Below are 44,414 nucleotides of genomic sequence, written 5' to 3'. Positions count from 1 at the left end.
GCTTGACGGACTCAAACTAAAGGCTTAGTTGTATTGGAACTAAGGCTTTAGTTCGAAGCCGGGGAGGCCGTGCCGTGAGCAAGTCGCCGTCCGCCGAGGAGTCCAAGCCGCTCACGCCGGTGGAGCTGGAGCTGATGCAGCTGGTGTGGAGGATGGGGGAGGTGAGCGTGGCGGACGTGCTCGCGGCGCTGCCGCCGGAGCGCAAGCTGGCCTACACGTCGGTGTCCACGGTGCTGCGCATCCTGGAGCAGAAGGGCGTGGTGCACAGCCGCAAGGAGGGACGGGGGCACCTGTACTCGGCGCGGCTGTCGCGCGAGGCCTACGAGGCCCAGAGCGTGCGCCACCTGGTGGCGACGGTGTTCGACGGGACGCCTTCGTCGCTCGTGGCGCGGCTGGTGGAGGCGGTGCCGCTGTCGGCGGAGGAGGTGGAGCAGATCCGCAAGCTGCTGGGCCGCAAGGGAGGCCGGGGATGAGCGCCACGTTCCGGGACGTGCTGGCCGCGTACCTCACGGCGGCGGCGCTGGTGGCGGTGGGCTTCGGGCTCCTGCGCGCGGTGCTGGCGCTGGGGATGGAGCGGAGGCTGGCCGCGCGGCAGACGCTGCGCGTGGGGCGGGTGACGCTGGGGCTGGCGGTGCTGTTGCCATTCGTGGCGCTCGCGGTGCGCGAGTGGATGCCGTCGGCGCCGCTCTTCACGGTCGAGCGTTCGTTGATGAGCTACGCCGCGCCGCTGGCGCCTGTCGAAGCGCGGCCCGTGCGCGGCGCCGTGCCGGGGGCGCCGGCTTCGGACACGGGGCTGCCGGGAGCGTTGCTCGGAATGGGGTTGTTGGGCGTGGGGGCGCTGGGGGGCCTGGCGTGGAACCTGCGCCGGTACGCGCGCTTGTGGCGGAAGCTGGAGTCGCTGCCCGTGCTTCGCCGCGTGGGCCGGGTGCGCGTGGTGCTGGGCGACGCGGAGGAAGGGGCGTTCTCCGTGTGGTTCCCCGGTGGTGGCGCGTGGGTGGTGGTGCCCGCCGCGGTGCTGGAGGACGCGGAGGCGCTCCGGCTCACGGTGCGGCACGAGCTGCAACACCACCGGCAGCGGGACACGGTGCTCGCGTACGCGCGGCTGGGGTTCGACAGCGCCTTCTTCTGGAATCCGTTCGCCCGGGCGTTCTCGCGGTGGTTGGCGGAGCGTCAGGAGCTGGCCTGTGACGAGGCGCTCGTCACCGTGAAGCACGTGTCCGCGGATGCGTATGCGCGGTGCCTGTTGCAGGCGTCGCTGCGGGTCCCGGGTTCTTTCTCTCTTCCCGCCGGTGTCACCGGCATGTCCCACCCCACCGTCAGGAGGATCCACATGTTGTTCCAACCCCGTCCCCGCAGCTCTGTTCGCACCCTGGGTCTGTCGTTGTCGCTGGCGTTGGTGCTCGCGCCGCTGGCGTTGTGGGCCCAGGGCACGGCGCGGGGGCGCACGGTGTCGATGGCGGAGGCGCGCTCGCTGGCGGAAGCCGGGCAGAAGGAGGGGAACCTGCCCGTGGTGGTGGATGCCGCCGTGCTGGAGCAGTTGAACAAGTTCGTCACCACGCAGAAGGGCCGCGACTTCATGCGCAAGGCGCTGGCGAACCTCCAGTCGCACCGCGAGGCGATGACGGGCACGCTGCGCTCACGCTCCCTGCCGGAGGAGCTGGTCGCGGTGGCGATGGTGGAGTCGGCGGTGAGCAACCTGCAGGAGACGTCCCGTGAGCCGTCGATGGCGCCGGGGCAGCGGGGGGCGGGCGTGTGGATGTTCATCCCGGAGACTGCGCGCCGCTACGGCTTGAAGGTGGAGGCGGGGCGCGACGAGCGGCTGGACGTGGCGCGTGAGACGGAGGCCGCCGCGGCCCTCTTCCAGGCGCTGTATGCGCGCTACGGCGACTGGCGGCTGGCGCTCGCGGCGTACAACCAGGGCGAGGGCGTGGTGGACCGCGTCATCGCGGAGACCGGCGTGCGCGACGTGAGCGAGCTGGTGCGCACCGGCAAGCTCAATGGCTATACCGCCACGGTGCAGGCCGGGGTGCTGCTGCTGCGCAACCCGCGGCTGCTCGACTGAGCCCGGGGAATGTCCCGGCCGCCCCTGGGTTCGGATGCGCGCCACCCTGCTTTCGCGCGAGGATGGCGGCGCTCGGTGCCAGGGGTGGGAAACGCCATGAAGATCGTCGCGCTCGTTCGTCCCGCAGGTGAGGTTCCAGAAGCAGCCCAGGTGCTCGCCGCCGCGGCGGGCATGGCCCCGGCGGAGGCACGCATGCGGCTGGCCCCGGAGCCTCCCGCCCTGCTCGCACGCCTGGCTCCTGATGCAGCGGATGCGCTGGTGAAGACCCTTCAGGACGCGGGGCTCGCGGCGCTCGCCATCGACGAGTCGGAGGTCGCGGAGCGTGTCACGGCACGCACCGTGACGTTCGGTGCCGCGCAGGCGACGTTCACGCCTCGCGCGGGCACGCCGCTATCCATGGCCTGGGAGGACGTGACGGTCATCCTCCGGGGCGCTTCGTCCCTTCGCACGCAGAGCGAGCACACGGAGAAGACGACGAAGGTGGCGCTGGGCGCGGCCCTCGTCACGGGCGGCCTGAAGATGACGAAGACGGCGGAGAAGAGCGTGCGTGGTTCCTCGGAGGAGACGTCGCAGGCCGTCTTTGTCTTCGACCGTGACGGACGGGGCGCCGTGCTGCCGGAGGTGGGCTTCGACTTCTCCTGCCTGGGACCCGCGATGCAGCCGTCGCGCACCGCGAACATGGTGACGCTGGCGCGACTGCTGCGTGAGAGCGCCCCGGCCGCCTACTACGACGAGCGGCTGTTGCGGCTGGGGCGCCGCCCCCTTCCGTTCGTGCTGGGCGGGGCCGTGCAGGTGGTCAGCGGCACGACGTCCCATTCTCGCATCAACACCGCGCAGGGACTGGACGTGCTCGCGGAGGCCATGCGCCTGGGCGTGGCACGCGGCTACCTGCCCTGACCTTGCATGCGCGGCGAGGGGGCCTCGCGCCGCGCGCCGGGGGCTCCGCGCGCGAGGAGCGCTTCCCCTCCAGCCGGCTCAGGAGAGCGGGGTGGAGGACTCCGGCGGCGACCGGGAGATCCACGCGGCGATGAACACGTCCAGTTCGCCGCGCATCACGTCCTTCACTCGCGGGGTGCCGGCGCCCGTGCGCGGGTCCTCCACGCGCGCGCCACGGCCCAGGAAGTAGCGGCGGGCCTCGTCGGTGCTGGCGCCCTGGCCGGCGACGACGCGCGCGGCGATGCCCTTGAGCTCGTCCAGCTCCCCGGCGCCAATGAGCGTGAGCACGCGGCCCGTGGCTTCGTCCTTCGCGGTGACTTCGTTGCGCACGCGCTGGAGGTACTCCCCCTCGCGGCTCTTCACCGGCCGGCCCTCCAGCACCAGCAGCTCCCGCTCCACCTCCTCCAGCGGTCCGCCCCGGTGCACGCGCACGTACGCGCGCTGACGCTTCTCGTCCTCCAGGCGGCGGTGCAGCCCCGTCTCGCCCGCGAGGAAGCCGTACGCGCCCGGCCCGGCGATGCGCACCACCACGCGCGTGGGGGCATCCGCCTCCGCGACGGCGGTGGCCTCGTAGCCCCGGCGCTGTGCCCAGCCCAGGTACATGGTGGCCAGCTCCTGCACCCACGCGTCCTGGAGTTCCGACGTGTCGCTGGCGCAGATGTCCACCAGCGCCTCGTTGTCCAACGGCGTGGCGCCCGATGCTCGCAGCGCTTCCGCCATCTGGACCTCGCGCGCGACCTCCTCCACCTGCTTCGCGGCGGAGCCGAGCTGCACCTCGTTCTTCGCCTCGCGCACCAGCCGCCGCCCGAACTGGCATGCGGCCTCCAGGCGGTCCAGCTCTCCCAGCTGCGCCTCCACCGTGCGGAAGGCACGGATGACGTCCGCCGCTCGCAGCGGGTCGTCCCAGAGGTTGGGCGCCTGCGTCTCCGCGAGCAGCGCGGCGCGGCGCTCCTCCAGCTCCGGCCGTCCCGTGGACACCGCGAGCGAGCGGGCGCGGCCCACCAGCCGGTCCATCTCAATCAGCAGCGACTTGCGGTCCAACCGGCGCTTCACCGCCGCGGCCTTCGGCGTGGGCAAGAGCAGCTGCGCCGTCACCTCGCGGGGAGGTGGCACCGGCTCCGCGACCGCGACCACGCGGCCTCCGGGACGGGACTCCACGCGCACGGGCGTGCCGGGCGGCAGCGGCCTGCGGGCAATCTCCACCGCGAGCGCCGCGGTGAGCGTCTTCTCGATTTCACGCTGCAGGTAGCGCGCGCCGAACTGCGGCGAATAGCCACGCTCCACCAGCCGGTCCACCACCTCCGGTGTCACTTCCACGTCCAGGGCGCGGGCGCGGATGCCCTCGCGCTCCAGCACACGGCCCACCTCGCGCTGGGCAATCTTGCGGATGTCCACGCGCGACAGCGGACGGAAGTGGCAGATGGCGTCGAAGCGGTTGAGGAACTCCGGACGGAAGGCCTCCGCGATGCGGCGGTCCACCTCCGACACCTGCTCCTCCGCGCGCTTGTGCGCGGCGAAGCCCAGGCCCGCCTCGCGGTACACCTCCGAGCCCACGTTGGACGTGGCCACGATGAGCGTGTTGTTGCACGACACCGCTTCGCCCGCGCCGTTGACGAAGGTGCCCTCGTCGAAGAGCTGGAGGAACCGGTCGTGCACGCTGCGCGCGGCCTTCTCGAACTCGTCCAGCAGCAGCACGGTGAACACCTTGCCGTCGAGCAGCGCGGACAGCTCCCCGCGCCGCGTCTCCAGCGCGGGTGCCCACGACGCGCCGAAGGGGACGCTCTCATCGCCGTCGTTGGGGTAGTCCGCCATGTTGAGGCGCACCAGCCTGTCCGCGGATCCGAAGAGGTACTCCGCCAGCAGCTTCGCCAGCTGCGTCTTGCCCACGCCCGTGGGTCCGGCGAAGAGGAACACGCCCAGGGGGCGGCGCGGGTCGTTGAGCCCCGCCTTGAGCAGCGCCACCGAGCGCAGCACCGCGGCCACCGCGTCCATCTGGCCGAGCAGCCGCTCCCCGAAGAAGCGCTCCGTCTCCTCCAGGTCCAGCGGCATCGCGTCGTCCACGACGAAGCGGGGCAGGCGCGTGGCGGCGCAGAAGCGGGTGAGCACGTCCTCCGGCCCCACGTGGTCGCGCGCCACGCCCGCGGCCTCCGCCGCCGTCTCCTTGAGCAGCTCAATCGCCTTGCGCGGCATGTGCTGCGCCAGGAGGAACTTCGCGGACAGGCGCAGCGCCAGGTCGCACGCGGCCGGGTCGATGGGCAGCCGCAGCTCGCGCTCCAGCTCCTCCGCCACGCGGCCGACAATCCAGCGCGCCTTCTCCAGCGGCGGCTCGTGGAGGGGCAGCAGGTGGAGCCGTTCGGCCAGGGCCTCGTCGGCGCGCAGCAGTTCCTGCACGCGCTTGGGTTCGGTCTCGAAGATGAAGCGCAGGCCGCCGGTGCGCAGCGCGCGCACGGCCACCGGGGCCAGGGGGCCGCCCAGGGCCACCGGCAGGTCGCGGATGTAGACGATGGGGCAGGGGTGGCGGCCCAGGTGGATGAGCAGCTCCTCGAAGGACTCCGCGGCCTGGCGCTGGGTGCTGCGCGCCAGGATGTTCGCGACGGACACCTCCACGAGCCGCGCATGGGCCAGGTCCCCGTCCACGCGCCCTTCTGCGATGCGGCGGGCCACCTCCTGCACGAGCGCGCTCTTGCCCACGCCGGGCTCGCCCGCCAGCAGCGGGTGCTTGCCTCCGCGCGCCAGCAGCCCCAGCACCTCCGTCACGGCGGTGTCCACGCCGTGGGCGGCGGGCAGCTTGCCCTCGCGCGCCATCGCGGTGAGGTCGCGGTCGATGAGCCGCTCCTGGTCTTCGTTCTTCCTCGTCGCCATGGTGTGGTCCGGAACGCCCCCTCGACGTGCGGCACTCTAACCGTTGCGGCGCGGAAGCGAAGTCCCGGCCCATTCCGCGGGCCGTGACCTCACGCTTCCAGCTCCGTGTGCCAGTAGGCCACGTCCCTCAGGAACTTGCGCCAGGACAGGGGCAGGCCCTTCTCCACGAGGAACGAAACGACCAGGGCGTCCGGCAGCCGCTTCGGCTTCGCGGGCACGGTGCGCAGCGTCATGCGCGCCTGGGCCGGGGTGCGGTTGCCCTTCTTCTGATTGCAGGGCACGCAGGCGATGACGATGTTCTCCCAGCTGGTGCGGCCACCCTGCGCGCGCGGCAGGACGTGGTCGTACGTCGCCTCCGGACGGGTCACCTTGTGGCCGCAGTACTGGCAGCGGCACTGGTCGCGCTGGTAGACGTTCTCGCGGCTGAAGCGCACGCCGCGCGGGCCCTTCCACAGAGCGCGCACGAAGCGGATGACGGACGGCATGCGCAGCTCCACCGTCACCGAGCGGATGACGCGGTCCTCGTACTCCTCGACGACCTCCACCTTGCCCTGCACGAGCAGCATGACGGCGCGTTGCCAGGGGATGCGTGCGACAGGTTCATAGGACTGGCTCAGCACCAGCGTTTCCATGACACGGGGCCTTTCGGGCGGGACAGGCCGCCAGGGAGTCGAACCCTGCTCGCCCGGATTTGGAGTCCAGACGGCACCCGGTGCGCGGCCTATGGGTGGACAGCGGAAGGTGAGCGGAGCCTGGACGTGAAGAAGGCCGGGTCCCCGTGAAGGGAGCCCGGCCTTCGAGGGCCATGCCGCGTCGGGGACGGGGCAGGGCGCCTTCAGGAGCCGGGCGAGGCGAGGCGAAAGGACGCGAAGTCCTGCCAGCGGCACGTGGAAGGAGCGGCCGCCGGGCTGGGACGCGAGGCCGCGTCGATGCCGTGACCGGAAGGGTTCAGGTGCTTGAGGTTCATCGGGGACTGCTTCGCCTGGCGCATCGGGACCGCTCCTTTCGCTCCCAGCGACGGCGGCGGAAATTCAGTCCTGACAGGCAAGCAGGGCGGACGTTAGGACTCCGCGCATGAAAGCCATCCGCTACCACCAGCTGGGAGGGCCGGAGGTCCTCCGTTGGGAGGACGCGCCAGAGCCCGTGCCCGGGCCGGGTGAAGTCCTCTTGCGGGTCCATGCCGCGGGCGTGAACTTCGCGGACACCGAGCGCCGCCGGGGGCTGTACGACGCCCAGGTGCCCCTGCCGCGCATCCTGGGCAGCGAGGCCGCGGGCGTGGTGCGCGCGGTGGGCCCGGGCGTGGACGCGGCGTGGGTGGGCCGCCGCGTGGTCGCCCTGACGAAGGAGGCCTACGCGGAGGCGGCGCTCGCGCCGGTGGAGGAGCTGCTGGTGTTGCCGCCGGAGGTGTCGTTCGCGGAGGCCGCCGCGCTGCTGGTGCAGGGGCTGACGGCGTACCACGTGGTGCACACCGTGGGGCGCGTGGAGGCGGGGCAGACGGTGCTCGTCCACGCGGCGGCTGGAGGCGTGGGGCTGCTCGCGGTGCAGCTCGCGAAGGCGGCGGGCGCGCGGGTCATCGGCACGGTGTCCGGCGAGGCGAAGGCGAAGCTCGCGCGGGACGTGGGCGCGGACGCGGTCATCCGCTACGACCAGGAGGACGTCGCCGCGAGCGTGCGCGAGCTGACGCAGGGGCGCGGCGTGGAGCGCGTGCTGGACTCCGTGGGCGCGAGCACCTGGAAGGCCAGCATGGACGCGCTGGCGCCCTTCGGCCATCTGGTGAGCTACGGCAACGCCAGCGGCCATCCTCCGCACGTGGAGGTGGAGTCGCTCTACGCGAAGTCGCTCACCGTGGGGGCCTACTGGCTGCGCACCCCCACGCCTCCGGACGTGCAGCGCCGTGCACGTGAGGCGCTGCTGGCGGAGGTCGTGGCGAAGCGCCTGCGCATCGTGGTGGGCCTGGCGCTGCCGCTGTCCCGCGCCGAGGAGGCCCACCGGCAGCTGGAGGGGCGCAACACGGTGGGCAAGGTCGTGCTGACAGGCGTGGAGTGAGGCCGTTCGAATGGCCGCCCCGCCCGCCTATACTTCCCCACCGCGATGTCCCAAGACGACCTCCAGCGCACCCCGTGCAACTGTCTGGCGCTGCGGCAGGCCAGCCGCCACGTCACGCAGTTCTATGATCAGGTGCTCGCGCCCAGCGGCATCCGGACAACGCAGTACTCCATCCTCCAGCGCGTCCAGGCCCAGGGACCGCTGACCGTGAACGCGCTGGCGGAGCAGCTCGTCATGGACCCCTCCACGCTCACCCACAACCTCCGGCCCCTGTTGAAGGACGGCTTCGTGGTGCTGGAGGTGGGCCGCACCGACCGGCGTCAGCGCGCCGTCGCCATCACCCCGGAAGGGCAGGGCGTCTACCGCAAGGCCCGGCCCCTCTGGCTGCGCGCCCAGGCCGACTTCGAGCGCGCCGTGGGCGACACCCAGGCCTCCGCGCTGCGCGACCTGCTGGCCGCCGTCGCGCGAACCGGCCTGGGCGAAGCGGAGGCGGCGACGGAGGCCCCTCCCGCTCCCAGGGCCCCCTCGCGCCGCCGCCGCTGAGCGCTCACGCCCTCAGGGCTTGGGGGCCGTCGCGGTGGCGGGCTTGAGGTGGCGGTTGAGGAACTCCAGGGTGCGCCGGTCCACCTCCGCCTCGTTCTTCTTCTTCTTGAAGCCGTGGCCCTCGTCGGGGAGCAGCAGGTACTCCACGGGGACGCCGTTCTTCTTCACCGCCGCGACGATGTCGTCCGACTCCGCCTGGAGGACGCGCGGGTCGTTGGCGCCCTGGACCACGAACAACGGCTTCTTGATCTTGTCCGCGTGGAAGAGGGGGGAGATCTCCTTGAGCATCGCCTCCTGCTTCTCCGGGTCGCCTATCTCCTGCATCATGGCCTGACGGAAGGCGCCCCACTCGGGCGGCATGCTCTTGAGCGTGCGCAGCCAGTTGGACACGCCGAAGACGTCCACGCCCACGTCGAAGGCGTCCGGGTGGAAGGCGAGCGCCGCCAGCACCATGTAGCCGCCGTAGCTGCCGCCGAGGATGGCCACGCGAGAGCCGTCCACGTACGGCAGGCTGGCCAGGTACTTGCGCGCCTCCACGCAGTCGCGCAGCGGATCCTTGCCGTGCTTCTGGTCGTCCGCCTTGAAGAACGCCTTGCCGTAGCCCGCGCTGCCCCGGTTGTTGATGCCCAGCACCACGTAGCCGTGGTTCACCAGGTACTGGACGAAGTCGTTGTAGCCCCGGGTCGTCTCTCCGCCCGGGCCGCCGTGCACGTAGACGATGGCGGGCGCCTTGTTCTGCGCCGTGGCCTGGTGCGGCTTGAAGAGCAGGTTGGGGATCTCCATCCCGTCGAAGGACTTGAAGCGCACCACCTGCGCTTCCACCAGATCCTCGGAGTCGAGCTCGCGGCTCATCGTGTCCGTCACGCGCGTGGTCTTCTTCGTGGCCAGGTCCTGGACGTAGAGGTTCGCGGAGGAGCGGTCCGTCTCCAGCAGGACCGCCAGCTGCTTCTCGTCACGGGAGAAGATGGCTTCGGAGATCATCCCGGCGGGGAGCTGCGTCAGCGGAACCTGCGTCCCGGCCTTGACGTCGTGCAGGCGCACCTCGATGCCGGCGTTCACGTTGATGAGGGAGACGCGGAACGCCCCCGAGCGCGAGAATTCGGTGGCGATGATGTCCCAGTCCGCCTTCTCCACCTCCTCCCACTTGCCGGCCTCCTTCGCCGGGCGCACCACGCGGGCGAACTCCGAGCCGTCGTCCGTGATGACGTACAGCTCCCCGGTGACGGGGTGGATGTCCCCCACGCGGTAGCTGGCCGTGCCCGTGTGGGGCGTGAGGTTCTTCAGCGTCTTCGTCGCGACGTCGTAGCGCCACACGTTGCCGTCCGACGTGGTGACCGCCTCCTCCAGCGCCACCCAGCTCTCGTCCGGGGCCACGCCAGCGACGCCGAACCCCTTGTCGTTCTGGGCCAGCAGCGTGCGCGCGTACGTCTTCGCGTCATGGCGGTACACGTCCATGGCGCCCGGGTCGCGCTCGTTGGTGGTGATGTAGAACGCGCTGTCGTCCCGGCTGAAGCCCAGGAAGTGGGCGACGCCCTTCTTCATGGGCGTGAGGTCCTTCTCCTTGCCGTCCGGCGTGCGCACGAAGACGTGCGTCTGCTCATCGCCGCCCTTGTCGCGCTCGAAGAGGAAGCGGTTGTCGCGCGGGAAGACGCCGACGACGCGGATGCTGTCCGTCTTCGAGCGCGTCAGCGCGGTGGGCTTGCCCCCGCCCACCGGCACGCTGTGGACGTTGAAGATGCCGGACGCGTTCGACGAGAAGAGCAGCTGCTTGCCGTCCGAGGTGAAGACCGGGGCCATGACCACCGTGGACCCCATGAACTGCTCCACCGAGTACTGCTTCGACGGCCGGGTCACGGCCGGGGCCGGCTTCGCGGCGGGCACGGCGGCGGGCGGCGCGGCCCCCAGCAGGGGCAGGAGCAGCGTGGGCGCGAGGAGACGGGACAGGGACTTCCAGACGTGCATGCGGCCTCCGGAAACGGTGGACAGGGGAACTCTGGCGCAGGCCTCCCGGGGTTCAACAGCGGAAGGCGACAAACCTGACATAAGGCTGTCACGGCCCGGGGCGACATTGATTGCGTTCCCTCAACGCGGCACCGGAGAAATCGCCATGACCCAGACCGACACCCAGCTGAAGACCCCTGCCCAGCGCGGCCTGCACACCTACGCGGGCGGCTGCCTGTGTGGCGCCGTGCGTTACGAGGCCACCGTGGACCTGGCGGGCGTGACCCGCTGCAACTGCACCATCTGCATGAAGTACGGCTACGGCGGCGGCGCGGGGATGAAGCCGGACGCCTTCCGGCTCCTGAAGGGCCAGGAGGCCCTCAAGAAGTACGGGCGCGACGGCAGCCCCAACACCCGCAGCTTCTGCGGGCGCTGCGGTGTCGTGTGCTTCGGCGATGGCGACGTCCCGGAGCTGGGTGGGAAGTTCGTCTCCATCTACGTCAACACGCTGGATGACGTGGACCCGTCGCTGCTCACCTTCGGGTACTGGGACGGCCGGCACGACAACTGGGCGGCGGGGATGCGCCCCACGCCGTGGCCCTTCCAGGCCACGGCTTGAGGCCTACACGCTTCCCGCGGCGGCCCGTCCCGCCGCGCGGCCGGAGAAGATGCAGCCGCCCAGGAACGTGCCTTCCAGGGCGCGGTAGCCGTGGACGCCACCGCCTCCGAAGCCGGCCACCTCGCCCGCCGCGTAGAGCCCGGGGATGGTCTGTCCCCGGGCGTTGAAGACGCGGCCCTGGAGGTCGGTCTCGAAGCCGCCCAGCGTCTTGCGCGTGAGGATGTTCAGCTTCACGCCGATGAGCGGCCCCGCCTTGGGGTCCAGGATGCGGTGGAGCTTCGCGGTGCGCACCAGCTTGTCGCCCCGGTAGTTGCGCGCCTGTCGGATGGCGGCCAGCTGCAGGTCCTTGCTGAAGGGGTTGTCCATCTGCAGGTCGCGGGCCTTCACCTCCCGCTCCACCGTGGCGAAGTCCAGGAGCGGGGTGTCCGTCTTCGCGTTCATCCCGGCGACCAGGTCGCGCAGGTTGTTGGAGACGACGAAGTCCTCGCCCTTCTCCTTGAAGGCCTCCACCGGGCCCATGGCCTTCTTGCCCACGGCGCGGTTGAGCACGCCCAGCCAGTCCTTGCCGGTGAGGTCCGGGTTCTGCTCCGAACCGGAGAGCGCGAACTCCTTCTTGATGATCCACTGGTTGAGGATGAACCAGGTGTGCTCGTGGCCCGTCTTCGCGATGTGCTCCAGCGTGCCCAGCGTGTCGAAGCCGGGGAACAGCGGCGGCGGCAGGCGCTTGCCGGTGGCGTCCAGCCACAGCGAGCTGGGGCCCGGCAGGATGCGGATGCCGTGCCGGGGCCAGATGGGGCTCCAGTTGCGCAGGCCCTCCGTGTAGTGCCACATGCGGTCGCGGTTGATGAGCCGTCCGCCCACGGCCTCCGTGATGGCGATCATCCGGCCGTCCACGTGGTCGGGGACGCCTTGGATCATGAACTTCGGCGCGGGGCCCATGCGCTGGGGCCAGGCCTTGCGGACCAGCTCGTGGTTGCCGCCAATGCCGCCGGACGTGACGATGACCGCGCTCGCGCGCAGCTCGAAGTCGCCCACCGTCACGCGCGAGCTGCTGGCGCCGCGCGGGACGTCCGTGGCCTCCAGCCGCATGCCGCGCACGCCCACCACCGCGCCGTTCTGCGTGAGCAGCTCGTCCACGCGGTGGCGGAAGTAGAAGGTGAGGGCGCCCTTGGCCTCGGCGGCCTTGGCCCGGCGCACGAAGGGCTCCAGCACGCCGGGGCCGGTGCCCCAGGTGACGTGGAAGCGGGGGACGGAGTTGCCGTGGCCCACGGCGCCGTAGCCGCCGCGCTCCGCCCAGCCCACCACGGGGAACCAGCTCATGCCCTGCTGGACGAGCCAGGGGCGCATCTCGCCCGCGGCGAAGGCGACGAAGGCCTCCGCCCACTGGCGCGGCCAGTGGTCCTCCTCGCGGTCGAAGCCCGCGGTGCCCAGCCAGTCCACCAGCGCGAGCTCGTGCGAGTCCTTGATGCCCATGCGCCGCTGCTCGGGCGAGTCCACGAGGAACAGGCCGCCGAACGACCAGAACGCCTGGCCGCCCAGGTTCTGCGGCCCCTCCTGGTCCACCACGGCGACGCGCTTGCCCGCGTCCGCGAGCTCCGTCGCGGCGACAAGCCCGGCGAGCCCTCCGCCCACGACGATGACATCCACTTCCTGTCCCATGCCGTGCCTCCCGGTCGCACCTGGCGCGCGGATGATAGCCGGGTCCTTCACCTGCGCATCCCAATGGTTCGAAAGGTAGACTCCCCACGCATGAAGCCAGGAGCAAGAGACAGCGCGGGACCGATGGGCCACGACGCCGCCGCCTACGCGCAGCGTCAGGAGGGGCTGTCCCCGGAGCCGCTGCGGGACGCGGCCTGGAGCGTGGCGGGGCAGCGGGCGTCTGGCGTGGTGCTGGACGTGGGCTCGGGCAGTGGCGGGTGGATCCGCCGGCTGCGACAGAACGCGGCCGTCGAGCGCATCCTCAGCACGGACATCCACGACGCGGGCGCCAGCCGCCTGCCGGGCGTGGAGTTCCAGCAGCGCGACGTGTCCCGGGACGCACTGCCGTGGGGCGACGCGTCGGTGGACTGGGTGTTCGCCATCGAGGTGCTGGAGCACCTGGCCAACCCGCGCCACTTCGTGAAGGAGGCCTTCCGGGTGCTCAAGCCCGGAGGCCACCTCTTCTTCACCACGCCCAACAACGACAGCCTGACGGCGCGGCTGTCCTTCCTGGTCCGGGGCTACTTCCCCGCGTTCTGCGAAGCGGACTACCGGGACTCGGGGCACATCACCCCCATCACGGAGCTGGACGCGCGGCGCATGGCGGTGGAGGCGGGCTTCCAGTCCATCGACTTCGACTATCCGCTGCCCGGGCGGATTCCCCGCAGCAGCGTGTACTGGCAGCGGTTCGTGCCCGGGCTGCGCGGCCGGTTGTGGAGCGACGGCCTGTTCGCGCTGCTGACCCGGCCGGGTTGAAACGGTCCATGGCCATGGGAGCGCGGATGAAGCAGCGGTGTTTCTGGGCAGGCAATGATCCGCTGTATCAGACCTACCACGACGAGGAGTGGGGCGTGCCGGTGCGCGACAGCCGCGCGCTCTGGGAGATGTTGATGCTGGAGGGCTTCCAGGCGGGGCTCGCCTGGATTGTCATCCTGCGCAAGCGCGAGGCCTTCCGGAAGGCGTTCAAGGGCTTCGACCCGAAGCGGGTGGCGCGCTTCACGGAAGAAGACGTCACGCACCTGATGGCGGACGAGGGCATCGTCCGGGCGCGCGCGAAGATTGAAGCCACCATCGGCAACGCGCGCGCGTACTTGAAGATGCAGGAGGCGGGCGAGGACTTCTCCACGTTCGTCTGGGGCATGGCGGGCGGGAAGCCCCTTCGCAACACCTGGAAGGGCCGGGGCGACGTGCCGGCGAAGACGGAGCTGTCGGAGGCGTACGCGAAGGCCTTCAAGCAGCGCGGCTTCAAGTTCGTGGGGCCGGTCATCGTCTATGCGTGGATGCAGGCCACGGGCATCGTGGACGACCACACGGTGGACTGCTTCCGGCATGGCGTGCGGCACCGCTGAGCGCAGGGGACCTTCGCGGGCGGTGGACCGGGGCCGCCGGGTGCTGGTTTAACGGAACGCATGCGCTTGCCCCTCCTTGTCGCGGTGCTGTGGCTGTCGTGGGATGCCGGGGCTGAACCGGCTCCAGCGGTCCCCCGCTTCGAGCCGGGCGCCTGCGCCGTGGAGGTCGCCGCCTCGGAGCGCATCGACTGTGGCCTGCTGGTGGTGCCGGAGAACCGGCGCAAGGCGGACAGCCGCTCCATCCGCCTTCCCGTGACGGTCTTCCGCAGCCGTGCCGGGAAGCCCCTGGCGGATCCGGTGCTGTTCATGCCTGGAGGTCCGGGTCTCAGCGCGGTCGAGCGCATCACCTCCGGCAAGAACAACAAGCTGCTGGACGAGCGCGACTACATCGTCCTGGAGCAGCGCGGCGCGAAGTTCGCGCAGCCGTCGCTCCAGTGCCCGGAGATCACGAAGCTCAAGGGCGAGGAGGCCGCGGGCCGGCTGCGCGGTCCGGCGGCGGCCACCGCGCTGGCGCAGGCGGCGGGACGCTGCCGGGCAACGCTGACCGCGTCGGGCGTGGACCTGGATGGCTACACCAGCGAGGCCGCGGCGGATGACATCGAGGACCTGCGCAAGGTGCTCGGCGTGGCCCGGTGGAATCTCTACGGCGTGTCGTACAGCACGCGGCTGATGTTGACCGTGCTGCGGCGGCATCCCGCGGGCGTCCGGAGCGTCGTGCTGGATTCGGTGCTGCCACCGGAGGTGAACTTCGACGAGGTCTCCGCCACGAACGTGCTGCGCGTCCTGAATCAGGTGTTCGACGGGTGCGCGGTGGACCGCGAGTGCGGCGCCCGGTACCCCGACCTGCGCGCCCGCTTCGCGAAGCTGGTGGCGGACGCGGACCGCCGCCCCCTGAAGCTGTTCATCCGGGCGGCCGGCGGGCCGGCGGAGGTCCGGGGCGCACAGGTGGTGGAGGCCATCTACGCCGCGATGCACGAACCCATGCGGATTCCCTTCATCCCCAGGCTCATCGTGGACGCTTCCGAGGGGCGCTTCGAGACCCTGATAGGGCTGATCCGTGGCAACCAGGGACCCTCGCCCATGGCCTGGGGGCTGCGCTATTCCGTGTGGTGCGCGGAGGAGCTGCCGTTCGAGGACGCGGGGCGCATCGCCGCGCAGCTCGCGCCCGCCCTGGGGCTGGGCGGATTGAATGAGGGGACGGCTTCGCCGCAGGAGTGCCGCGCATGGAACGTCACCCCCGCGCCCGCCGTGGAGAACACGCCGGTGAAGAGCGACGTGCCGGCGCTCGTCTTCGCGGGAGAGTTCGACCCGGACACGCCTCCGGAGTGGGGCCACCGGCTGCTCGATTCGATGCCCAACGCGTACCCCGTCGACATGCGGGGCGCCAGCCACGCCGCCTCGTTCAACTCGTGCGGCGTGAGCATCGTGAAGGCCTTCCTCCAGGACCCCTCGCATCCGCCCGCCGTTGACTGCGCGCTCAAGCGGCGCGGCGCGGACTTTTCCCAGAGCGTGCGCGCCCTGCCCTGAGGCACGCTTCACGCAGGGGACTGAACCCACGAGACACCCGGAGACACGGAATGCGCATCAGCGTGACGAGCGTGATGGTGGAGGACCAGGCCAAGGCCCTGAAGTTCTACACGGAGGTCCTGGGCTTCGTGCTGAAGGTGGACGTCCCGATGGGCGGGGACCACCGGTGGCTGACCGTCGTCGCGCCGGACGCGCAGGAGGGCACGCAGCTCTTGCTGGAGCCCCTGGGCTTCGCTCCCGCGCGCGTGTACCAGAAGGCGCTGTTCGACGCGGGCATCCCGGCGGCGTCGTTCGGCGTGGACGACTGTCAGGCGGAATATGAACGCATGGTGAAACACGGCGTGGTGTTCCGCAGCAAGCCCACGGTGATGGGCCCCGTCACCATCGCCATGTTCGAGGACACCTGCGGCAACCTCATCCAGATGGCCCAGGTGTAGCGCGCCGGATATCGGCCGGTCGTCGTATGTCACCCCATGTCGGACACAGGCTATACCCTGTGTCCTGACTGTTCATGCTTCACGCAGGGGGGATGCGATGACGATGCGGATTCAACCCAAGGTTCCGCAGCAGGAGCCTCGCAAGGGGCTCGCGGCGGATGGGCAGCCGGCGGGAACGGCGCGAAACAACGCGACGCAGGGGACGCCTTCTCGCGCGCCGGAAGTGGCGGCCCGCCGGGCGGGCTTCTCCGAGCAGAGCGCGTTCGTCTCCAAGCAGCCGGATGTGACGTCCACGTTCAAGCGCGAGTTCGGCGCGATGGCGTCGGACAAGCAGAAGTTCCACGAGACGATGCGGACGGTCTACGGCGAGGGCTACGACGCCGGCAAGGCCGAGCAGTTCCGGCAGCAGGCCCTGAAGGGCGACTTCGGCTGGCTGCCCCCGGTGCGCACGGTGTCCGCGGAGACGCTGAACGGGGCCAACGGCGCCTACGACGCGGAATCCGGCACGGTGCTCCTCAATGAGTCGCTGGACCCGTCGCTGGCGGCCTCCACCTACGTGGAGGAGGCGGGCCACCACCTGGACACGAAGCTCAACACCGAGGACACCCGGGGCGACGAGGGCGAGCTGTTCCGCCGCATCCTGTCCGGCGAGAAGCTGTCCCCGACGCAGGTGTCGGACATCCGCGCGGAGAACGACAAGGGCACCATCGTCGTGGACGGCCAGGCGAAGGAGGTCGAGTTCTGGAAGCCCTTCAAGGCCATTGGCGACGCCTTCAGCGGAGCGGCCAAGGCCGTGGGCGGCGCGGTCACCTCGGCGGCGAACTGGGTGGGCGGCGCGGTCACCTCGGCGGCGAAGGCCGTGGGCGGCGCGGTCTCCTCGGCGGCCAACTGGGTGGGCAACGCGGCGAAGAGCGTCTGGAGCGGCGTGAAGACCGTGGCCACCCGCGCGGGCGACGGCATCCGGAGCATGGTCACCGGTACTGTCAGCACCGTCGTGGGCGCGTTCCGCAACATTGGAGAAGGAGCGGGGACCTTCTTCGGCGGCATCGGCAAGCTGTTCCAGGGCAAGTTCGGTGAAGGCTTCAAGCAGATGGGGCTGGGCCTGCTGAAGACGTTCGTGCAGACGCCCATGGATGCCCTCTTGATGATGGGCGGACGGGCCCTGAGCTCCATCCAGACGCTGATTGGCGTGGAGCCGCCCGCGCGCAAGCTGTCCGACAGCGAGATCTCCACGCTGAAGAGCGTCTACGGGGACTCCATCGACTACTCGCAGATGCGCATCAAGGAGGGCAACTCCGGCCTCTTCAGCACCACCGGGCGCGCGTTCACCCACGGCAACACCATCTACATCCCGCCGGAAAACATGCCCCTGACGCCGGACCTGCTGGTGCATGAGTCGGCGCACGTCTGGCAGCACCAGAACGGCGGCACGGACTACATGAGCGAGGCGCTGGTGGCCCAGCACATCGGGGACGGCTACGACTTCGAGAAGGGCCTGGACGCGGGCAAGTCCTGGAGCCAGCTCAACCCCGAGCAGCAGGCGGAGTTCCTCCAGCAGGCCCAGCTCGCCGGTTACTTCGCCAACCCCTCCGGCGGCTTCGAGTTCAACGGCAAGGACTACACGGCGCAGATCAACGCGGCCATCGCCCAGGTGCGGGCCGGCGAAGGGGCTCCGTAGGCCATGCGGTCGCCGCGCTTCGCCAGCCTGGGGTGGGCCTGGGTCCTTCTCCTCGTCCTCACCGCGTGCCGTCCGGTCCTCCAGGTGTCGCTGGTGGAGGACGCGCGGCAGCTGCCCGCTCCGCGCTTCCTCGTGGAGGACCCGGAGCACGGCGACCGTCCCCGCTACACCACGGTCCAGGTGCTGGACCGGGGAGGGGAGATGTACTGGCAGCTGCGGGCGGAACCGTACGGCGACATGGCCAGCGTGGCCTCGCTGACGTACGGCGAGGTCCCGCAGGGCTTCACCGTCCTGGATGGCCCTCGGGCGCTCCAACCCGGGGGCCGATACGCCCTGTACGTGGTGGGCAAGAACCGGGGGACTCTTCACTTCGACGTGACCGCGGAGGGCCGCGTCACCGAGGCCGACCCGTAGCGGAAGGCTCTAGCGCCCCAGGGGCTTGCGCTAGCCTGGGGCCATGGCTTCGGAGCGCAACAAGGGCCGTGTCCGCACGGTGGAGGAATGGGTGGGCCGGCTGTCCTCACGCGATTCGGGATCGCGCGAGGAAGCGCTGTCGGCGCTGGAGGAGCTGCTGGTGTCCGGCGAGCCGGAGTCGCGGGAGCGGACCGCGCGGGCGCTGCTGGAGGAGCTGGGGCGGCCCGGAACGGCGGTCGCGGAGCCGCTGCTGTTCCTGTTGCAGCGCGGCTGGTGGCCTCCGCAGCCGGGCCTCACCGGGCTCGCCGTCCAGAGCGTGCTGACGGTGCTGGCGCGGATGGAGGCGGAAGCCCCCGCGCTGGAGAACGCCGCGGGAGTGCTCACCGGGGTGTGCCGGGTGGACCCGTCCCAGCTCGCCGCGCTGGACGGGATGTTCCAGCATCCCCGTCCGGCGGTCCGCAGTGCCATGGCGCGCGTCGTGGGACGGCTGGGCACCGCCGCCGCGTCTGAGTTGCCCCGGCTGCTGGCGCTCCTGGAGGACGAGGAGCCCGTGGCCCTCTCCGCGTTGGAGTCGCTGGCCGCGCTCGCGCCCCTGGCCCCGGAGCTCACCGCGCCCCGGCTGTTGGAGGAGGTGCGCGGGACGGACGGGGCGCGCCTCTACCTGGCCCTGGTGTCGCTGCGAGGCCTGCTGGACGAGTTGTCCGTGGAGGGGCGGCCCGCGCCCGCGCTGCCGGGCCTGGAGTCCGCGCTCCTGCGCACGTTGACCGCGCCGGAGGCACCCATCCGGCAGGAAGCGGCGTCCCTGCTGGGGCTGTGCGGTGCGCAGTCGCCCGCTGCCATCGCGGCCCTGCGCGAGCACCTCCGGGATGAGAGCCCCCATGTGGCGGCCCGCTCCGCCGTGGCGCTGGTGCGCTCCGGTGCTCCGGCGGCGGAGGCCCTCTTCCTGTTGAAGGGCCAGCTGAGTCCGGCTGCGTCGCGCGAACTCCAGGAGGCCGCCATGGCCGCGCTGGAGGAGGCGGATCCGGCCCAGCTCGGCCGGGCGAAGGGGATGCTGGAGACGGTGGCTCGCGACGCGGCGGGGCTGACGCGCGAGGCCCTCTTCGAACTGCTGGGTCAGATTTCCTGAGCGCGGGGCGCTGTCAGCAACCCAGGTTGCCGCCGGGGCTCACGCCGAGCAGGGAGCAGAACTGCAGGTACTTGTCGATGCGGCTCTGCACCTGGCCGGGGTTGCGGCCGTAGCACTCCACCGACCCGTTGATGGTGCGGATGGTCTCACCGAAGCCCGCGCCGTTGACGATGGCGTTGTGCGCCGTCATGGAGCCCGCGCCGTTCTGCGTGGTCCAGAACCAGAAGGCCGTGCGCCACGCGGCGTTCGCGTCCTGGGCCAGCAGGTCCGGGTTCGCCTGGAGCGGCAGGCCCAGCGCGTTGCCCGCCGCGCAGTAGTTGCCATTCCACGACAGCTGCATGGGGCCACGTCCGTAGTACCGCTTGCCCGGCGCGCAGGAGCAGCCCGGCGGGCCCCACGACGTGTCGCAGTACTCTCCCCGGTTGATCTCCTCGATGTACACGAGCCCGCCCGTCTCATGCGACACGTTGGCCAGGAAGGCGGCCACCTCGCGCTTGCGCGTGTCCGTGTCCCCCGTCGTCGCCAGGCCCGGGAACCCGTTCGCCGCGGCGATGAGCGCGTCGTAGCTATAGAAGCCGTTGCGGCTGGGGAACATGGTGTTGAACATGTCGCGGGTGAGGATGCCCGCGAAGCCCGAGCCGCCGCCGCTACCGCCGCCGGAGACCAGGTCGAAGGTCCAGCGCTGGTTGTCGCGGTCCGCGTAGAACGGGTACTGGACGATGGGCGTGCCGTTGTCCGGCAAGCCATAGGACAGGTCCATGGCCATGCCCGTGTGGCGCGGGTGGAAGCTGAACTGCGTGCCGCCCCGGTTGATGAACTGGAACTGCTGGTTGTTGCCGCCGACGTAGCTCCACTGGTGGAGGACGGCGTTCTCCGCGGTGCTGACACCCACGATGTCCAGCGCCTTGCCGCTGTTGACGTTGATGATCTTCCAGAACCCGCCCGACGTGGGCGAGATGTGGAACTTCTGCGCGTTGGTGCCGTTGCAGTCCCACTGCTGCACCTTCGCGCCGTCCGCCGTGCTGGACGAGGCCACGTCGATACACTTGTTCGTCCGCACGGAGCGGATGACGTAGTCGCCCTCCGTGATGGTCGTCACGACGGCGGCGCTCTCCACCTGTCCGGTGGCTTCAGGCGAGCCCTCCACGGAGTCCGGCCCCGAACAGCCGCCCAGCGCGCCAACGACGCCCAGCAACGACAGACCGCGGATCATTCCCTTGTGGTTCATGACGTCCTTTCGGTGGGTGCTACTCGTAGAACTTCAGGCTCCAGCCCGTGTTGCTGGCACCGCCGCGCGTGTACGTGACGTTTCCCCACCACTGGAACGTGCCGGAGTACCAGTAGCGGCCGGACCAGAAGGGGTTGGGGTTGTCCGCGTTGGGCACGCCGTGGAAGGCGAGCGGGAACCTGGGGCCCGCGGGCGGGCTGGTGTTGATGTCGCCGTTGAGCAGCACGAAGGTGTGGTGGCCCACGCCCTTCGAGGAGAGCGTGGGGTCCCAGCCGCTCATCATGATGTCGCGGCGCGAGCCGAAGAGGCAGCCGTTGGACTTGAACCAATCCCAGACATAGGCCGGGTCGCCGTCCAGCCGCAGGCGCAGGTCCGCCAGGCAGTAGTTCGTGCCCCAGCTCCCGTTGGCCGAGTACACGATGTGCAGCTGGCCGCTCGGGTCGATGATGGCTTCCGGCCCCTCGTTGACGCGCGTGGGCGGATTGACGTCGACCTTCTCCCACCACTCGCGCGGCTGGGAGATGACGTAGCGCCCGCCCGTGATGGCGGTGGGGCTGGACATGCGCGCGATGAAGAGCGTCTGCTCGCCGTTGGTGTCGCCCTCCCAACCAGACCAGACGAACCAGCGCTGGCCCCGGTAGGTGAACGCCGTGCCGTCGATGGCCCACTTGTCGCCGGGCAGCGCCATCCGCACCGCCGCGGAGTAGCCGGTGTTGGGTGACTGCGACGTGATGGCGTACATGCGGTGGCTATTGCCCGTGCCCGCCGCGAAGTAGATGACGTAGGTGCTGCCGTCCCGGACGATCTCGGGCGCCCAGACCTCGCCCAGGCCCGTGGGGTTGCCCCACACCAGCTGCCGCGCGGCCCCGGCCAGCGCATCCACCGACGGCGCCATGCGCACGTAGAGGCGCGCGCCATCCGACTCCACGGAGATGTACGTGCTGTCCACGCGGAGGATGGACGGGTCCGCGTTCTTGATGGACAGCCGGACCGGCTGCTGGGTGGTGCCCGTGGCCTCGGGAGGGGACTCGGGTGCCTCGGGGCCACACGCCTGGAGGGCAGCGGCGAGCGCCGGCATGAGGAGGAACTTCAGGGCACGCATCCGGTTCTCCTTGGGGAACTTTCTTTCGTTGGAAAAGAAAGTCGCCGGGAGATCCTTAGTCAGGACATGGCTATCCAGTCAATCAGGTGAACCCTGAAAGGCGTGTGCCAGGTGATTCAGTGCGTCAGGCGAGGTGCTTCAGGAATCGCTCCGTGAAGAGGTATGCGTCCCCCGGCCAGCGTGCGGACACGTAGCGCCCGTCCTCCACGACGAAGGCGGGCGCGTGGTCCGTCGCGGTGCCACGCTTGGACAGGACTCGGGGGCCGCGCTCGAAGTGGCTCGGGTCCGCGAGCGAGGCGACGACCTCCTCCTCCACGTAGGCGGGGTAGGTGCGGTAGTAGCGCCCCAGCTTCCACGCGGTCAGCAGGTACGCGGAGCGCTCCATGTACTTGGGCAGGCACGTGGTGCGCGTGCCGTGGAGCACGCTCCTTCCGGTGGCGGGGTCCTTCGTGCGCGCGAGCACCAGCACGCCGTGGCAGATGGCCGCCACGGGCCGCTGGAGCGCCCAGAACGCCGCGACCTTCGCCTGGAGTGCCGCGCTGCCCAGGTACTGCCGCATGCCCGGCGCGTGGCCTCCGGGCAGCAGGAGCGCGTCGAAGTCCGACGGCGTCACCGCGTCCCAGGTGAGGGGCTTCTGGAAGGCCCGCGTGAGCGTGAGGTCGCCGTAGAAGCGCCGGGGTTCCGGCTCCGCGCCCAGCTTGCCGAAGAGCACACCGGTGAGCAGCAGCGGATCCGCGGCGGGCATGTGGCCCTTCTCCGTGGCGAATACAACCTCATGGCCCGCGTCGGTGAGCAGGCGCCAGGGCACGGCGACTTCGGTGACGTCGAAGTCATGGTCAGGCAGCGGGACGAGGACGCGGCGGGCGGAGGCCATGCAGCCAGTCTTTCCCGCCCACCGACTCAAAACAACCGGTCCTCGAACAATAGCCTGTTAATCCAGGTAGACGTGGAGGCCTACTTGGATTTTTCGCGAAGCGCACGGACGCAATCTTCGCCACTGATGGTCAGCGAATATCTGTGCAGGCCCGCCTGTCGAAGCATACCCTGCTGGATAGCCAAGGTGAAGTATTGACTGTGTATGCTTTTTAGCTTGGCTTCGCCTGCCAATGATTTAATTTCCTTTGCGCCGAAATCTTTGAGGTCGCGATGAGTTTCCAAGTAGCTGCCTAGAACAAGGAGTGTCTCAACGCCAGTGTCCGGAGAATGCTGTCGAACAAATTCGGAAGGCGCGGTTGTCTTGGCCGGCAGGGGCGCCTCTTGCGTGGTAGGTCTGTCTGCGTCAGAGGCGTCAAATTGTCTCGATGTGTCTTGGTGCTTAGAGCTGGCGATGGTGAGGAATGTGTTGATGTTCTTCTCAACAAATTCGGCATCCCCTTCGATCTCTATCTCCATTTGGGCGATTCGCCACCGTATTCTTTGGGTCATAGTCTGAATTGTTCAGGATGTTGGTGTTGTCGATTGAGAGAATTTGCTATTCGGTGTCGTTCTCTGGGTTCATCGTATGGGTGAAGAATATTGAGTCAACGAGGCGAGTGCAGCTAGATGTGACTCGTGCCAGAACCTTAATTTGTTCTTTGCAGGCGGGGTTTTTCGATTCATGAGGATAGTTAATGGTGTGATCGACTTCACCCCAAAGCTCTTCAGCCAGGGTTCGTACCTGGATTTCTCCTGTAATTTTCGATCTGGTATTGGCTTCAATTACATAGTGGACGCTTGTGTACATGGAAGGACTGTCACGGGTCGCCAAGCCGATTTCACTGAAATATTTGCGGTGCTCGTCATCCCAGGTGCGGGCGAATGGCGCTTCATAAAGCGGGTACTGGTACTCCGTGAAAATATCCATCAGGGCTTTGTGGATTTTGTCCATCTGGCGGGTATGGAGATGCAGTAACCGCATGCCTGCAAGATCGTTTATTTTGTGGAAAAGATTGCCCTTGTTGATGTCGAACTCAAGGCCTTTTTTGTGCGCCTCAATAGCTTTGCGAATGAGTTTGTCCCTTAAGTGGTCTGGATCCTTAACGCGCCATTTGACAGAGTGAAGCAGGGTGGCGAGCGTTGAATCACCCGAAATGGCCGACCGCAATTGGTCTGAAAATGTCGAAAACGTTTTTTGATTGGATTTGAAGTGATCAACGAGTTCGTTTATGAGGGCGATTGGGACTGTGTCGTCGGTTGTGGTCATTTGCCAATGCGCTCCGCTAATCGCTTTGCAATGTCGGCGAATGATGTTTTGGCGGACTCGACTTGTAGTGTGTTTGTTGTGCTGACGGAAGACAGAGGTACGCCTTGTGTCTGTGATGCGCTGACGAGGCTGCCGAAGTCCTTAACTTCGCCAAGCTTGAGGCCTTTGCTTACTGGGCTCACAAGGGATGCGTCAATCTTTCTGAGTACGTTGACGACATCGCTAAGTAATGCGCGCTCCAGTTGAGGTATGAATGCCGCGAACTCTGTAGTTGGGTGGCCGCCGTAAACGCGAAACCTTTGCGGCACGTATCCTGCGAGCTTGGGCATTCCAGGCAATAGGATTGCGCTGTCGGGCGCTAGATCCGAGACCGTTTGCCAGTCGGTTATCCAATTGGCCAGTGTGTGGCCTAATGTCTTGATTGCTCGCAGCGAAAAAAGGTCGCATGCGGCTGGTACGGCAAAATAGTCACAATCAAGTAGAATAATCCTGTTAAGTGCCCCGATGTTGGGACCTGAATCGTAAAGGATAAAGTCGGCGTTACACATGCTTGCGGAAAGATCAACAGTACGGCTTAGTGCTGAGACCCCACGATATCCTTTGAGCTTTCGCTGGAAACAGTCGTTCCAGAACTCTACAAGATCCAGTTCAAATTCAGCGAGGCGAATGTCTCCCGGAAGAAGGAAGAGATTGTCTCGAATTTCAAAGGGCTCAATTGGAACTATGTCTCCTGTTGCTTCGCTGATAGGACGAAGTGCTGACCAGACCGTGCGTCCCTCTGCCGAGTCTGACTTGTCGAGAAGATCATCGACTACAGCCGCTTCCAAGAGGTGAGCTGTTAGGTTGCACTGCGGGTCTGAGTCTACCAGCAAGGTGCTGTAACCTTGTGATGCAAGTGCCGATGCAACATTTAGGGCAATGGTTGTTTTTCCAACCCCGCCTTTGTGGTTAAAAAACGCAATCCGTTTTGCTTTAGTTTGCTCTTGTGTTTTTGTGGTGGCTGTCATTCGTTTCTTTCGTTGGTGGAACTGGACTTGCGACCTCTCCTTTTGGCGCGAAAGTGCGTCGTCGCATTCCTTGCTGCTTCTCTGTCGGGCAGGGCTTGGACATAAAGCTCACCCATTGCTGAGATTTGCTTGGTTCCTCGCACTGCTGCTACGAGCAGTCCTGCCTTGGATGCATTGTCTACTGCATGGGCGGCGTTTGATAGCTTTATTTGGGCTGCTTCGGTGTTGAGTTTGCTGAGGTCTAGTGTTTTGAAATGAGGCGTGTCTCGGAAGTGAGTTATGTAGTAGGCGAGGCAGGTCACTCTTTCGATGTCTGTGACTGGTTTTTTGTTGAGTAAGAAGTCTTTGGGGGATGGGGTTCTGTCTTCGGTAAAGGGAGCTACAGGGGGCTGGGCGCTGGCTTGGTGGTGCCTTGTTGCTTGAGGGACGAAGGTGGGTGAGGGTATGTGTGAGGGATGATCTATTGTTGAGTAGAAAACAGAGACCGTGTGTAGAATGCGCTGTCTGGTTGGAGGATCGAGTTCTTCGAGAGCTTCGATGATCCATGCGAGCGTTTTGGCTTCAGTTGGTTTCGGTGTGGACGATTTCGGAGATGATGATTCCTCAGTCGAAGGATTGTTCGACGGTGTTTCGTTCATGCTCGCTCCATCAAAAGGTTGGTTTATTGCCTGTAAGTTCCGGCGCCGCTGACTAAAATGTCCGGCAAGGCGCATTGGTTTGAAGAGAAATTTAATCCGCCTGTTCATATCTGCAAGACGAGGTCTATTTTCACGAATTTCGTTCCACCTCCATACGGTAGCCCACGCCGCGCACGGTCTGGATAGAAAAGCGTGAGGCGCTGGTCCACTTGAGCTTGCGCTTCAGGCTGGAGACGAAGTTGTCCACGGTGTGCGGATCCACCACCACGTCCGTGCCCCAGACCGCGTCCAGGATTTCGTCGCGCTTGAGCGCCCGCTCGCGCTCCTTCAGGAAGAAGGCCAGCAGGTCGAACTCCTTGCGCGTCAATTCCACCTCCGCGCCCTCCGGTGTCTCCACCCGCCGCCGGTCCAGGTCCACGCTGTAGCCCGCGAAGCGCAGCAGCTTCGCGGGTGGGACGCCGCCGCTGCGCTTCAGGTGCGCGCCCACTCGCGCCAGCAGCTCGCGCAGCCGGTAGGGTTTGCCCAGGTAGTCCTGCGCGCCGGATTCGAAGCCTCGCACCACGTCCTCCTCCAGTGTGCGCGCGGTGAGCATCAGCACCGGCATCTCCAGGCCCTCCTCCCGGAGTGCGCGGCAGAGCGCATAGCCGTCTCCGTCCGGCAGCATCACGTCCAGGAGGATGAGCTGGAAGTCGCGGCGGGACAGTTGCTCTCGCGCCTCCTTCACCGTGGCGGCCTCCTCCACGGCATAACCTCCCTGGTGCTCCAGGTTGTCGCGCAGCGCGAGCCGCAGGTTCGGGTCGTCCTCCACGACGAGGACGGTGGGGGCGGCGGTGGTCATGCGGTGCTCAGGGCCTCGGGCCGGTACTCGGGAATGGTCAGTTCGAAGGTGGTGCCTTCGGGGCTGGAGGACGCCACTCGCAGCGTGCCCCCGTGCAGCCGGGCAATCTTCCGGCACAGCGCGAGCCCCAGCCCGCTGCCGGGCACCTCGCGGCCGTCCCGGCCGGACAGCCGGTAGAACTCGCCGAAGACGCGCTCCCACTCGGCATGCGGGATGCCGGTGCCGTTGTCCGTGAAGTGCACGCGTCCACCGGACAGCGTCTGGACATGGAGCCGCACGGGGCTGCGGGTGTTGTACGCGCATGCGTTGCGCGCCAGGTTCGCCAGCAGGAGCCGCAGCAACTGCGCGTCCGCGTTCAGTTCGCGCGCGTCCACGTCCGCGGTCAGCTCCACCGGCACCGGCGCACCGGACTCCAGGTCGCGGCGCAGGTTGGAGACCAGCTCATCCAGCCGCACCGGCGCGAGCTTCGGCACCCAGCGGCCCTTGTCGATGCGGTTGAAGGACAGCAGGTTCTCCACCAGGAAGCCCAGCCCGTCCGCCTCGCGGATGATGCGCGCGGGGTAGTCCTTCGCGTCCGCGCCCTCCGCCACCCGCCACTCCAGCGTCTCCGCGAGCAGCCGGATGGAGGCCAGCGGCGTGCGCAGCTCGTGCGACACCGTGGCCACGAAGTCGCTCTTCAGCTCCAGGAAGCGGTACTTGCGCTGCTGCGCCACGAAGGCCAGCGCCGCGATGACGAGCGCCAACACCGCGCACAGGGCCAGCATCAGCGTCTTGAGCCGGTAGCGGCTCTCCAGCGCTTCCTCCCCCCGCGCCCACGCGGAGGACTCCACCGCCACCGGCAGCGACGCCAGCGTCAGCACCGGCGCATCCCCCGGCAGGGCCACGCGCCCGTCCGCCTCCAGCAGGCCGCGCTCGCGCATCTCGCGGGTGAGCCCCGCCAGCAGCCCGGGCAGGTCCAGCGCCAGTCCGCGCACGTCGCTCCCCTGGAGCGGCTCCAGGTACCAGCCGGACCTCGTCAGCGCGGGCTCCCGCACGGCCTCGGGCAGCGGCAGCGGCGATGCGGCCAGCTCGCTCGCTCGCGCCTCGAAGTCCGCCACCGGCACGCCCACGCGTGTGGAGAGCGCCGCCACCTTTTCGCGCAGGAAGTCGAAGTCCTCCGGCGTGAAGCGCGAACGCTTGAGCAGGAGCAGCCGTTGCAATCCCTCCAGCCGCCCTCCGCCCTGTCCATCCACGAGCCCGTCTCGCAGCAGGGCCTTCATCAGGTCCGGGACCACGTCGCCCCGCGCGGCCACGTCCTCCAGCACCACCAGCAGCGAGGGCAGGTCGCGCGTGGACGCGAGCACGAAGTGGGTGCGGTGCTGGAGCAGCGCCATCAGCGACAGCAGCGTCGCCCGCCGGTCCTTCGCGGCCAGCGACTTCTCGATGAGGGCCATCCGCTCCAGCCGTTCCTTCCACGGGCCCTCGTCCTCGTCCGCGACCTCCGTGCCCGCGCGCAGCCGCGCGTAGCGTTCCTTCGCGGGTGAGTCCCCGGCCGTGTCGAAGAGGGCCAGCCGGGGCAGCACCTGCTCCCCCTGTTCCCGCAGGTACAGCCCCGGCGTGGCCACCAGCGGGTCCTCCTTCGCTACGGCCAGCGTTCCGCGCGCGCCTTCCATTCCTTCGCGCAGGGCCTGTCCCAGCGACGCACGGGCGTACTGCTCCAGGGCCTCGCGCCGGGAGCGGAGCGAGGCCCGTGCATCCTCGCGTTCCGCGGCGAAGATGCGGTGGAGGTAGCCCAGGCCGACCCCGAGCCCGGCCAGGCCGAGCACGAGGGCGACGAGGGTGGGCAGCAGCCTGCGCGGCATCCGGGTGGGCCTTACTTGATGGTGGGGACGCGGTCGGCGTCCATGGTGCGCACCGGGGAGATGGACTCGAAGCGGTCCTCGCGGCGGTCCAGCTTCTTCGCCAGCCGGATGAGCTCACCCAGCTCCACCACGTCCTGGCGGCTCTTCAGCGGCGTGCCCAGCTCCTCCCACAGCGACACGAGCGCGTCGTAGGTGAGCGGGCGCGCCCAGTAGGAGCCGCGCAGCTTCTCCGCGAAGGCCGCGGCGACGTAGGACAGGCGGGTGGGGGAGGCGGCCTTCTCGAAGGCCGGGCGCAGGAGCGTCACGGGCATCGCCTTCTCGATGAGGCGCGAGCTGCCGCCCTCCGGGGCCTTGTAGCGGATGCGCAGCGTGCCGAAGTGGGACTGCTCCGGGTCGCGCAGCTTCACCTCGTAGAGGGCGGTGACGGCGTGGCCCGCGCCCACTTCACCCGCGTCCACGCGGTCGTCGTTGAACTGCTGCTTGGTGAGCAGCCGGTTCTCGTAGCCGATGAGGCGGTAGCGGGAGACCGTCTTGCGGTCGAACTCCACCTGGAGCTTCACGTCCTTGGCCACCACCTGGAGCGTGCCGGTGAGGTTCTGCACGAAGATGCGGCGGGCCTCCTCCAGCTTGTCCACATAGGAGTAGTTGCCTTCACCCACCTGAGCCAGCCGCTCCATCAGCACGTCGTTGTAGTTGCCCATGCCGAAGCCCACGGTGGACAGGGTGATGCCCGCCGCCGCGCGCTCCTTCACGCGCTCCCAGATGCCGTCCGCCTGGGTGATGCCGTTGTTCGCCACGCCGTCCGAGCAGAGGATGACGCGGTTGATACCGCCCTTCACCAGGTGGCTCGCGGCCAGCGCGTAGCCCAGCTCCATGCCGGCCTGTGCGTTGGTGGACCCCTCTGACTGGACGCTGTCGATGGCGCTCAGGATGTCAGCCTTCTCCGTGGCGTTGGTGGGGGCGAGCACCTGCCGCGCCTCGCTGCCGTAGACGACGATGGACACCCAATCTCGCTCATCCAGCGCGTCCACCAGCAGCCGCAGCGACCGCTTCACCAAGCCCAGCCGGTTCTCCATGTTCATGGAGCCGGACACGTCGATGACGAAGACGAGATGTCCCGGCTTGCGCTGGGCGCGGCTCACGTCGCGCGCCTTCACGCCGATGTGCACCACCTGGTAGCCCTTGCGCGCGGGGGAGGGGAAGCCCTCCACGTTCACGCTGAAGGGCGCGTCCGGCGCGTTGGCGTAGCCGTAGTCGAACGTGTTGATGAACTCCTCCACGCGCACGGCCTGCTCGTCCGGCAGCGCGCCGCGCTCCAGGTAGGCGCGCGTCAGCGTGTACGACGCGGTGTCGGTGTCCACGGAGAAGGTGGAGAAGCGCTCCTCCTCGGTGTCCACGGTGGGGTTCACGCCGTAGCCCTTGAAGTACATGTCGAAGAAGCGCTGGCCCTGCGGGGCCACGGTGCGCTCCGGCGCGGGCTGCGGCGTGGGGACCGCCGAGGCCTGGGGCGCGCGGTACGTCGTCTGCGGCGTGCCGTCCGGGACGACGATGTGCATGTAGGGCAGGGCCCAGGCCGGGGCGCGCGCGCGGTCGTTCTTGCTGTAGGGGTCACCGGAGCCAGGGGGCACGTCCACGCTCAATCCATCAATGACGTAGCCCCCTTCCGGCGCGGACGTACCGATGCCGACCCCGTAGGAATCGGAGGTGCTCGACGGCGCGGAGTTCCTCAGGTTCTCCATGGAGCGCGTCGCTTCACCCTTGCCCACCGGGCGCGCCACCGCGATGCGCTTGATGAACTCCTGGTCCACGTTGACGCCCTGGTTGGAAGAACCCACGTCGATGGTGGGCGGGCCGCCAACGAGCGTCGTCGAAATGAAGGGGTCGGGGACCATCTCCACGTTCAGCCGGATGGTGCGGTTGGCCAGCAACCGGACGCCAGGGCGGGCGAAAGGCTTGAGCGCCTCCTTTTCGAACCGCACGGTGTAGGTCCCTGCGGGAAGCCCCGGGATGCGGTAGTTGCCGTGGGCGTCCGTGACGACCGTCTGGTCGCCTTGCAGGCTCGGCGAGGTCGCGGTGATGACCACGTCCTGCAGGGGCTGCTTGGTGGTGACGTCAACCACCGTGCCGATGATGACGCTCTTGCCCACGGTGCCCGCATCGGGCTGGGCCAGCACGGGCTCCGCGGACATCAACAGCAGGGGCAGTGCGTTTCTCAGGAGGGACTTCAGCATGGACCACCTCTCGCGCATCAGGGTGGAGCCATCATCCAGATGCGCCCCGCATCGAACCGCACGGCGGGCTCGTCTCCTCATCATGGTTTCATCATGACGGGAAATCGTGCCGGGCACGGGGTGTCCCATTAGAAAGGCCATCCATGACGGCACTCGACTCCCTCTTTCCCTCTGAAGAGCAGATTCCCCCCGGCGTGCGGCTGCCCGCGTACCTGGAGCAGCGCGAGTACCTGGTGGGAGGCGAGCTGCGCACCTGGGCCGGTGAGCTCAACCCGGTGGCCAGCCCCGTGTTCCTCCAGACCCCGGAAGGGCTGAAGCAGAAGGTGATTGGCGCCACGCCGCTGCTCACCTCACGCGAGTCCCTGGACGCGCTCGCGGCGGCGGTGAAGGCCTACGACTCCGGCCGGGGCGTCTGGCCCACCCTCAAGGTCGCCGAGCGCATCGAGCACGTGGAGCGCTTCCTCACCGCCATGCGCGCCCAGCGCACCGCGGTGGTGAACCTGCTCATGTGGGAGATTGGCAAGACGCAGCCGGACTCGGAGAAGGAGTTCGACCGCACGGTGGACCTCATCGTGGAGACCATCCGCGCGCTGAAGGAGCTGGACCGCACCTCGTCCCGCTTCGTGCAGGACCAGGGCATCATGGCGCAGATCCGCCGCGCGCCCATGGGCGTGGCCCTGTGCATGGGCCCGTACAACTACCCGCTCAACGAAACCTTCAGCACGCTCTTCCCGGCGCTGCTGATGGGCAACACCGTGGTGTTCAAGCCGGCGAAGTTCGGCGTGCTGCTGGTGCGCCCGCTGCTGGAGGCCTTCCGGGACTGCTTCCCGCCCGGCGTCATCAACATCATCTACGGCCGCGGCCGGGAGACGGTGGGCGCGCTGATGGAGAGCGGGCAGGTGGACCTGTTCGCCTTCATCGGCACCAACAAGGGCGCCAGCGAGCTCAAGCGCATGCACCCGCGCCCGCACCGCCTCAAGTCCGTGCTGGGCCTGGACGCGAAGAACCCGGCCATCATCCTGGAGGACGCGGACCTGGATAACGCGGTGAAGGAGTGCATCACCGGCACGCTGTCCTTCAACGGCCAGCGATGCACCGCGCTCAAGTTGCTGGTGGTGCACCGGAACATCGTGGACGCGTTCCTCGCGAAGTTCACCGCCGCCGTGGACAAGCTCAAGCCGGGTATGCCCTGGGACCCGGGCGTCTCCGTCACGCCGCTGCCGGAGCCGGGCAAGGCGACGTACCTCCAGGGGCTGGTGGACGACGCGGTGGGGAAGGGCGCCCGCGTGGTGAACACCACGGGCGGGCAGGCGTCGCGGTCGTTCTACTCACCCACGGTGGTGTACCCGGTGACGAAGGACATGCGGCTGGCGACGGAGGAGCAGTTCGGCCCGGTGGTGCCGGTGATGGTCTTCGACGACGATGCGGAGGCCGTGCAGCTGGTGGTGGAGTCGCACTTCGGCCAGCAGCTCAGCCTGTTCGGAAAGGACCCGGCGCGCGTCGGGCGGTTCATCGACGCGTTCTCCAACCAGGTGGGCCGCATCAACCTCAACTGCCAGTGCCAGCGCGGGCCGGACACGTTCCCGTTCAACGGCCGCAAGGACTCCGCGGAAGGGACGCTGTCCGTGGCGGACGCGCTGCGGGTGTTCTCCATCCGCACGCTGGTGGCCACGAAGACGACGGCGGACAACACGGCGCTCGTCCAATCCATCCTGACCCGCAGAGCGTCGGATTTCCTCACCACGGACTTCCTCTTCTAGTCCGGCCTTGGCCCCTGGTGCTAAGCCTGGGGCCATCCCATGGCGCCGCGCACCACGACCCTCGAGCTCCACAAAGAAGAGATGAAGTTCTCCGCGGGGCACTTCACCATCTTCTCCGCCACGCACCGCGAGAACCTGCATGGGCACAACTTCTCCGTCTACGTCGCGCTGACGGGGGAGGTGTCCGACGAAGGGCTGCTTTCGGACTACGGTCCGCTCAAGCAGGCCATCATCGCCCGCTGCAAGGCCTGGAACGAGACGTTCTTCCTGCCGGCCCACTCCCCGCACCTGCGGCTGGAGCGGGACGCGCAGGGCAATCACGTGGCGCACTTCAACGGGGAGGAGCTGCGCTTCCTCGCGCGCGACGTCACGGTGCTTCCGGTGTCCAACGTGTCGCTGGAAGAACTGGCGCGCGTCTTCGGCGAGGAGCTGGTGGGCGATGGCAGCGGCATGGCGCGCGACCACGTCACGCAGTTGGTGGTGAAGTGTGCCTCGGGCCCCGGCCAGTGGGCCTCCTGGGAGTGGAAGCGCGATGTCTGATCAGGTCCTCATCACCGGCGCCAGCCGGGGCATTGGCCGGGCTGCGGCGGAGCGCTTCCGCAAGGAGGGCTGGCGCGTCATCAACGTGTCGCGCGGCCCGTGCCCCGTGCCGGACGTCGTCAACGTGCGGGTGGACCTGGCCGAGCCGGGCTGGGAGCCCGCGGTCGAAGCCGCGCTGCGCGATGGCGCAAGCCAGGGCCCGGGCCGCCTGTGCGTCGTGCACAACGCCGCCCTCTACGAGCACGACGACGCGCTGAGCATGGACGCGGACCACCTGCGCCGGGTGCTGGAGGTCAACGTCGTGGCCCCGCTGGTGCTCAACCGCCTGGCGCGGCCGCTGCTCACGGACGGCTCGTCGCTGCTCTACGTGTCTTCCACGCTGGGGGAGAAGGCCGTGAAGGGCGTGGCGTCCTATGTGACGACCAAGCACGCGCTCATCGGGATGATGCGGGCCACCTGCCAGGACCTGGCGGGGACGCAGGTCCACACCGCCTGCGTCTGCCCGGGCTTCACGGACACGGAGATGCTCCGCGAGCACCTGGGCGCGGACCCCGCCGTCCGGGCGAGCGTGGCGGGGATGACCACGTTCGGGCGGCTCATCACGCCGGAGGAGATCGCCGGCGTGCTCTACACCTGCGCCACCACCCCGGTCCTGAATGGCGCGGTCATCCACGCCAACCTGGGACAGATAGAGCGCTGAGCGCTGAAGCGGCTTTCAGCCTTCCGCGGCGTAGACGGTGCACGAGGACGTGCAGGTCTCCGCGACGCGGATGCGCGCCACCGTGGTGCCGGGCACGTTCACGCGCTCGAAGAGCCACGCGGCCAGCAGCTCGCTCGTGGGGTTCTCCAGGCCGGGGACGTCATTGAGCAGCCGGTGGTCCAGCTGAGCGTGGAGCGGCTGCCAGGCGGCGTTCAGCTCCGCGAAGTCGACGATCCATCCGAACTGCGGGTGCACCGGGCCACGCAGGGTGATTTCGATGCGGTAGCTGTGGCCGTGCACGCGCGAGCACTTGTGCCCTTCCGGAACGTTGGGCAGGCGGTGCGCGGCTTCGAAGGTGAACTCCTTCGAGATTTCGGTGATGAGGGGGGTCTTCTTCAAGGGACAGTCTCCTGACGGCGGCCTTCTACCTGTCATGTCCCCTGACGTCCATGTGCCTGGAGGCGCGGGCCCGCACGCCTGGTGATTCCCCGGAATCAGATGATCCCGCCTCCCGCGTCCTTCCCTTGCTGGACCCGGACGCACAGGCTGCCGGCCCCTTTTCCCGGAGGCCTTCCTGATGCGTCGTTCCTTCCTCTCACCGCTCCTGGTGCTCGCCAGCCTGCTGGCCTGTGGCCCTGCTCCCGAGCCCGAGCCCGTCCCCACCGCCACACGCACCCAGGGGCTCACCTCCGCCAACGGGCTCGTCACCCTGGAAGCGGTGGGCACGGGCCGGCCCTATGCCTTCGCCACCGCGCAGGTCGGCGCGCAGCTCTACGTCGACCGGGCGTACACGCTCACCGGCCTGTCCTCCCGGCTCCAGGGCGGCGTGCTGCTCCAGGCGGCCAACGACGACAAGCTCTACGCCGGCACGTCCCAGGTGCGGCTGGGCCTGAGTTCCGCCGCCACGGTCTACGTGGCCATGGACCGGCGCAACACGGTGCTGCCCGCGTGGCTCGCGGACGGCACCTGGGCGCTCACCGACGAGGTGCTCGCCACCAACGACCCTTCCGCCACCACGTCCAATGCCTCCACGCCCATGCGGGTGTACGTGAAGTCCGTGCCCGCGGGGACGCTGGTGCTGGGCGGCGGCATGGCGGCTCCAGCGCAGGGCACCAACGCGCAGTACGTGACCATCATCCAGTACGTCAGCAGCGAGCCCGGCGTGGTGGCGCGCTTCTTCCCCAACCTCCGGATGCAGGGCGTGCCGGTGCTGCGCCACCTGTCCACGGTGAACGTGTCCTACGGCACGGGGGCGCCGGTGGCCGGCATCCCGGCGGACTTCTTCGGCATGCGCATCGAGGGTTACGTCACGCCCGCCTTCACGCAGACGTACACGTTCCGCACCTCCGCCAGCGGCGGCGTGCGGCTGTGGGTGAACGGCCAGCTGCTGGTGGATGACTGGTTCGAGCACGCCGTGGAGCAGCGCTCCGGGAGCATCGCCCTGTCGCAGGACATCCCTGCCAGCGTGGTGCTGGAGTTCTTCGACGCGGAGGCCGCGGCCTCGCTGCTGCTCCAGTGGCAGAGCCCGAGCCAGCCCTGGCAGACGGTGCCCGTGTCCCGGCTGGAGACGGCGGCGCTGCCCCTGCCGCGTCCCCTGGGGGCCCACTGCACCGCGGACGCGCAGTGCCGCTCCGGCGGGTGCAGCGTGTTCCCCGTGGGCAACGTCACCATCTGGAACGAAGGGGACGCCGTCTGCGCGCCGGAGGTGGCGGAAGGACAGCCCGGGCTCAAGGCCGAGTACTTCACCTCCGAGTTCCTCTACACCCGCGCCGCCGTGAGGCGCGAGGCGTTCCTGGGGACGTACTGGGGCGCGTCCTCCCCTGCGTCCGGCGTGCCCTCGGACAGGTGGTCCGCGCGCTGGTCCGCCACGCTGACGGCGCCCACCACCGGCACGTACACGCTGCGCACCGGCACGGAGGACGGCGTGCGCCTGTGGCTGGATGGCGTGCTGCTCGTGGACAACTGGATGGAGGCGGAGGGAGGGCAGACGCACGACGTCGCCGTGTCCCTCACCGCCAACAGCCCGCGTGCCCTGGTGATGGAGTTCTTCGAGGGCTACGGCAACGCGCACGCGCAGCTGTCATGGACCGGCCCGGGCATCCCGTGGCAGACGGTCACCACCGCGCTGAGCACGCCGCCGCACTTCACCTGCCGGCCGCTGGGCTCGCAGTGCCGCTCCAGCGAGGACTGCTGCGGCGGCTTCTGCTCCGTATCCCCGGTGGGCAACGTCACCATCTGGAACGAAGGCGCCACGGTGTGCAGCCCCCGCTGAGCTGAGTCGGCCCCTCCGGCCCGCGCTCAGGTTCCGAGCGCGGTGCCGAGCCGTGCGAGCACCCCCGGCCAGCCCTGCTTCATTCCTTCCAGCGCGCGGCGGCCCATGGGCGAGTCCAGGTTGAAGCCCTCGTGCGTGAGGGTGAGCCGCGTCCCGGTGCCCTCCGGCGTGAGCCGCCAGGTGATGGTCGTGTCGAGCGTGCCCGTGGCGAAGAGGTACTGGAGCAGGCGCTCCGGCTCCACGGCGAGCACCTCGCACGGCTGCTGACCCCAGGCGCCCATGTCGAGCGTGAAGCGGTGGCCCACGATGGGCCGCACGTCCCCCGCGGCCCACCACTTCGCGTGGAGCACCGGGTCCGTCAGGGCCTTCCACACGGCGGAGGGCGGATGGGCATACACGTGGTCCAATTGGATGATGGCGGGGGGATTCATTTCCTTGCCTCTTCGTCGAGCACGTCACCGAGCGCGGCGAGCCGCTGCTTCCAGTAGTGCGTGAAGGCCTTGAGCCAGTCGTCCACCTCCGATAGCGGACGCGGATCCAGGTGGTAGTAGCGCTCGCGGCCGCGCGGCTCCTCGCGGACCAGCCGTGCCTTGCGCAGGACCTGGAGGTGTTCGGAGACGGCGGGACGGCCCAGGTCGAAGCCGCTCGCCAGGTCGTTCACCGCGCGCGGCCCCTTGCGCAGCTGCATCAGGATTTCGCGGCGCACCGGATTGGCGAGCGCCGAAAAGACATCCGGTTCGAGCATGGCCCGGATTGATACGTCGGAAATATCCGACGCGTCAAGAGACGTCGGAAACATCCGACGCGTCAGCGAACGCCCCGTGTGTCACCTCCGGGCGATTCGCGGCTGTGCGATGGGCGCGCGCTGTTCCTGGCGGATGGGGAGCCGGAGGAGCTGGGCGTAGCGTGCGAGCCGGTCCTCGAAGCGCCGGGCATCGCGGCCCCAGTGCACCACGACGTTGCGCTCGGGGTCCTTCCGGTGCGTCAGCGCGATGCCGTATTCGTCCTGTGCGCCAATCCAGTCCGGGTGGTGGCGCCGCTCGCAGTCGAGGCTGACGTAGTGGGCCAGGGGCTCGCTCCAGGTGAAGGCGCTCAGGGCCCCGGCGCCGTGCAGTGACACCTCCGAGGCCGTCACCACCACCTCCAGTCGGGTCGTCAGGCAGCGCACGATGAGTGCCCCGCTCACGAACAGGCCCAGGACCGCCACCAGCGGCAGCATCCACTCCTCCCGCAGCTGGGCGAGCGACAGGTCCTGGTCCACCGCGTAGGCGACGGGGATCACGCACAGCAGCACGAACCCCAGCAGTGGCCACACGACCTGTCCGGCAAGCGGACGGGTTTCGAAGCGCAGCGGGAGGTCGCCCCCCATGTCCATCTTCCGTGGAACCGGTGAGAGCACTTCGAAGAAGGACATGGGCCAGGCGTCTCGGGGCGGGCGGGAGATGTATGCCTTTGCCTCAAGCTCAACATGGTGGCGGACGCACTGTCCATGGCTTCCAGGGTAGTCCTGGAGCACCCGGGTGTGCCGTGCCCTTGATGTGGCTGGCGCGCGGGTTGCTAAATGAAGCCACGGCGGCGGGGCAGGGTGCCCGGCCGTGGCTTCCTGCCCACGATGCGCTCCGAACATGTCCATCCGCCCGTGGCTCCCGGCCCGCGGCGCGGCTTGCTGGCCACCGTCGTCCTCGCGGTGCTGTGCCTGCCGCTGTCCGTGGCCCCGCCGGTGATGCCCCGACTGATCCTCTGGGCCTGGGAGCGGCCGGAGGACCTGCGCTTCCTGGAAGGCCGCGCGGCCGACGTCGCCTTCCTGCTCGCGACGCTCGACCTCACCGACGCGGACGTCCACGTGCTGCCCCGCCGGCAGCCGCTTCGCGTTCCTCCCGGCATGGCGCTGAAGGCCACCGTGCGGTTGCAGATGCTTGCGGGGAGCTCGCTCGCGCGCTTCAACTCCGAACGCCTGGAGGCGCTGGCCCAGCGCCTGGACGGGCTCGCTCGCCGCCATCATGACGTGACGGCGCTGCAGCTCGACTTCGATGCCCGCGCGTCGGAATACGACGCCTACGTCGACCTGCTCCAGCGGTTGCGCGCGCGCCTGCCTCCGGGGATGCCGTTGTCCATCACCGGGCTCGCTTCGTGGTGCGTGCCCGGCGGTTGGATTGCCCGGGCGCCCGTGGATGAAGTGGTGCCGCAGCTCTTCCGCATGGGGCCGGATGCCCCGGTCTGGCGTGCACGGTTCGCGCGCGGCCTGCCCCGCCCGTGCTCCGGCAGCATGGGGCTGGCCGTGGACGAGTGGCAGCCCGTGCCTCCCGGCGTCTCGACCCTCTACCTCTTCAACCCCCGGCCGTGGACGCCCGACGCGTTCGCTCGTGCCGTGGCGGAGCTCCGACCATGAAGAACGCAAGAACAGTCCTGGGGCTCGTGGGCCTCGCGGTCCTGCTGCCTCCCGTCATCGCGGAGGCCTGCGGGCCCGACTTCCCTCCGGACCCTCTCTTCGAGGTCCGTTCGAATCCAGACCGGCCCTTCGATGCCTTCGTCGCGGGACGTCTGGGCATCGTCCGAGACACGTTCAGGCCGCGCTACCTCGCCTTCGCCTGGCGCTCGATGATGGGCATCCCCACCACGGCGGAGGAGCAGAAGCACCTGGTGGATGGGTGGCGGGTGTCGGTGTCCCGCTACGGTCCCGATGCGAGCTGGGCCAGCGAGCAGTGGCTCGCCGTCCGGCGGGAGGTGGTGCCCTCCGCCGGGGAGGAGAACCCCCAGCTGGACCTCACGGGGGAGGCGGGCCACACCAGCTACTCGCGCATCCACGGCGACGCCTTCCTGCACGCCGCGGTCACGGCCCGCGCGCTCGCGAAGGAGTGGAAGCGGCGCCCGGCCCTGCTGAAGGAATGGCGGGACAACCAGGACAACGTCTTCAACGGAGGCTGCCAGCCGTACGACCCGACGCCCGGCATCGAGGAGGGGCTGACGCCCCGCGAGAAGGCCCGCCGCCAGGTGGAGCGCGACTACCAGACCGCGGCCATGAACCTGTACTGCGGGTCCTACGACGAGGCGGCGGCGGGCTTCCAGGCACTGGCTGACAACGCGGAGTTCTCCTCCCGGCCGCTCGCCGCGTACCTCGTGGCGCGCACCCGCGTGCGGCAGGCGCTGTTCTCGCTGCCGGACTGGCCGGACGACCCGCCGAAGGTGGACGCGGCCCAGGTGGAGGCGCGCTTCAAGCAGGCGGACGAAGCTCTCCAGAAGGTGCTCGCGGATCCGAAGCTGCGCGAGGTGCACGGCCCCGCGCGACGCCTGCTGTCCGTCGTGCGCTGGCGCCTGTCGCCGGAGACCTGGCAGTGCGAGCTGTTCTCCCAGGTGCTGGAGAAGGGAACGGGCTCCGGGCTGGAGTCGGCGCTGGCCGGCATCGCGGTGGGGCGCGGCGCGGACGGCAAGGACATCACCTGCCCGGGGCTGAAGCCACGCGCGGCGGAGCTCTTCGACTGGCTCCATCAGATGACGCTCGCCCCCCGCCGGCAGAACGGACAGGAGACGCCGGAGTCGGCGAAGACCTTCGCCACGGCGGTGGCCCGCTGGAAGAAGACCGCGCACGTGCCCTGGCTCCTGTTCGCGCTGCTGACGGCCCGCGCGGACGCACCGGAGGTGCCCGGGCTGCTCGCGGACGCACAGAAGGTGCCGGTGGAGTCCTCCGCGGGCCTGACGCTCGCGTGGCGCTCCGTGCAGCTGCTGCGGGAGCGGGGACAGCTGACGGAGGCCCGGGCGCGGCTGGACGCCATCCCCGTGGTGCTGGTGCGCGACCTGCCCTCGTCGGACAACCTGCTGCGGGAGGAGCGGCTGCACCTGGCGAGCAGCTGGGACGAGGCGCTGCGCAACGCGGCCCAGTTCGTCGTGGACGAGGACGGCACCGGCCTCCATCAGGACTGGAGCTCCCAGGCGCCTGAGCTCGCGTCCCAGGGGCTCAGCCCCGCGCGGGCGTACTTCCTGGAATCCCACCTCCCCACGCGCCGGCTGCGCGAGTGGGCCGCGCTGCCCGGGGTGAACCCCGAATTGCGCCGGCAGCTGTCCTGGGCCGTGTTCGCCCGCGCCGCCGTGGTGGGGGACGACGCGACGCTCAAGGCCCAGGCGGCCACGCTCGCGGAAGCCGAACCCAAGGCGCGCGCGGAGCTGCTGGCCATCCTGGGACGGCCCACGGTGGAGGAGCGCCTCTTCGACGCGCGGCTGCTGGTCATGGGGTTGCCGGCCGTCTCCGCGAGGCTGGAGCCCAACCGGGACCGGCTGGCGACCCTCTCCCCCGAGCTCGACCTGACGGAGGACGTGACCTGGTACCGGAACGGATGGTGCGTGCCGGGGACAAAGGACCTGGAGGACCCACTGAAGACGCCGCTGCCGTTCGCGAGCCCGGAGGAGCGCTCGGACGCCGCCGCGGAGTGGAAGGCCCTCAACGCGGCGGGCCCCTCTGTTTCCTTCTTCTCCCGCGTGGCGCTGGACTGGGCGAAGGCGCACCCGGCCGACCCGCGCTCGCCCATCGCGCTGTTCCGCGCGGTCCGCTCCAGCAAGAAGGGCTGCGCCCACGACACCGCGGAGGTGAAGAAGGCCTTCGCGTATCTCCACAAGCACTACGGCAAGACGGAGTGGGCGCGCCGGGCGCCGTACTACTACTGACGCAGCGCGGGCCCTACTTCATGGGCCGCACGATGCGCAAAATCTTCCGGTGGAGGATCTTGTTGCGCGCCTCTTCGGACAGGCGCGTGGACTTCACCTGCAGGTAGATGGAGGGATGGTCCGAGTAGTACTTGCCCTCGGCGTGCAGGTGCCTGGAGCCGCTGGCGCCCATCAGCCCGTACATGCCGGGACCGGCGAGCTCCAGGTGCTCCGTGTCCGCCTGGTAGTAGCCCATGTAGTGGGCGTTGCCGGCGGAGTTCGAATACTGCTGCTGGAAGCGCGGGATGGCCTCGCTGCTCTTGTGGGCCAGCATGTACGTGGGCTGCGTCTCCGGCCGGCCGTCGAAGAAGACGCCCCGGCTGCCCTGGGTCGTCTCCTGCAGGTCCATGTTGAAGTCCCCCACCATCACCTGGATGCCCTCGGACACGCAGAAGGCCTGCAGCGCGTTGCGCTCCACCTGCCGCTCATGCGGGTTGGAGCCGGTCAGCGACGCGCGCAGGTGCACCCCGGCCACCGTCAGGGATTGGCCATACCGCTTCCCGAGCGTCACCTTGAGGATGTACTCGTCCTTGGCCTTCAGCTTCGCCTGGATGGACGCCGTCTTGCGCGTGAGGGTGCTGGCCTCCAGGTAGAAGTCGTCGTCCTTCGGGTTGGCCAGCTGCGTGTCGATGTCCTCCCGCAGGTAGAGGGCAATCTCGTTGACGTGCTTGATGCCCTTGACCGTCGAGCTGTCGATGAGGTGCTTGCGCACGTAGGACATGCCCAGCCCGGAGACGTCGATGCGGTCCGGGAAGGGCGAGCCCGTGGGGTTCTCCGACAGGAAGATGAAGACGGGGTAGTGCTTGTAGCCCCGCAGGTTCCGCTCGATGCGGTTCTTGCGCCGGTCGCTCCACTGGGACGTGTCCACGTGGGGCCCGTGGCTCGCCAACCATGACTGGTAGTTGTCGTCATGGTCGGAGTCGGGGTTGTGCATGTTGCGGATGAGGTCGCACTCCTGCCGCACGATGTCCGCGAGCTTCGTGGCGATGTCCGGCCCCGGCAGGAAGGCGCTGGAGGCCATGCCGGGCACGAGCGGGTTCGCCAGGTTCGCGCCGTCCACCCGCGCCCCGCTGTCATCGAACGACGCGCTCAGCCCCTTCACCCCCTTGGAGGTGTTGGCCTTGTAGAACTTCTTCGCGGCGTCGAAGGGGATGAACAGGATGGAGATGTGGGCGAGGGTCGAGACGTCATAGCCCTCGTCGAATTCGCGCTTCGGCATGGAGGCCCCGGGGACGGCGGGGGATTACTTCCAGGAGCAGCCCTTGATCTTCTTGCAGAACGCTTCGTTGGTGGCCTTCTCGCAGGCGATGGCCACGCCGCCGCACATGTTGGACCCGAACATGTAGGCACATCCAGGCTGGCTGCTGCAGTACACCTGGGAGAAGACACCACAGAAGTTCGCCTTGCCCGTGCAGCGGCCGGCGCCCTGGGGCGCGGTGGCGTCCTTCTCCGGTTTGGCGGCCGTGCCCGCGTCCTTGCCTTCGACCCCCGCGTCCGGCTTCGCGGTGGCGGAGGGCTTGGGCTTCGTCCCCGCGTCCTCCGCGTGGGCGGGGGCGCCCAGGAGGGCCACCGCCATCGTGAGCGCCATGAAGAGACCAACACGCTGTCCGTGCTGCGCCATGTTCCTGTCCTTTCGGTGTGGGACCGGCCCGTCTCCCGCCATAACAGTCTACGGGCAGGGGAGTCGGCGGCGTGAAGCATGCCCGCCTGCCCGCGCGGGAGTCGAGCAGCCGCGTCTGTTTCAGCGGCGGGGGAGGAACTCCCGCGCCAGCTCCATGAAGGCCCTCAAGGGGCGGGAGGCCCGCGCCCGGTGGGGGAAGTACAGGAAGAGGCCGGGCACGAGAGGTGCCCAGTCCTCCAGTACGGGCCGCAGCGTGCCGGAGCGCAACGCTGGCGCCGCCTGGAGCTCCGCGATGTAGGCGAGTCCCAGGCCCTCGCAGGCCATGTTCAGGAGCAGCGAGGAGTTGTCCGACGTGAGCGGACCCTTCACCGGCACGGTGAGCTCCTTCGCGCCCTGTTCGAACTCCCAGTGGTAGGGCAGCCCCGTGGACGGCGTGCGGTAGCCCAGACACGCGTGGTTCGCCAGGTCCCGGGGATGCCGGGGCGTCCCGTGCCGTTCGAAGTACGCGGGCGTCCCCAGGACGAGGAAGCGGAAGGCGGGCGTGAGGCGCACCTGGACCATGTCGCGCTGCACGGACTCCGTGAGCCGGACGCCCGCGTCGTAGCCCTCCTTCACGATGTCCACGAACCGGTCCTGCACGGACACGTTCACGCGCACGTGCGGGTGGGCCGCGAGGTAGCGCGGGAGCACCGGCTCCACCACGATCGGCACGGAGAACGCGGGCACCGACAGGTTCAGCGAGCCCGTCACCTCCTGGGTGTCCCCGGCGGCCAGGTGCTCGAGCGCCGCGAGCGCGGACTGGAGCCCCGGCGCGGCTTCGTCCAGCAGCCGCTGTCCGGCGTCGGTGAGGGACACGCTGCGCGTGGTTCGCGCGAGCAGCGCCTGCCCCAGCTTCGCTTCCAGCTGGCGCACCGCCTGGCTCACCGCGGACGAGGACACGCCCAGCTCCTTCGCGGCCTGGGTGAAGCTGCGCCGGCGGGCGACGGTGACGAACACGGTCAGGGCGTTGAGGGGCGTCAGGGCCATTTCGAAGAAAGTCTAAACAGTCCGTGCAACTTCCGCGTCTTCATCCCGCGGCTTCCGGGCGGCACCTTGAGGGCATCCAACCCCGGAGCCTTTCCATGACGACGACCGGACGCATTGATTCGCTGGCGCAGTACCACCTGCTGGGGCGCAGTGGCCTGCGGGTGAGCCCGCTGTGCCTGGGCACCATGACCTTCGGCACGGAGTGGGGCTGGGGCAGCCCCAGGGACACCGCCCACCGCATCCTCGCGCGCTACCTGGAGGCCGGGGGCAACTTCCTGGACACGGCGGACGGCTACACGGGCGGCTCCAGCGAGGCCATCCTCGGGGACTATTTCGCGCAGGCAGGTGGCCGTGACCGCGCGGTCATCGCGACGAAGTTCACCGTCAACACGTCGCCCGGGGACCCGAACGCGGGCGGCAACGGCCGCAAGAACATCCGCCGCGCGCTGGAGGGTTCGCTGCGGCGGCTGAAGACGGACTACGTGGACCTGTACTGGCTGCATGCGTGGGACGGCGTGACGCCGGTGGACGAGGTGATGCGCACGCTCGACGGGCTCGTGCGCGAGGGCAAGGTCCGCTACATCGGCCTGTCGGACGTGCCGGCCTGGTACTTCACCCGCGCGCAGTCGCTGGCGGAGCAGGAGGGCTGGGAGCGCGTCGCCGCGCTGCAGCTGGAGTACTCGTTGGTGGAGCGCAACATCGAGCGCGAGCACATCCCGGCGGCGCTGGCGCTGGGCGCGTCCATCACGCCCTGGAGCCCGCTGGCGTCGGGACTCCTGTCCGGCAAGTACACCCGCGAGGGCACGCAGGCGAAGGGCGAGGGACGGCTGCCGTCCATCCAAGGCGGCGGCAACCCGGGCTTCGAGAAGCTCTTCACCGAGCGCAACTGGGCCATCGTGGACGCGCTGCGCGAGGTGGCGGCGGAGCTGGACCGGTCCCCGGCGCAGGTGGCGCTCGCGTGGGTGACGCGCCGGCCTGGCGTGGCGTCCACCCTCATCGGCGCGACGCGGCTGGAGCAGCTGGAGGCGAACCTGCACGCGCTCGACGTGCAGCTGCCCCCCGAGTTGGCCGCGCGGCTGGAGGCCGTCAGCCGCCCGGAGCTCGTGCACCCGTACCACTTCTTCGAGGACGCCTTCTTCACCGGGGGCATGTTCACGGGCGGCACGACGGTCCGCGCCGAGCCCACGTGGTTCCGGCCCGCGCCGCGGTAGGGGGCTCCGGCGGCGGCGGGACTTGCGTTAGGCTCGAGGCCGGAGGTGCGGCACGTGGAACGCGTCGAGGGAGGGGGAGCCCGCTCCGGTTCGGAAGTCCGGAGCGAGCTCGAACGCACGCAGGTGGAACTCGTGGCCGCGCGGCGCAAGGTCCAGGAGCTGGAGCAACTGTTGGCGGAGCGGTCTCGCGAGTCCGGCAAATGGAAGGCGCGCGCCGCGAAGGAGCCGCGGCCGGATTCGGAGTACCGGCTGGTCGCGTTGGTGGTGGGGGTGGTGCTGGGAGG

43 protein-coding genes are annotated in these 44,414 nt (G+C 69.0%); 21 read left to right on the top strand and 22 right to left on the bottom strand.

Going from position 1 to position 44,414, the window contains the following annotated elements:
* The first annotated feature begins 74 nt into the window (after positions 1–74).
* From D7W81_RS09505 to D7W81_RS09495, 3 genes are all read left to right on the top strand, one after another.
* Positions 75–473, top strand: coding sequence for a BlaI/MecI/CopY family transcriptional regulator (locus D7W81_RS09505; RefSeq protein WP_120555018.1), 399 nt, complete (start codon positions 75–77; stop codon positions 471–473).
* Entirely contained in the window at positions 470–2,062 is a 1,593-nt protein-coding gene (locus D7W81_RS09500; RefSeq protein ID WP_120555017.1) for a M56 and MltD domain-containing protein, read from the top strand. Before D7W81_RS09505 ends, D7W81_RS09500 begins: the two co-directional genes overlap by 4 nt.
* A gap of 96 nt (positions 2,063–2,158) precedes the next feature.
* Entirely contained in the window at positions 2,159–2,959 is an 801-nt protein-coding gene (locus tag D7W81_RS09495; RefSeq protein WP_120555016.1) for a hypothetical protein, read from the top strand.
* 78 nt (positions 2,960–3,037) lie between these two features.
* Here the strand turns inward: D7W81_RS09495 and D7W81_RS09490 are convergent, their stop codons facing one another.
* The 3 genes from D7W81_RS09490 to D7W81_RS42290 form a co-directional block, all read right to left on the bottom strand.
* On the bottom strand, positions 3,038–5,860 hold the full coding sequence (locus D7W81_RS09490; protein ID WP_120555015.1) for an AAA family ATPase: 2,823 nt from the start codon (positions 5,858–5,860) through the stop codon (positions 3,038–3,040).
* A gap of 89 nt (positions 5,861–5,949) precedes the next feature.
* Positions 5,950–6,492, bottom strand: coding sequence for an HNH endonuclease (locus D7W81_RS09485; protein WP_120555014.1), 543 nt, complete (start codon positions 6,490–6,492; stop codon positions 5,950–5,952).
* Positions 6,493–6,695: 203 nt separating this feature from the next.
* Entirely contained in the window at positions 6,696–6,851 is a 156-nt protein-coding gene (locus D7W81_RS42290; protein ID WP_158621508.1) for a hypothetical protein, read from the bottom strand.
* 83 nt (positions 6,852–6,934) lie between these two features.
* Here D7W81_RS42290 and D7W81_RS09480 point away from each other — a divergent pair, with 83 nt between their 5' ends.
* Complete coding sequence (locus D7W81_RS09480) at positions 6,935–7,906, top strand: quinone oxidoreductase family protein (RefSeq protein WP_120555013.1); 972 nt, start codon at positions 6,935–6,937, stop codon at positions 7,904–7,906.
* A 45-nt stretch (positions 7,907–7,951) separates the two neighbouring features.
* Complete coding sequence (locus tag D7W81_RS09475) at positions 7,952–8,449, top strand: MarR family winged helix-turn-helix transcriptional regulator (RefSeq protein WP_120555012.1); 498 nt, start codon at positions 7,952–7,954, stop codon at positions 8,447–8,449.
* Positions 8,450–8,461: 12 nt separating this feature from the next.
* Here the strand turns inward: D7W81_RS09475 and D7W81_RS09470 are convergent, their stop codons facing one another.
* The gene (locus D7W81_RS09470) at positions 8,462–10,411 is read right to left on the bottom strand and encodes a S9 family peptidase (RefSeq protein ID WP_120555011.1); all 1,950 of its coding nucleotides are present in this window, start codon (positions 10,409–10,411) and stop codon (positions 8,462–8,464) included.
* A gap of 145 nt (positions 10,412–10,556) precedes the next feature.
* Between D7W81_RS09470 and D7W81_RS09465 the strand changes: the two genes are divergently transcribed.
* Positions 10,557–11,009 (top strand): GFA family protein, encoded by a 453-nt coding sequence (locus D7W81_RS09465; protein ID WP_120555010.1) that lies wholly within the window; start codon positions 10,557–10,559, stop codon positions 11,007–11,009.
* 3 nt (positions 11,010–11,012) lie between these two features.
* Here the strand turns inward: D7W81_RS09465 and D7W81_RS09460 are convergent, their stop codons facing one another.
* Entirely contained in the window at positions 11,013–12,668 is a 1,656-nt protein-coding gene (locus D7W81_RS09460) for an FAD-binding dehydrogenase (protein ID WP_120555009.1), read from the bottom strand.
* A 123-nt stretch (positions 12,669–12,791) separates the two neighbouring features.
* Between D7W81_RS09460 and D7W81_RS09455 the strand changes: the two genes are divergently transcribed.
* The 7 genes from D7W81_RS09455 to D7W81_RS42285 all read left to right on the top strand — a co-directional run bounded on the left by D7W81_RS09455 (position 12,792) and on the right by D7W81_RS42285 (position 19,238).
* The gene (locus D7W81_RS09455) at positions 12,792–13,463 is read left to right on the top strand and encodes a class I SAM-dependent methyltransferase (RefSeq protein ID WP_158621506.1); all 672 of its coding nucleotides are present in this window, start codon (positions 12,792–12,794) and stop codon (positions 13,461–13,463) included.
* Between the two features lie 8 nt (positions 13,464–13,471).
* Complete coding sequence (locus D7W81_RS09450; protein ID WP_244227090.1) at positions 13,472–14,056, top strand: DNA-3-methyladenine glycosylase I; 585 nt, start codon at positions 13,472–13,474, stop codon at positions 14,054–14,056.
* Positions 14,057–14,116: 60 nt separating this feature from the next.
* The gene (locus tag D7W81_RS09445) at positions 14,117–15,583 is read left to right on the top strand and encodes an alpha/beta hydrolase (protein ID WP_120555007.1); all 1,467 of its coding nucleotides are present in this window, start codon (positions 14,117–14,119) and stop codon (positions 15,581–15,583) included.
* Between the two features lie 50 nt (positions 15,584–15,633).
* A complete protein-coding gene (locus tag D7W81_RS09440; protein ID WP_120555006.1) occupies positions 15,634–16,020 on the top strand; it encodes a VOC family protein in 387 nt (128 codons plus the stop codon).
* A 97-nt stretch (positions 16,021–16,117) separates the two neighbouring features.
* Positions 16,118–17,698: a hypothetical protein gene (locus D7W81_RS42950; RefSeq protein WP_208721230.1), complete on the top strand. Its 1,581-nt coding sequence runs from the start codon at positions 16,118–16,120 to the stop codon at positions 17,696–17,698.
* Between the two features lie 3 nt (positions 17,699–17,701).
* On the top strand, positions 17,702–18,112 hold the full coding sequence (locus tag D7W81_RS09430; RefSeq protein ID WP_120555005.1) for a hypothetical protein: 411 nt from the start codon (positions 17,702–17,704) through the stop codon (positions 18,110–18,112).
* Positions 18,113–18,155: 43 nt separating this feature from the next.
* Positions 18,156–19,238 (top strand): HEAT repeat domain-containing protein, encoded by a 1,083-nt coding sequence (locus D7W81_RS42285; RefSeq protein ID WP_158621504.1) that lies wholly within the window; start codon positions 18,156–18,158, stop codon positions 19,236–19,238.
* A gap of 13 nt (positions 19,239–19,251) precedes the next feature.
* Here the strand turns inward: D7W81_RS42285 and D7W81_RS09420 are convergent, their stop codons facing one another.
* The 10 genes from D7W81_RS09420 to D7W81_RS09385 form a co-directional block, all read right to left on the bottom strand.
* Entirely contained in the window at positions 19,252–20,466 is a 1,215-nt protein-coding gene (locus tag D7W81_RS09420) for a glycoside hydrolase family 19 protein (protein WP_120555004.1), read from the bottom strand.
* A 19-nt stretch (positions 20,467–20,485) separates the two neighbouring features.
* Positions 20,486–21,568, bottom strand: a complete 1,083-nt coding sequence (locus D7W81_RS09415; protein WP_120555003.1) for a glycoside hydrolase family 43 protein — start codon at positions 21,566–21,568, stop codon at positions 20,486–20,488.
* A 124-nt stretch (positions 21,569–21,692) separates the two neighbouring features.
* Positions 21,693–22,442, bottom strand: coding sequence for a type 1 glutamine amidotransferase domain-containing protein (locus tag D7W81_RS09410; protein ID WP_120555002.1), 750 nt, complete (start codon positions 22,440–22,442; stop codon positions 21,693–21,695).
* Positions 22,443–22,522: 80 nt separating this feature from the next.
* Complete coding sequence (locus tag D7W81_RS41890; protein ID WP_147445405.1) at positions 22,523–22,960, bottom strand: hypothetical protein; 438 nt, start codon at positions 22,958–22,960, stop codon at positions 22,523–22,525.
* Positions 22,961–23,039: 79 nt separating this feature from the next.
* Positions 23,040–23,750, bottom strand: a complete 711-nt coding sequence (locus D7W81_RS09405; RefSeq protein WP_120555001.1) for a RelA/SpoT domain-containing protein — start codon at positions 23,748–23,750, stop codon at positions 23,040–23,042.
* The gene (locus D7W81_RS09400) at positions 23,747–24,757 is read right to left on the bottom strand and encodes a ParA family protein (protein WP_120555000.1); all 1,011 of its coding nucleotides are present in this window, start codon (positions 24,755–24,757) and stop codon (positions 23,747–23,749) included. Before D7W81_RS09400 ends, D7W81_RS09405 begins: the two co-directional genes overlap by 4 nt.
* Positions 24,754–25,395 carry a hypothetical protein gene (locus D7W81_RS41885; protein ID WP_147445404.1) on the bottom strand — a complete coding sequence of 214 codons (642 nt, stop codon included), beginning with the start codon at positions 25,393–25,395 and terminating at the stop codon, positions 24,754–24,756. The genes D7W81_RS09400 and D7W81_RS41885 overlap by 4 nt, the downstream gene beginning before the upstream one ends.
* Positions 25,396–25,525: 130 nt before the next feature.
* Positions 25,526–26,233 (bottom strand): response regulator transcription factor, encoded by a 708-nt coding sequence (locus D7W81_RS09395; protein WP_120554999.1) that lies wholly within the window; start codon positions 26,231–26,233, stop codon positions 25,526–25,528.
* A complete protein-coding gene (locus D7W81_RS09390; RefSeq protein WP_120554998.1) occupies positions 26,230–28,074 on the bottom strand; it encodes a sensor histidine kinase in 1,845 nt (614 codons plus the stop codon). Before D7W81_RS09390 ends, D7W81_RS09395 begins: the two co-directional genes overlap by 4 nt.
* Before the next feature lie 11 nt (positions 28,075–28,085).
* Positions 28,086–30,305 (bottom strand): YfbK domain-containing protein, encoded by a 2,220-nt coding sequence (locus tag D7W81_RS09385; RefSeq protein ID WP_244227088.1) that lies wholly within the window; start codon positions 30,303–30,305, stop codon positions 28,086–28,088.
* A gap of 143 nt (positions 30,306–30,448) precedes the next feature.
* Between D7W81_RS09385 and D7W81_RS09380 the strand changes: the two genes are divergently transcribed.
* From D7W81_RS09380 to D7W81_RS09370, 3 genes are read left to right on the top strand one after another with little or no spacing between them, the layout of a single operon-like run.
* Positions 30,449–32,065 carry an NADP-dependent glyceraldehyde-3-phosphate dehydrogenase gene (locus D7W81_RS09380; protein WP_120554997.1) on the top strand — a complete coding sequence of 539 codons (1,617 nt, stop codon included), beginning with the start codon at positions 30,449–30,451 and terminating at the stop codon, positions 32,063–32,065.
* Between the two features lie 39 nt (positions 32,066–32,104).
* Entirely contained in the window at positions 32,105–32,605 is a 501-nt protein-coding gene (locus D7W81_RS09375; RefSeq protein WP_120554996.1) for a 6-pyruvoyl trahydropterin synthase family protein, read from the top strand.
* A complete protein-coding gene (locus D7W81_RS09370; RefSeq protein ID WP_120554995.1) occupies positions 32,598–33,305 on the top strand; it encodes an SDR family NAD(P)-dependent oxidoreductase in 708 nt (235 codons plus the stop codon). The genes D7W81_RS09375 and D7W81_RS09370 overlap by 8 nt, the downstream gene beginning before the upstream one ends.
* Before the next feature lie 15 nt (positions 33,306–33,320).
* Here the strand turns inward: D7W81_RS09370 and queD are convergent, their stop codons facing one another.
* Positions 33,321–33,740 carry a 6-carboxytetrahydropterin synthase QueD gene (queD, locus tag D7W81_RS09365; protein ID WP_120554994.1) on the bottom strand — a complete coding sequence of 140 codons (420 nt, stop codon included), beginning with the start codon at positions 33,738–33,740 and terminating at the stop codon, positions 33,321–33,323.
* A 142-nt stretch (positions 33,741–33,882) separates the two neighbouring features.
* Here queD and D7W81_RS09360 point away from each other — a divergent pair, with 142 nt between their 5' ends.
* Positions 33,883–35,577: a PA14 domain-containing protein gene (locus D7W81_RS09360; RefSeq protein ID WP_120554993.1), complete on the top strand. Its 1,695-nt coding sequence runs from the start codon at positions 33,883–33,885 to the stop codon at positions 35,575–35,577.
* Positions 35,578–35,603: 26 nt separating this feature from the next.
* Here D7W81_RS09360 and D7W81_RS09355 read toward each other — a convergent pair whose 3' ends face one another.
* The 3 genes from D7W81_RS09355 to D7W81_RS09345 all read right to left on the bottom strand — a co-directional run bounded on the left by D7W81_RS09355 (position 35,604) and on the right by D7W81_RS09345 (position 36,991).
* Positions 35,604–36,008, bottom strand: a complete 405-nt coding sequence (locus D7W81_RS09355) for an SRPBCC family protein (RefSeq protein WP_120554992.1) — start codon at positions 36,006–36,008, stop codon at positions 35,604–35,606.
* Complete coding sequence (locus D7W81_RS09350) at positions 36,005–36,322, bottom strand: ArsR/SmtB family transcription factor (RefSeq protein WP_120554991.1); 318 nt, start codon at positions 36,320–36,322, stop codon at positions 36,005–36,007. The genes D7W81_RS09355 and D7W81_RS09350 overlap by 4 nt, the downstream gene beginning before the upstream one ends.
* Positions 36,323–36,403: 81 nt before the next feature.
* Entirely contained in the window at positions 36,404–36,991 is a 588-nt protein-coding gene (locus D7W81_RS09345; protein WP_120554990.1) for a hypothetical protein, read from the bottom strand.
* Positions 36,992–37,189: 198 nt separating this feature from the next.
* Between D7W81_RS09345 and D7W81_RS09340 the strand changes: the two genes are divergently transcribed.
* Both D7W81_RS09340 and D7W81_RS09335 read left to right on the top strand, forming a co-directional pair.
* Positions 37,190–37,966, top strand: a complete 777-nt coding sequence (locus D7W81_RS09340; protein ID WP_120555019.1) for a DUF3142 domain-containing protein — start codon at positions 37,190–37,192, stop codon at positions 37,964–37,966.
* Positions 37,963–40,233 (top strand): hypothetical protein, encoded by a 2,271-nt coding sequence (locus D7W81_RS09335; RefSeq protein WP_120554989.1) that lies wholly within the window; start codon positions 37,963–37,965, stop codon positions 40,231–40,233. The genes D7W81_RS09340 and D7W81_RS09335 overlap by 4 nt, the downstream gene beginning before the upstream one ends.
* Before the next feature lie 13 nt (positions 40,234–40,246).
* On the opposite strand, the gene D7W81_RS09330 is transcribed toward D7W81_RS09335, so the two are convergent.
* The 3 genes from D7W81_RS09330 to D7W81_RS09320 form a co-directional block, all read right to left on the bottom strand.
* A complete protein-coding gene (locus D7W81_RS09330) occupies positions 40,247–41,491 on the bottom strand; it encodes a hypothetical protein (RefSeq protein WP_120554988.1) in 1,245 nt (414 codons plus the stop codon).
* A 24-nt stretch (positions 41,492–41,515) separates the two neighbouring features.
* On the bottom strand, positions 41,516–41,893 hold the full coding sequence (locus tag D7W81_RS09325) for a hypothetical protein (RefSeq protein ID WP_147445402.1): 378 nt from the start codon (positions 41,891–41,893) through the stop codon (positions 41,516–41,518).
* Between the two features lie 120 nt (positions 41,894–42,013).
* The gene (locus D7W81_RS09320) at positions 42,014–42,919 is read right to left on the bottom strand and encodes a LysR family transcriptional regulator (protein WP_120554986.1); all 906 of its coding nucleotides are present in this window, start codon (positions 42,917–42,919) and stop codon (positions 42,014–42,016) included.
* A 95-nt stretch (positions 42,920–43,014) separates the two neighbouring features.
* Here D7W81_RS09320 and D7W81_RS09315 point away from each other — a divergent pair, with 95 nt between their 5' ends.
* Entirely contained in the window at positions 43,015–44,130 is a 1,116-nt protein-coding gene (locus D7W81_RS09315; RefSeq protein WP_120554985.1) for an aldo/keto reductase, read from the top strand.
* A gap of 54 nt (positions 44,131–44,184) precedes the next feature.
* Positions 44,185–44,414, top strand: a 230-nt coding sequence (locus D7W81_RS09310) for a hypothetical protein (protein WP_147445401.1), incomplete at its 3' end; no start/stop codon positions are given.

It is taken from the genome of Corallococcus aberystwythensis (assembly GCF_003612165.1).
GTDB lineage: Bacteria > Myxococcota > Myxococcia > Myxococcales > Myxococcaceae > Corallococcus > Corallococcus aberystwythensis.
This window is presented reverse-complemented; position numbering and strand designations above follow the sequence as displayed.

What these genes read in the sequence shown, in the direction of transcription:
- D7W81_RS09500 (WP_120555017.1), top strand. Translation starts at nt 470, where the DNA reads ATGAGCGCCACGTTCCGGGACGTGCTGGCCGCGTACCTCACGGCGGCG.
- D7W81_RS09495 (WP_120555016.1), top strand. Translation starts at nt 2,159, where the DNA reads ATGAAGATCGTCGCGCTCGTTCGTCCCGCAGGTGAGGTTCCAGAAGCA.
- D7W81_RS09490 (WP_120555015.1), bottom strand. Translation starts at nt 5,860, where the DNA reads ATGGCGACGAGGAAGAACGAAGACCAGGAGCGGCTCATCGACCGCGAC.
- D7W81_RS09485 (WP_120555014.1), bottom strand. Translation starts at nt 6,492, where the DNA reads ATGGAAACGCTGGTGCTGAGCCAGTCCTATGAACCTGTCGCACGCATC.
- D7W81_RS42290 (WP_158621508.1), bottom strand. Translation starts at nt 6,851, where the DNA reads ATGCGCCAGGCGAAGCAGTCCCCGATGAACCTCAAGCACCTGAACCCT.
- D7W81_RS09480 (WP_120555013.1), top strand. Translation starts at nt 6,935, where the DNA reads ATGAAAGCCATCCGCTACCACCAGCTGGGAGGGCCGGAGGTCCTCCGT.
- D7W81_RS09475 (WP_120555012.1), top strand. Translation starts at nt 7,952, where the DNA reads ATGTCCCAAGACGACCTCCAGCGCACCCCGTGCAACTGTCTGGCGCTG.
- D7W81_RS09470 (WP_120555011.1), bottom strand. Translation starts at nt 10,411, where the DNA reads ATGCACGTCTGGAAGTCCCTGTCCCGTCTCCTCGCGCCCACGCTGCTC.
- D7W81_RS09465 (WP_120555010.1), top strand. Translation starts at nt 10,557, where the DNA reads ATGACCCAGACCGACACCCAGCTGAAGACCCCTGCCCAGCGCGGCCTG.
- D7W81_RS09460 (WP_120555009.1), bottom strand. Translation starts at nt 12,668, where the DNA reads ATGGGACAGGAAGTGGATGTCATCGTCGTGGGCGGAGGGCTCGCCGGG.
- D7W81_RS09455 (WP_158621506.1), top strand. Translation starts at nt 12,792, where the DNA reads ATGGGCCACGACGCCGCCGCCTACGCGCAGCGTCAGGAGGGGCTGTCC.
- D7W81_RS09450 (WP_244227090.1), top strand. Translation starts at nt 13,472, where the DNA reads ATGGCCATGGGAGCGCGGATGAAGCAGCGGTGTTTCTGGGCAGGCAAT.
- D7W81_RS09445 (WP_120555007.1), top strand. Translation starts at nt 14,117, where the DNA reads ATGCGCTTGCCCCTCCTTGTCGCGGTGCTGTGGCTGTCGTGGGATGCC.
- D7W81_RS09440 (WP_120555006.1), top strand. Translation starts at nt 15,634, where the DNA reads ATGCGCATCAGCGTGACGAGCGTGATGGTGGAGGACCAGGCCAAGGCC.
- D7W81_RS42950 (WP_208721230.1), top strand. Translation starts at nt 16,118, where the DNA reads ATGACGATGCGGATTCAACCCAAGGTTCCGCAGCAGGAGCCTCGCAAG.
- D7W81_RS09430 (WP_120555005.1), top strand. Translation starts at nt 17,702, where the DNA reads ATGCGGTCGCCGCGCTTCGCCAGCCTGGGGTGGGCCTGGGTCCTTCTC.
- D7W81_RS42285 (WP_158621504.1), top strand. Translation starts at nt 18,156, where the DNA reads ATGGCTTCGGAGCGCAACAAGGGCCGTGTCCGCACGGTGGAGGAATGG.
- D7W81_RS09420 (WP_120555004.1), bottom strand. Translation starts at nt 20,466, where the DNA reads ATGAACCACAAGGGAATGATCCGCGGTCTGTCGTTGCTGGGCGTCGTT.
- D7W81_RS09415 (WP_120555003.1), bottom strand. Translation starts at nt 21,568, where the DNA reads ATGCGTGCCCTGAAGTTCCTCCTCATGCCGGCGCTCGCCGCTGCCCTC.
- D7W81_RS09410 (WP_120555002.1), bottom strand. Translation starts at nt 22,442, where the DNA reads ATGGCCTCCGCCCGCCGCGTCCTCGTCCCGCTGCCTGACCATGACTTC.
- D7W81_RS41890 (WP_147445405.1), bottom strand. Translation starts at nt 22,960, where the DNA reads ATGGAGATAGAGATCGAAGGGGATGCCGAATTTGTTGAGAAGAACATC.
- D7W81_RS09405 (WP_120555001.1), bottom strand. Translation starts at nt 23,750, where the DNA reads ATGACCACAACCGACGACACAGTCCCAATCGCCCTCATAAACGAACTC.
- D7W81_RS09400 (WP_120555000.1), bottom strand. Translation starts at nt 24,757, where the DNA reads ATGACAGCCACCACAAAAACACAAGAGCAAACTAAAGCAAAACGGATT.
- D7W81_RS41885 (WP_147445404.1), bottom strand. Translation starts at nt 25,395, where the DNA reads ATGAACGAAACACCGTCGAACAATCCTTCGACTGAGGAATCATCATCT.
- D7W81_RS09395 (WP_120554999.1), bottom strand. Translation starts at nt 26,233, where the DNA reads ATGACCACCGCCGCCCCCACCGTCCTCGTCGTGGAGGACGACCCGAAC.
- D7W81_RS09390 (WP_120554998.1), bottom strand. Translation starts at nt 28,074, where the DNA reads ATGCCGCGCAGGCTGCTGCCCACCCTCGTCGCCCTCGTGCTCGGCCTG.
- D7W81_RS09385 (WP_244227088.1), bottom strand. Translation starts at nt 30,305, where the DNA reads ATGCTGAAGTCCCTCCTGAGAAACGCACTGCCCCTGCTGTTGATGTCC.
- D7W81_RS09380 (WP_120554997.1), top strand. Translation starts at nt 30,449, where the DNA reads ATGACGGCACTCGACTCCCTCTTTCCCTCTGAAGAGCAGATTCCCCCC.
- D7W81_RS09375 (WP_120554996.1), top strand. Translation starts at nt 32,105, where the DNA reads ATGGCGCCGCGCACCACGACCCTCGAGCTCCACAAAGAAGAGATGAAG.
- D7W81_RS09370 (WP_120554995.1), top strand. Translation starts at nt 32,598, where the DNA reads ATGTCTGATCAGGTCCTCATCACCGGCGCCAGCCGGGGCATTGGCCGG.
- queD (WP_120554994.1), bottom strand. Translation starts at nt 33,740, where the DNA reads ATGACAGGTAGAAGGCCGCCGTCAGGAGACTGTCCCTTGAAGAAGACC.
- D7W81_RS09360 (WP_120554993.1), top strand. Translation starts at nt 33,883, where the DNA reads ATGCGTCGTTCCTTCCTCTCACCGCTCCTGGTGCTCGCCAGCCTGCTG.
- D7W81_RS09355 (WP_120554992.1), bottom strand. Translation starts at nt 36,008, where the DNA reads ATGAATCCCCCCGCCATCATCCAATTGGACCACGTGTATGCCCATCCG.
- D7W81_RS09350 (WP_120554991.1), bottom strand. Translation starts at nt 36,322, where the DNA reads ATGCTCGAACCGGATGTCTTTTCGGCGCTCGCCAATCCGGTGCGCCGC.
- D7W81_RS09345 (WP_120554990.1), bottom strand. Translation starts at nt 36,991, where the DNA reads ATGTCCTTCTTCGAAGTGCTCTCACCGGTTCCACGGAAGATGGACATG.
- D7W81_RS09340 (WP_120555019.1), top strand. Translation starts at nt 37,190, where the DNA reads ATGCGCTCCGAACATGTCCATCCGCCCGTGGCTCCCGGCCCGCGGCGC.
- D7W81_RS09335 (WP_120554989.1), top strand. Translation starts at nt 37,963, where the DNA reads ATGAAGAACGCAAGAACAGTCCTGGGGCTCGTGGGCCTCGCGGTCCTG.
- D7W81_RS09330 (WP_120554988.1), bottom strand. Translation starts at nt 41,491, where the DNA reads ATGCCGAAGCGCGAATTCGACGAGGGCTATGACGTCTCGACCCTCGCC.
- D7W81_RS09325 (WP_147445402.1), bottom strand. Translation starts at nt 41,893, where the DNA reads ATGGCGCAGCACGGACAGCGTGTTGGTCTCTTCATGGCGCTCACGATG.
- D7W81_RS09320 (WP_120554986.1), bottom strand. Translation starts at nt 42,919, where the DNA reads ATGGCCCTGACGCCCCTCAACGCCCTGACCGTGTTCGTCACCGTCGCC.
- D7W81_RS09315 (WP_120554985.1), top strand. Translation starts at nt 43,015, where the DNA reads ATGACGACGACCGGACGCATTGATTCGCTGGCGCAGTACCACCTGCTG.